Below are 56,076 nucleotides of genomic sequence, written 5' to 3'. Positions count from 1 at the left end.
CCCCGTCGGCGTTCCCGTGCCCGGCCTCCCTCCGCTCCAGCCGGAAGAGCCGTATCTCGCGCTCGACGCGGGCCTGGTACGCGGCGTACGGCGGCCAGAACGCCAGCACTGCCCGCCAGGCCACGGCCCGCTCCTCCCCCGCGAGCAGCCGCGCCCGGACCGGCAGGTCCCGCCCCTTCCAGCTGATCTCGGCGTCCGGATGCGCCAGCAGATTGCCGGTCCAGGCGGGGTGACCGGGGCGGCCGAAGTTGGACCCGACGAGCAGCCACGTCCCGGCGTCCTCCGGCATACAGGCGAGCGGGGTCCGGCGCGCGAGCCCCGACTTCGCACCGCGCGCGGTGAGCACGACCCCGGGCAGCATCCGCGCGCTCGGCAGCACCTTGCCCCGGGTGAGCCGGTGCACGGCCCGGTCCAGGGCGGGAACAACGTGGGGGGCCACCTTCGCGAACGCGCGCGTGGAGGACACCTTCTGGACGAGGCGGACGCCGCGCGGGGCACGGGTCGGCTTGCCAGTCCGTTTGCCGGTCGGTTTGCCGGTCCGTTTGCCGGTCCGTTTGCCGGTCACCGTACGACCGGCTGCGCGCGCGTGGCGGCAGTCTCCGGCATACGGGGCGGTCCGAACAGCCCCGCCCGGTCGGCGGCACGGGCCCGCAGCAGCGGTACGGGGCCGAAGAGCAGCTCGTCCGACGCGGCCCGCTTGAAGTACAGGTGCGCCTCGTGCTCCCAGGTGAACCCGATGCCGCCGTGCAGCTGGATCGTCTCGGCGGCGGCGCTCCGCAGCGCCTCCAGGGCCTGCGCGAGGGCGAGCCCGCCGGCGTCCGGGTCCCAGGCCGCGTAGTAGGCGGCGGAGCGGGCGGCCTGCACCTGTACGTAACGGTCCGCGAGGCGGTGCTTCACGGCCTGGAAGGACCCGATGGGCCGCCCGAACTGCTCGCGCTCCTTCACGTACGCGACGGTCCGCTCCAGCACGTGCGCGGCGGCGCCGACGGCCTCGGCGGCGAGGGCGGCGGCGGCGGTGCGGCCGGTGGCGGCGAGAGCGGGGAGGGGCTCGGCGTCCCCCATCAACTCACCGACCACCTCCCTGAGTTGAACTCTCCCCTGACTGCGGGTCTCGTCGAGGGTGGTCTGCCGGGTCCGGTACAGCCCGTCGGCGTCTCCCCGTACGAGGAAGAGCCGGACGCGGCTGTGGGTGAAGCCGCCGGTGTGGGCGGCGACGAGGAGGAGGTCGGCGCGGTGACCGTCGAGGACCTGGGCGGCCTCGCCGTACAGCCGCCACCCGCCGTCGGCCTGCCGGGCCTGGACGCCCCCGGCGCGCCCGCCGCCCGCCCAGGCGCCGTCGGCGTTGTCCCCGGTCAGACCGAGCGCCAGGGCGAGGGCGGTGCCCGGGACGGCGAGGGTCGCGGTGAGCTCGCCGCGCGCCAGTCGGGGGAGGTACGCGTGCTTCTGCGGCTCGGTCCCGAGGGCGAGGAGGAGGGGCGCGGCGAGGGCGGCGGTGGCGAGGAGCGGGGACGGCAGGAGGGCGCGGCCGGTCTCCTCGCAGGCGAGGGCGAGCTCGGCGGGCCCGCAGCCGACCCCGCCGTACGCCTCGGGGAGCGCGAGCCCCGGAAGCCCCAGCTCCTTGGCGAGCTGCCGCCACAGGGGCTGGTCGTACCCCTCGGTGGTCCGTACGGCGGCCTTGACCTCGCCGGGGCCGCAGCGCTTGGTGAGCAGGGTGTGCAGGGTGCGGCGGATCTCGTGCTGCTCTGGGGTGAAGTCGGCGTCCATGAGCGGCTTTCCTCCCGGGGGGCGGGGGCGCGACGGCGCGGCCAATCTGACGGTACATCAGTTTCCCCCACCCCACCCCTTCCAGGCTCCGGCAGTCGTGGCCGTCGATGCCCAGCCGGGCAAAGTGAGGTCCTCGGCTGCGAGGACAGAGACGACGCGTCCGCCGCAATGCACCGGCTCGCCGCTGTGCTCCGGCAAGCAGGTACGACGAGCCGTTACGGGGTCAGCGTCCACCAGATCCGGGGTAGCCGTGCCGACCCGGGGTGGGGGTGTACCTCACCGACCGCAAACCCGGCCAGGCACCACCCGAGAGGCGGCAACTTGCCGCGCTCGCCCCTCGCCGGCTCGCTGCCTGATACAAGTTCAAAGCTCGATGCCGGACATCTTCGAAAGCCTCAGCAGTCGCGGGTTGCTCCTTCGGTGCAGCGAACTGAGCACTCGGAACACCTCCCGCCCCATGGGGTGGATGCGGGCCATCTGGGGAGCGACGCGCCACGCGATCGTCAAGTTCTCCAAAGCGCCATCACGGTCTCCGATGTCAAGCTGAGCTCGCGCCGCGTTGATGTGCGTGGGGGCAACCCGAGTCGGCGGCATACCCGCCATGACCTTTGAGACGTCATCAGTGAGCCCGAGTGCTTCCCGGGGCTTCCCAAGATCCACAAGGGTCGCGAACCGATGTGCAAAGGTGTTCTGCGGGCCGACCGTCAGTCCGTAGGCCTCCATCTCTCGCGACATACCCTGGGACGTGGCGAGAGCGGACCTGATGTGGCGTTCTGCTTCCCGCCTGGCTTCGGTCTTGTCCTTGAGCCTTCCCGCCAGGGTCATACCTCGAAGGTTCAGGATGCACACGGCAACATCGCGGTCACTGCCACCTAGCGATCCTTGTGCCGCAGCGATCGCGCGCTCAACGACCGTTAGGCCCCGTTCGATGTCACCGAAGTTCAGGTAAGTACCTGCCCGGTCCCTAGCTGCAACAGCGGAGCCCAACGGGTTCGCCTGCTGTTCAGTTGCCCACCGCTGACGGGTGACGGCGAGCTCGGCCATGTCCATCCACCTGTGCCGCGCCGCGATCCAATAGACGATGCTGTATGCCTCTGCAAGCATCATCCACGCCTCCGGCGTGTTTTCTCGATGTGCGTGTGTCGTGGCGTCGCGGAGCAACCTGGGGAGACCGTTCAGAAGCCGGGCGACGTCTACTTTCTTGCGGTGGTCCTCGGCTGTCTGCAGGTCGGCGGACAGCTTGTCTTCCGCAACCGGAGAGCTGTCAGGAAGGTCGTAGTCACGAAGCGCGGACCTCAGCGAGTCCAGGGACCGCCGATCCCCCTGACGGATGGCGGTCTTCCCCATCACTTCCGCCATGGAGATCCCCATGGCCTTGCCGATCGCCGTCGCTACGGTCGGGGTTAGAGCCCGGTCTCCGACTTCGATCTTGGAAAGAAGCGACTCCGAGATTCCCGCCCCGCGCGCGAGCTTCTTCTGAGGCCAGCCACGGGCTTTCCGCAGCACAGCAACGTTCTCACCTGGTGCAAGTTCGATCGTGCCCATGGGCTCAGTGTTCCTCTCCTCGGGATGAATTTCCACCGCCCTCGCCCGACCGGGTACCCCTGTGCAGCGTGTGCAAGAGATGTGCAAGTTCCCGACTTTGAAAGGGAGTTAGCTACTAGCAACCCGATAAATCGGAGCTGAGGGGGCGAGGGAGAACCCCATGTACGCCATTCCGCCGCCGGCGATCACAGGAGTGAAGGAGTGCGCCCCGTGCACCGTGGCAGTAGCTCAACTGAGGCTCGCCCGACAGGACGGGAACGCGGCCCGAGAGATGGACGCCAGAGTTCAGCTCCGGAGACATCCGCGCGAAGCCCACGGGAAGACCATGGCGCTCTTTCTCCAGTGATCACGGCTCAGGAGATTGAGCTCGACCAACCGGTGTTCGACGTTGCCGCCCAGTTGGTAGGCGTCGTGAAGGAACGTAAGGGCCGGAAGCTGACCCTTCGGCGCCCGTCGGGCTACGAGTGGTCGACCCTGGACCTGCGCGTACGACCGGCAAACGACCGGGAGCTTCTACAGCTCCGGCGTCTTCAGTGGCACCACGCGGAAGCCTGCCGGTTGGTCGAGCTGCACAAGCGGATGCGCGGTTGCGGTTCCCCGCCCCGGAAGTAGTCCCAAGGCTCCCCTGCGTCTCGTAGGAACATCCGGGCCTTCCCCTGTGCCTGGACGAGTCGTAGGGGTGTTCTGGGCCCCGGCGTGCCGTCAGTCACGGACGGTGGCGCCACGCCGGGGTCCGGATGTGGCAGCGCCCCCACCCTGACCCAGTCCCAGGCTCCGCCCCTGCCGAGTCCGACCCACCGGTTGGCCTCGGGACTCCCGCAGGGGTGGGCAGGCACGACGCCCGCACCGAGCGGGTCAGCAAGTGCACGAAGGTTGGGGACAGCCCCCAGCCGGACACCATGAGGAGGTACGAGAGTGACACTCAAGGAAGCACTGAAGCGCAAGGCCACCTTCTGTGGCGGCAACGGCGACGACGGCGGCGACGGCGGCGATCCCAACCCGCCGACGGGCGACTCGGACGACGGGCGCGACTACCACAGCCGCTAGTAGTCTCCCCTGATCTGAGGGGCCGATCTCTGCCCGGGGGTCGGCCCCTGCCATTGAGAGGACTGGTCGATGACCGGCAACGGGCCATTCGAGATTCCTGATCACGTCCAGGGTGCCGTAACGCCCTTGTCCCAGAGGCTCGTTACCAACAGGCGTGGCTCCACGGTGTGGGATGTGCAGACGCCCACTGGTCGCGCCGCGGTCAAACTGGGCTACCCCAGCCAAACACACTCATGGACGGCATTGGCGCCTGCCCGCGAAGCCACCATTCTTCGGCAACTGATTGACCCCGAAGAGGTCCTGTTCGGGGAATGGGAGAAGGGCACGTGGAGCGCTCAGCCATGGCAAGAGGGCCAGTCCCTCTATGCCCTGTGGGAGCCCCACCGGCACGCGAAGGAACCGGCGGCCCCCAGCATCGGCGAGGCGCTGTCGTGTGCCGCTGCACTGGCCGATCTGCACGAACGTGGCTGGACGCACGGCGACGTGCAGCCCAACCATCTCGTCATCGGACCTACCGGGACCGCTCTCATCGACCTGGGGCTGGCGCAGGGTGGTGAGGTCCCCGAGATCTACGACTTCCAGTATCGAGGCTGCCTGGTCCACTACGAGGCTCCGGAGATCTCACAGAGTGTCTTGGCGAGCGGCACCGCTGCGCCCACGAAAGAGGCGGACGTATACGCACTGGGTGCTTCGTTGTTCATCTCCGCTACCGGCCGTAGGCACGTCCCCTACCCGGACGACGCCGATCGGAAGGACCAGCGGCAAGCCATCGTGGACAAGCCCCATCGGCTGATCAACCTACCGGGCACCTTGGGCAGGGTGGTGGAGGAGATGATGCGCCGCAATCCGGCCGACCGCCCCACGATTCAGGAAGTCTGCAAGAGCCTGGACCAGGCGGCAGCGTAGGAAACCGGAACCATGCACCATGACCAGCCCCACCCGCCCGCAGGCAAATCCCGCCCCATCAATCAAGCCGTCCGCCAAGGACTTTCGGGAAGGGGCGGGGTGGCGATACAAAACTGATGTACCGTCAGATTCATGGCAGCAGCCCACACGCGCTCCCGCCCACACCCCCGCCGCGTCGCCATCGTCGGCGCCGCCCTCTCCGACACCGGGCGCGTCGACGACGCGACCCCGTACGCCCTGCACGCCCAAGCCGCCCGCAGGGCACTCGCGGACTCCGGGCTCGACCGGAGCGTCGTCGACGGGTTCGGCTCGGCCGGGCTCGGTACGCTCGCGCCGGTTGAAGTCGCCGAGTACCTGGGGCTGAAGCCGACCTGGGTCGACTCGACCGGCGTCGGCGGCGCCACCTGGGAGGTGATGGCCGCGCACGCCGTGGACGCGATCGCCGCCGGGCACGCCGACGCCGTACTCCTCGTCTACGGCTCGACCGCACGCGCCGACATCAAAGCCGGGCGACGGACTTCGAATCTGTCGTTCGGCGGGCGCGGACCCCTGCAATTCGAAGTTCCTTACGGCCACACCCTCATTTCGAAGTACGCGATGGCCGCACGCCGCCATATGCACCAGTACGGCACCACCGTCGAGCAGCTCGCCGAGATCGCCGTGCAGGCGCGCGCCAACGCCGCGACCAACCCCGACGCGATGTTCCGCGACCCCATCACCGTCGACGACGTCCTGTCCGGGCCGGTGATCGCGGACCCGTTCACCAAGCTGCACTGCTGCATCCGCTCGGACGGCGGCTGCGCGGTGCTGCTCGCGGCGGAGGGGCACGTGCCCGACACCGCCAAGGACCCCGTCTGGGTGCTGGGTTCGGGCATGGCCGTCTCCCACACCACGATGTCCGAGTGGGACGACTTCACCGTCTCCCCGGCCGCCCTCTCGGGCCGCATCGCCTTCGAGCGGGCCGGAGTACGCCCCTCGGACATCGACCTCGCGGAGATCTACGACGCCTTCACGTACATGACCCTCGTGACTCTCGAAGATCTCGGGTTCTGCGCGAAGGGGGAGGGGGGCGCCTTCGTCGGGAAGGGGCGGCTACTGAGGGACGGCGCGCTGCCCGTCAATACCGACGGCGGTGGGCTCTCCGCCTGCCATCCCGGTATGCGCGGGCTGTTCCTCATCGTCGAGGCGGTACGGCAACTGCGCGGCGAGGCGGGCCCAGGCCAGGTGCGCAGACCCGACGGCAGCCTCCCCGAGCTCGCCGTCGCCTCGGGCACGGGTGGCTGGTTCTGCTCGTCGGGAACGCTGATCCTGGGGCGTGAGTGAGCTCCTCACGCCCCAGGGCGGATTTCCTGTTCCCAGCGGGGAGTTACTGCCGGACCTGGTGGTTTCCACCATTGCACTGGAGGGTGTAGACCTCGCCATCGAGCGGAGAAGAGCCGTTAATCCGGTGGCCCCTCGCCCCCCACCCCCCGACAATCACCCCCATGCCCACACCACCCCCCTTCCTCACCACCGACCGCCTCATCCTCCGCCCCTTCACCGACACCGACGCCGACCTCGACCTCGTCGTCGAGCTCGACAGCGACCCTGAGGTCATGCGGTACCTCACCGGGGGCCGCCCCACGACCCGGGACGAGGTCCGGGCCGAGTCGTTCGCGCGGATGCTGCCGGGGGACAAGGGCTTCTGGGCGACGCATCTGCGCGACACCGGTGAGTTCATCGGGTGGCACTGTCTGCGCCCCGGGCTCAACGCCCCGCCGGACCACGCGGACCTCGGGTACCGGCTGCGGAAGGCGGCCTGGGGGAAGGGGTACGCGCGCGAGGGCGCGCTCGCGCTCATCGAGAAGGGGTTCGGAGAGCTGGGTTACGCGCGCATCACCGGCAACACGATGTACGTGAACGACCGGTCCCGGCACGTCATGGAGACGTGCGGGCTCACGTACGTACGCACGTACTTCGAGGAGTGGCCCTACTCCGTCGAGGGCGATGAGCACGGGGACGTCGAGTACGCCCTGACGCGTGAGGAGTGGCTCGCGCGGGGTGCGTGAGCGGTCTGGGTGCCGGGTGCCGGGTGACAATCCGTGCATGGAATTCCAGGAGTATCTGCACACCCTGCGCGTCTGGGACGTCGAGCTGCCGCACTTCGACCCGGAGGCCGCGCCCGACGAGCCCGTACCGCTCTTCCAGGATTGGCTGATGCACGCGGGGCGCGCGGGGCAGGCCGAGCCGCACACGATGACGCTCGCGACCGTGGACGGCGAAGGGCGGCCCGACGTACGGACGTTGATGCTGCACGGGGCCGATGCGGGTGGGTGGCGCTTCGGGTCGCACTCCACCAGCGCGAAGGGGCGCCAGCTCGCCGCCTGTCCGTCGGCCGCGCTCGGGTTCTACTGGCCTGCCGTGGGGCGTCAGGTTCGGGTACGTGGGGCCGTCAGGCCGGCTGGTGCGGAGGCCAGCCAGGCTGATCTGCATGCCCGGTCGACCGGGGCGTTGGCTGCGGCGCTGGTCGGACATCAGAGTGAGGTGCTCGGGTCCGTGGAGTCGCTCGCGGCGGCGTCGGATGCGGCGTGGGCGCGGGCTGCGGCCTCGCCGGATGCTGCCGTGCCCAGCTGGACGCTGTACGTCCTTGACCCCGTGGAGGTCGAGTTCTTTCAGGGGGACGCGCGGCGGCGGCACGTTCGGCTGCGGTATCGGCGCGAGGGGGCGGTGTGGGTGCGGGAGTTGCTGTGGCCGTAGGGGTCGTTGTTTGGCTGCGGGTCGGTGGGGGCCACCCTCTTGGCCCGGTGTCTGGCTGCGAGCCGGTGGGGGCCGCCGCCCTCTGGGCCCGGTGTTCGCCTGCGGGACGGTGGGGGCTGGGCGCGCCCACGCGGCGGAGCCGCACATGTCACAGCCCCGCGCCCCCAAAGGCATGGCGCGGCCCGGAACACCCGCTCCGCCACTGCCCCCGCGCCCTAAAACGGCACCCCGGAACGCCAGTCCCGCCACCACCCCCGCGCCCCTACGAGGTCGCCGCCCGGAACACCGGCACCGCCACCTCCCCGCCCCGGAAATCCACCACCAGCTCCATCCCGATCCGCAGCCGCTCCTCCCCGCACCCCACCACCTCCGTCATCACGCGCGGGCCCTCCGCCAGGTCCACCACCGCCGCCGTGTACGGGACCCGGGCGCCGAACGGGGGCAGGTCGTTGCGGTGGACCACCGACCAGGTGTAGAGCGTGGCCCGGCCGCTCGCCTGTTCCCAGGTCACGTCCTCGCTCCAGCAGTACGGGCAGAACTCGCGCGGGTAGTGGTGTGCCCGCCCGCACGCCCCGCAGCGGCGGATCAGGAGGCGGCCCTCGGCGGCCGCGTCCCAGTACGCGCGCGTGAAGGCATCGATCTCAGGGGTCGCGGCATCGGGAGGCGCGGCTGCGCCAAGGGCCCCGGCAGTCGGCCTCGCCGCATCAGGACGCGTCATCAGAACCACCCGATCGCATGATCGAGCGACCACGTCTGCCACGACATCGCGAAGAGCGCGACCAACGAGATCAGAGCCATCATCGCGTTCTGCCCCTGCTCGGCCCAGTCGTGGATCATGAGGATCAGGTACAGCAGGTTCAAGACCAGGCCGCCCATCAGCGCAACCGGCGTGAGCAGGCCCGCCACCAGGCCCAGGCCCAGGGCCAGTTCCGCGTACACCACCACGTACGCCATCGTCCGGGGCCGGGGCTTCACCACGACCGCGAAGCCACTGCGGACCGCCTCCCAGCGGTGCTTCGCGGCCACGTCCGCCGCCCAGGCGATGCCGGTGCCGCGCTCGAACCAGGCCTTCTTGTCCTTGTGGCGCCAGCTCTCCAGCCACCACAGGCCCAGGCCGATCCGCAGGACGGCCACCCACTCGGCGCCGCTGAGCCAGACCGAGTCCATCCGCAGGCCCCCTTGTCAACAGGTCCAACAGGTCCAACAGGTCCAACCGATCGACAGATCGGCCGAACCGATTCTGACGGTACGTCAGTTCAGCGGACCGTGTCGCCCCACGCAAGGGGCACGGCGCCACCCACCCGGGCAAACTCCGGAGCGTAATCGATTCGTAACCGATTCAGGTCTTGACCGAGACCCATCAAGTGGCTGCGTCGTTACGCTCGGTTCCCATGGCCACCAACGACCCCACCCGCCCTGTCTACGTCATCGGCGCCGGCCCCGGCGGGCTCGCCGTCGCGGCCGCACTGCGCGGCCGGGGCGTACGGGCCGTCGTACTGGAGAAGGCCGACGCCGTCGGGGACTCCTGGCGCCACCACTACGACCGGCTGCGGCTGCACACCACCCGGCGCCTGTCCTCGCTGCCGAGGCTCAAGATGCCCCGTTCGTTCGGTCGCTGGGTCGCCCGGGCCGACGTCGTGCGGTATCTGGAGAAGTACGCACAGGTCCATGAGCTGGAGATCGTCACCGGCGTCGAGGTCTCGCGGGTCGAGCGCGCCGAGGGGGACGGCTGGCTGCTGCACGCGACCGGCGGGCGGCGGCTGACCGGGCGGGCGGTCGTGGTGGCGACCGGATACAACCACACCCCGTACCTGCCCGAGTGGCCCGGCGCCGACGCGTACACCGGCACCCTGTTGCACGCCGGGCAGTACCGGAACCCCGCCCCGTACGCGGGCAAGGACGTCCTCGTGGTCGGCAGTGGGAACACCGGCGCGGAGATCGCCGTCGACCTGGTCGAGGGCGGGGCCGGACGGGTGCGGCTCGCCGTGCGCACCGCGCCGCACATCCTGCGCCGCTCGACCGCCGGCTGGCCCGCCCAGGCCTCCGGCATCCTGGTGCGGCGGCTGCCGGTGCCACTGGTGGACCGGGCGGCCGGGGCCGTGGCCCGCCTCAGCGTGCCCGACCTCTCCGACAAGGGGCTGCCCAGGCCGGAGACCGGCCTCTACGCGCGCGTACGCGAAGGCGCCATCCCCGTACAGGACGTGGGTCTGATCGCGGCCGTGCAGTCGGGGCGGGTGGAGCCGGTCGCGGCACTCGACTCGTTCGAGGGCGCGAAGGTCGTCCTGGCTGACGGCACCCGTATCTCGCCCGAGGTCGTCATCGCGGCCACGGGCTACCGGCGGGCCCTGGAGGGCCTGGTCGGGGAGCTGGGCGTGCTCGACAGCCGGGGCCGCCCCACCGTCCACGGCGGCCGCACCGCGCCCACCGCCCCCGACCTCTACTTCACCGGGTTCACCAACCCCATCAGCGGCATGTTCCGCGAGCTGGCCATCGACGCCGGAAAGATCGCCAAGGCGGTCGCGCGCCACTGAGGCCGACAGACCCCGTCGCCGATACGCCCCTCCACCACCACCCGCGCGCACCGTAGTTGGCGCAATGGTGACGGGTAGGCGCCCCCCGGGCGGGTACGGGAAACGTACTCGGCCGGACCTCCGCACGTCTCGGAGCCTTCGGTGAGCCTTTGCCCGCACGACGGTTCCTGACTGGTCGTCAGGTCTGTAATCTGACTATGCGTCAGTTACCAGCCAGTTGCGCAACAGCCATGTTGGCCATCGACCAGGAGCGGGCGGAACGATGCTTGGATCGACTCACGGCACCCTCACGACCGACTTCCGCGCACGGGTGGTCGCCTGCGGCGAGCAGCCCCGGCCCGGCGCCGTCCACGGCACCGCCGCAGCCGAGGGCGATCTGGACGTCAGCGGCCGGCCACTGTACGCGCCCGTACCCGACCTCGACCGGTTCTTCCGGCCCGAGTCGCTGGCCGTCGTCGGCGCCTCCGACGCCGAGGGGCGCCCCAACACGGGGATCACCCGCCAGCTGATCGCCTGGGCCGAGCGGGTGGGCGCCCGCGTCCACCCCGTGCACCCCACCCGCGGCTCCGTCTTCGGCCTGCCCTGCTGCGCGTCCGTCGCGGAGCTGCCCGAGCAGGTGGACCTGGCGGTGCTGCTTGTCGGTGACCCGCTCCCCCTCATCGACGAACTGGCCGAGGGAAAGGTGAAGTTCGCGGTCGCCTTCGCCTCCGGCTTCGCCGAGACCGGCGAGGACGGCGCCGCCGCCCAGGAGCGGCTCGCCGCCGCCGTACAGCGCTCGGGGGTGCGGCTGCTCGGCCCCAACACCAACCTCAACGCCTTCGAGCACTTCCGGGACGACCTGGAGGGGCCCGCGATCGCCCTGATCACCCAGTCCGGCCACCAGGGCCGCCCCCTGTTCGCCCTCCAGGAGCTGGGCATCCGCCTCTCCCACTGGGCGCCCACCGGCAACGAGGCCGACCTGGAGACCGCCGACTTCATCTCGTACTTCGCCGAGCGCCCCGAGGTCGGGGCCATCGCCTGCTATCTGGAGGGGCTCAAGGACGGGCGCTCCTTCCTGCTCGCCGCCGACCGGGCGGCGCGGGCGCGGGTGCCCGTGGTGGCGGTCAAGGTCGGCCGCACCGAGACCGGAGCGCGCACCGCCGCCTCCCACACCGGCAAGCTGACCGGCGCGGACCAGGTGGTCGACGCGGCGATGCGGCAGTACGGGGTGATCCGCGTCAACGGGCTCGACGAGCTCCAGGACACCTCCGCCCTGCTGGCGCGGGCCCGCCCGCCGGTGGCCGACGGGGTCGTCGTCCTCTCGATCTCGGGCGGCACCGGCGCCCACTTCGCGGACCTGGCCACGGCGGCGGGGCTCACCCTGCCCACGCTCTCCGACGCCAAGCAGGCCGAGCTGCACGAGTGGATCCCGCCGTATCTGAACGTGGCCAACCCCGTGGACAACGGCGGCCACCCGGTGGGCGACTGGCGCGGGCGGAAGATCATCGACGCGATCCTCGACGACCCCGCCGTCGGCGTCCTGATCTGCCCGATCACCGGACCCTTCCCCCCCATGAGCGACAAGCTGGCGCGTGACCTGGTGGAGGCGGCGCAGCACACCGGCAAGCTGGTGTGCGTGGTGTGGGGGTCGCCGGTCGGCACCGAGGCCGCCTACCGCGAGACGCTGCTCGGCTCCTCCCGGGTCGCCACCTTCCGTACCTTCTCCAACTGCATAGGCGCCGTCCGCGCCTACCTCGCCCACCACCGGTTCACCTCCTCCTACCGCTCGCCCTTCGACGAGGCGCCGCGCGTTCCCTCGCCGTCGTTCCGCAAGGCCCAAGCGCTGATGCGGCCGGGCCAGCAGCTGAGCGAGCACGCGGCGAAGCAGCTGCTGCGGGCGTACGGAATCCGGGTGCCGCGCGAGCAGCTGGTGACCAGCGCGGCCGCGGCCGTGCGGGCGGCGGGCCAGGTCGGTTACCCGGTGGTGATGAAGGCATCGGGCACCCGGCTCGCCCACAAGACCGAACTCGGCCTGGTCAAAGTCGGGTTGACCTCGGCGAGCCAGGTGCGGGACGCCTACCGCGAGCTCACCGACATCGCCCGGTACGAGGGCGTCGAGCTGGACGGCGTGCTCGTCTGCCAGATGGTCGCGCGGGGTGTGGAGATGGTCGTCGGCGTCACCCACGACGCTCTGTTCGGGCCGACCGTGACCGTCGGCCTGGGCGGGGTCCTGGTGGAGGTCCTGGGCGACGCGGCCGTGCGCGTACCGCCGTTCGGCGAGGAGCAGGCCCGCGACATGCTCGGCGAGCTGCGCGGCCGTGCGCTCCTGGCGGGCGTACGGGGCGGACCGCCGGTCGATGTGGACGCGCTGGTGGAGGTGGTGCTGCGGGTGCAGCGGATGGCCCTCGAACTCGGCGGCGAGCTCGCGGAGCTGGACATCAACCCGCTGATGGTGCTGGAGCGCGGGCAGGGCGCGGTGGCGCTGGACGCGCTGGTGGTGTGCTCATGAGCCCTGCTGCCTCGGGGGGACTCCGTCCCCTTGCGGAGACGGTACGCCACACCACTGACAGCGGGGTCTCGTGGATCACGCTCGACCGGCCCGAGGCCATGAACGCGGTGACCTGGGAGCAGCGGGAGCGGATCATCGCGCTCCTCGACGGGGCGAGCGCCGACCCGGCCTTACGGGCCGTCGTGATCACCGCGACCGGGAAGGGGTTCTGCGCGGGCGCCGACCTCAGGGGCGGCGCGGTGGCCGGCGAGCGGGTCGCCGGTGACGTGGCCCGCACCATCCGCCTCGGCGCCCAGCGGCTCATCGCGGCCGTGCTGGACTGTGAGAAGCCGGTGATCGCCGCCGTCAACGGCACCGCGGCGGGCATCGGCGCGCATCTGGCGTTCGCCTGCGACCTGGTGCTCGCCGCCGAGTCGGCCCGGTTCATCGAGGTGTTCGTACGGCGCGGGCTCGTCCCGGACGGCGGGGGCGCGTATCTGCTGCCCCGGCTTGTGGGGCCGCAGCGCGCCAAGGAGCTGATGTTCTTCGGGGACGCGGTGGCGGCGGCGGACGCCGAGCGCCTGGGGCTGGTCAACCGGGTGGTGCCGGACGGCGAACTGCCCGCCGTGGCACGGGAGTGGGCGGAGCGCCTCGCGGCGGGCCCGACCCGCTCGCTCGCCCTCGCCAAGCAGCTGGTGAACGCGTCCCTGGACACCGACCGTACGACCGCGTTCGCGGCGGAGGCGGCGGCCCAGGAGATCAACATGGCGACGCGGGACGCCCAGGAGGGCGTGGCGAGCTTCGTGGAGCGCAGGACGCCCAAGTACCGGGGTTTGTAAGGGGTCGCAAGGCCGGCTTGCAGGTCTGGTTCGGGGCGAGTCCGCAGGTCCGGTTTGCAGGGTCCTTGAGGGTTCCGATCTGACGCTCCGTCAGTTTCAATGGGAACATGATGGGACACGAAGGGATGGCGGCGACCGTCGTCCGATACCTGCGGTCCGTCGGCGCGGCGGCCACAGCCCCCGCCGAGCCCGTCGAGGCGCTGCCCAGGCCCGACTTACGGGCCGTACGGGACGACGAGCGGCTGCCCGTCGACCCCGCCGAGTTCCGCGGCGTCCTCGGCCACTTCGCCACCGGTGTCACGGTCGTCACGGCCCGGGACGAGGCCGGCCCGACCGGCTTCGCCTGCCAGTCCTTCACCTCCCTCTCCCTCGACCCGCCGCTGGTCGTCTTCATGGTGGGCCGTACGTCGACGACCTGGCCGCGTATCGCCCGCGCGGGCACGTTCTGCGTGAACATCCTGGGGGCCGAACAGGGGCCGCTGTGCCGGGCGTTCGCGGTGAGCGGCGCCGACAAGTTCGCGGGGGTGGCCTACGACGCGGCCCCCGTGACCGGCTCCCCGCGCCTCGACGGCGTACCGGCCTGGGTGGACTGCCACATCCGGAACGTCCACACGGGCGGGGACCACCTGATCGTGGTGGGCCGGGTGGAGGCGCTCGGCGGTACGGCGGAGGGGGAGCCGCTGCTGTTCCACCGGGGGCGGTTCGGGCGGTTCAGCGCCTGACGGCGACGGGCGGGCCCGCGTTCACCAGGCCTGCTCGATGACCTCGCCGCCGCTGCGGGTCTCGATCCGCAGCTTCCCCTTGTCCCCGTACGCCTCGTGGCGCCACGAGGCGAACACGGCCGCGATCCGGCGGCCGTCCGAGTCGCCGCCGCCGGACGGGATGAAGTTCACGGTCACGATCGCCCTGACCGAGTCGCCCTCCTGCCTGAGCCGGGCGGCCACCAGGAAGGGCCACATCCCGTCGTCGGCCTTGGTGAGGTGCCTGCCGTAGTAGTCGGTGAACTCCTGGGTCATGTCGAACCACCCGGCGGGAAGACAGGGCGGGGCGGTGCCTTCGGTGGGCGGCCCGGGGTCACCGGCGTCGTCGTCGGTGGTCTCGTCGGTGGGCGGTTGCGAAGCCCCGGTGTCCTCGTCGGTCGGCGGCTCGGGGGTCCCGTCGCCGTCGGCAGTGGTCTCGTCGGGGGACGGACCGGACGTTTCATCCGTGGTCTCGTCCGTGGTCTCGGACCCCTGCTCCGTCGTCTCGTCGGGCGGGCACGGCTGCCCGGCGGCGGCGCTCGACGACGGCGGCGCGGCCCGCCCCTCGGCCGCGCTCCCCGCCTTCTCGGTCCCGCACCCGGCCAGTACGGCACACAGCAGCCCCGCCACCGCCACCGCGCCCTGCACGTTCCTCGGCTTCATTCGGCCCCCCTCCGAAGGAAGAGGGGATCACGCCGCCGCGGGTTCCGCCAAAGGCGCGGTCCGGGCGCCGGTGCCGGGGCGCCGGATCACCAGGGCCATCAGCGCCGCCACGGCGCACAGCGCGCCCGAGCCGTACCAGACCATGTCGTACGAGCCGAAGGCGTCGCGGGCCAGGCCGCCGAGGAAGGCGACGAGGGCCGCGCCCACCTGGTGGGAGGCGAGCACCCAGCCGAAGACGATGGCGCTGTCCTCGCCGTAGTGCTCGCGGCAGAGCGCGAGCGTCGGCGGGACGGTGGCGACCCAGTCCAGGCCGTAGAAGACGATGAAGAACAGCATCGGCGGATGGATGGAGGGCGCGAGCAGCATCGGCAGGAAGAGGAGCGAGATGCCGCGCAGCGCGTAGTACGTGGCGAGCAGGCGCCGGGACTCGAAGCGGTCGGTGAGCCAGCCGGAGAAGATCGTGCCGGCCACGTCGAAGACGCCGATGACGGCGAGCAGTCCGGCGGCGGCCGTGACGGGCATGCCGTGGTCGTGCGCGGCGGGTACGAAGTGCGTCTGGATGAGGCCGTTGGTGGACGCGCCGCAGATCGCGAAGGTGCCCGCCAGCAGCCAGAACGGTCCGGTGCGGACGGCCGAGACCAGTACCTTCAGCGCGCGGGCGGCGGCGCCGGGGACGGGCGCGGGCTTCTCGACGTACGTGTCCGAGCCGTACGGCGCGAGCCCCACGTCCGCCGGGTGGTCGCGCAGCAGCAGCCACACGAAGGGCACCACCGCGAGGGCGGCGAGCGCGACGGTGACGGACGCCGGGCGCCACCCGTGGTGCTCCACCAGCCACGACAGGACCGGCAGGAAGATCAGCTGCCCGGAGGCGGACGCGGCGGTGAGGATGCCGGTGACCAAGCCGCGCCGGACCGTGAACCACCGGTTGGTCACGGTCGCGGCGAACGCCAGCGCCATCGAGCCGCTGCCGAGCCCCACGAGCAGGCCCCAGCAGAGCATCAGCTGCCAGGCGGAGTCCATGAAGACGGTGAGTCCGGCCCCGGACGCGATCACCGTCAGCGCGACGGCCACGACCCGGCGGATGCCGTACCGGTCCATCAGCGCGGCGGCGAAGGGCGCGGTGAGCCCGTACAGCGCGAGGTTCACCGAGACCGCCGCCCCGATCGTGCCGCGCGACCAGCCGAACTCGTCGTGCAGCGGATCGATGAGCAGCCCCGGCAGCGACCGGAAGGCGGCCGCGCCGATGATCGTCACGAACGTGACGGCGGCGACGAACCAGGCGCGGTGGAAGCGGCGGGCGGGCCGGGGCCGCGGGAAAGGGGCGGCCTGCTGCCCGCCCGGGGCGGCGGCATCGGTTGTCTGGGACATGCCGACAGCTTGGCGGGGCGGTTCTCCCCGTACGAGTGGCTGGATAGCCATGCTTCGCAGGGATCGGGCCATGAAGTCGCCGAGGGATCCGGCCAGGTAACGGTCAGGGATCCGGCCACCGGGTTCGGGCCGCGCGACGAGGCCGGATTGTCTATCCTCACACTCACACTGAGTGGCCGGGGACCCACTCGTGGTGATCATGGGGGGGTGGGGCCATGGCCGAGCCGCTTACCGAACGGCTGCTGGTGGACTTGCGGGACGACGGCCGGGTGCAGGTGTCGTCCTGGCCCGCCGCGGAGCACTCCCCCAGACCGGCCGGGGAGCCGGTCGAGCTGGTGTGGCCGCTGGACGAGCAGGAGATGGCGGACCTGCGGTGGTATCTGGAGCAGTATCTGCGGATGCCGTTCGGCGTGTACGAGCAGCGCGGGCCGCGCGTGGCCGCGCAGTTGCCGGAGTGGGGCGCACGGATCTTCTCGGCGCTGTTCGCCACGGCCGAGGCGAAGCAGGCCTACACCGAGGCGCGGACGCGGGGCGGGCAGCTGGAGATCGTGCTGCGGTCGGGATCGGCTGAGCGGCTGGGCCTGCCCTGGGAGCTGATGGCCGATCCGGCGCGGCCGGTCCCGATAGCACTCGACCAGGTGGCGGTCTCCCGCAGCCTCCAAACCGCCGACACACGGCACGTGTTCACCGTTCCGGGCTCGCGCCTGCGGGTGCTGATGGTGATCTCCCGGCCGGACGGCGAGGCGGACGTCGGCTACCAGATGATCGCCCGGCCACTGCTGCGCCGCCTGGAGGCCGTGCGCGGGAGCGTGGACCTCGTGGTGCTGCGGCCGCCGACCCTGGAGCGACTGGAGGAGGTGCTGACGCGTGCCCGCGAGGCCGGCGAGCCGTTCCAGGTGGTGCACTTCGACGGCCACGGCGTCTTCGGCCGCCCACCGGCCTCCGGCGGCTGGGGCCCGATGATGTTCCAGCAGTCGGGCCCCCAGGGGATGCTGGCGTTCGAGAGGACCGGCGGCGGCAGCGATCTGGTGCCCGCGGGCCGGGTGGCGCAGGTCCTCGCCGGGGCGCAGGTGCCGGTGGCGGTCCTCAACGCCTGCCAGTCGGCGGTCGTCGGCTCCCAGGTCGAGGCGGCGGTGGCCACCCGGCTGATGCAGGAGGGCGTGGCCTCGGTGGTGGCGATGGCGTACAGCGTGTACGCGGTGGCCGCGTCCGAGTTCATGGCCGCCTTCTACGAGCGGCTGTTCGCCGGCGACCGCATGGCCGAGGCGGTCGCGGCGGGGCGCCGGCGGCTGGCCCTGAACGACGAACGGCCCTCCCTCAAGGGGATGCTGCCGCTGGACGACTGGATGGTGCCGGTCTTCTACACCCGCAGCGAGGTCCGCTTCCCGGGGCTGCGCACCGAGCGCGAGTCGGAGGAGTCGCTCGACGGCATCCTCGACGCGATCCGCCGCCGCCCCGAGGGCGGCCAGGAGGCCGGACCGGGCCAGGAGCTCGCCCCGGAGGGCGAGTTCATCGGCCGCGACGCGCTGTTCTACCGGCTGGACGTCGCCGCCCGGCTGCAGCGCGTCGTGGTCCTGCACGGCCCCGGCGGGACCGGCAAGACGGAGCTGGCCAAGGCGTTCGGCCGCTGGTGCCGCGACACGGGCGCGGTCGACCGGCCGGAGTGGGTGATCTGGCACTCCTTCGAGCCCGGCGTGGCCTCGTTCGGCCTCGACGGCGTCGTCAACGCGATCGGGCGCCGCGTCTTCGGGGAGAAGTTCGACACCCAGTTCGTCCTGCTGGACGCCGCCCAGCGCCAGGAGGCGGTCGAGCGGGCCCTGAGGACCCGGCGCGTCCTGCTGCTGTGGGACAACTTCGAATCCGTACGGGCCATGCCGGACCCGGGGCAGGCGACGCCGCCGCTGCCGGAGCGCGAGCAGGGCGAGATGCGCGCGTTCCTGTCCCGCCTGGCCCGTGACAGCCGCGCCTCGGTCGTCATCACCAGCCGCTCCGACGAGGACTGGCTGGGCGAGGGAATCCGCCGTATCCGGGTCGACGGCCTGGACACCGAGGAGGCCACCCAGTACGCCGAGCAGCTGCTCGCCCCGTACCCGCACACGCGCAAGACCCGCGAGTCGCGCGCGTTCGGCGAGGTGATGCAGTGGCTGGACGGGCATCCGCTGAGCATGCGGCTGGTGCTGCCGCACCTGGACACCACGAGCGCGCAGGATCTGCTGGACGGGTTGCGGGGTATCAGGGCGCTGCCGGGGAACGGCAATGGCGGCCGGACGACTTCGCTGGCCGCGAGTATTGCGTACTCCTTCGATCATCTGTCGCCGGAGGATCAGCGTGCGATGACCGTGTTGAGTTTGCTGCACGGGGTGGCGGACGCGAATGTGCTCGGGGGCTTCTCGGTCATGAACGGGGTGCCCGAGCCGTTCAGCGGCCGCACCGTCGAGGAGTGGGGGCGACTGCTCGGCCGGGCGTCGGCCCTGGGCCTGCTGACACCGCTGTGGTCCGGGATGTACCGCATCCATCCGGCGTTGCCGGCCTATCTGGCCACCCATTGGAAGTCCCAGGCGGCCGACGCGTACGGCGAGCAGCGCACTGCTTCCGTCCGCGCCCTCTTGGACGCGCACGTCTCCTTCAGCTTCTGGCTCAGTGAGCAGCTGGCCGGTGAACACGCCCAGCTCGCCATGGTGCTGATCGCCGCCCACCGCCGGATGCTGGGGAGCATGCTCGGCTCCGCCCTCGACCAGTGCATGTGGGAGCACGCACAGCTCATCGCCCAACTTCTGGACAGCTACTGGGACATGCGGGGCCTGGGCGAGGAGGCCCGCGGCTGGACCGCCCGTATGAGGCTGGCCGCGGAGGGGCCGGGTGGCACCGCGCCCGACCTGGGCACTCCGGCCGGAGCCCTCTGGGCGTACGCCACCGGGTCACAGGCCAACCGGGAACTGGTGGCCGGCCGGCTCGACCTGGCCGAAAGCACCTACCGCTCACATCTCCAGGCCTTGCTGGCCGGCCCCGACAGTCCCGCGCAGCGCAAGAACATCGCCACCGGCTACCACCAGATCGGCATGGTCGCCCAGCACCGCGGCCGACTGGAGGAGGCCGAGGAGCTCTACCACAAGTCCCTCACCATCGAAGAGGGCCTCGGCAACCGGACCGGCATGGCCAGCAGTTACCACCAGCTCGGCATCGTCAGTCAGTTGCGGGGCCGGATGACGCAGGCCGAGGAGTGGTACCACAAGTCCCTCACCATCAAGGAGGAGCTCGGCAACCAGGCCGGCATGGCCCGCAGCTACCACGCACTGGGCATGGTCGCCCAGCACCGCGGGCACCTGGCCGAGACCGAGGAGCTCTACCACAAGTCCCTCACCATCGAGGAGAACCTGGGCAACCGGCCGGGAATGGCCAGCAGTTACCACCAGCTCGGCGTCGTCAACCAACTGCAAGGACGGCTCACGGAAGCCGAGGAGTGGTACCACAAGTCCCTCGCCATCGAAGAGGACCTGGTCAACCAGCCCGGGATGGCGGGCAGTTACCACCAGCTCGGCGTCGTCAACCAACTGCAAGGACGGCTCACGGAAGCCGAGGAGTGGTACCACAAGTCCCTCACCATCGAGGAGGCCCTCGGCGACCGGACGGCCATCGCCGTCGGATATCAGCAGCTCGGCGCTGTCCATCACCTGAGAGGCCAGCTGGAGGAGGCCGAGGAGTGGTACCACAAGTCCCTCGCCATCAAGGAAGACCTCGGCAACCGTCCCGGCATGGCCAGCAGCTACCACGCACTGGGGATCACCGCCCAGCACCGGAAGCGGCTGGCCGAGGCCGAGGAGTGGTTCCGCAAGTCCCTCGCCATCAAGGAAGACCTCGACGACCGGCCGGGCATGGCCGTGACATACGGGCAGCTCGGGCTCCTGGCCGCAGAGCTGAACCGGCCGGAGGCGGCCCTGGCGTGGACCGTCAGATGTGTGTCGCAGTTCGAGGAGGTCCCGCACCCCGAGACCGGGCAGGGCCCTTGGCGCCTGCGGCTGATGACCGAAGCGCTGGGCCTGCCCGCCCTGGAGCAGACCTGGCAGTCCGTCACCGGAAACCCCCTCCCCTCAGCCGTACGCCAATACGTCCTCACACCTCCACCCGCGCCCACCACCGACTGAATCCGACCCCCAGGAGGGCTCCCACCCATGGCCGACCCCATCGCCGAACCCATCGAGCTCGGCGTCCGCGCCGCCGCCCGGCGGCTCGCCGCGCAGACCTGTCCCGGCCTCCCCGACGACGTGGAGGCCGCGCTGTACGCACGCGGCGCCGCCACCCGTCCCGACCAGTACACCGACCTCAACTCGCTCGGCGCGCTCATCGTGAGCATCGGGACCCTGGCCTGGACGGTCTACAACGATCTGAGGAGCAGGGCGGCCGCGCCCCGGCGCGAGGTGATCGTGCGCCACGTGCAGGACCGGCTGGTCCGGGAGGACGCGCTGCCGCCGGCGCTCGGGCCCGCCGAGCGGGACCGGATCATCGTCGTCACCGTGGACGAGATCCTCGACGCGGCGGCCCGGCAGGAGGAGCCGGGGCAGCCCCAGTAGCGATGGCTCGATCGGCATGGCCCGAAGAGATCGGGCCACATACACTCGGCCCATGGCCCCGCCCCAGCCCCACCGCATAGTCGTCCTGGCCCTCGACGGCCTGCTCCCCTTCGAGCTCGGGATTCCGCAGCGGATCTTCGGGCGGGCGCGGAGTCGGGGCGAGGGGCGGGAGGCGCTGTACTCCGTCGTCACCTGTTCGGTCCGGGCGCCCGGACCCGTGCAGACCGACGCCGACTTCGCCGTGCTCGTGGAGAACGGGCCCGAGGCGCTGGCCCTCGCGGACACCGTGGTCGTGCCCGCCTCGCACGAGCTGGGGCCGGTGTACGAGGAGGGCGTGCTCACGGACGAGCTGGCGCGGGCGTTCGCGTACGTACGGCCAGGTACGCGCATGGTCTCCATCTGCACCGGCAGCTACGTCCTGGCCGCCGCCGGGTACCTCGACGGGCGGCCCGCCACCACCCACTGGTGGCACGCCGAGCACTTCCAGCGGCTCTTCCCGTCCGTCGACGTCGACCCGGACGTGCTGTTCGTCGACGACGGGGACGTGCTGACCTCGGCCGGGGTCGCCGCCGGGATCGACCTCTGCCTGCACCTGGTGCGGCGCGACCACGGGGCGGCGGTCGCCAACGAGGTGGCGCGGCGCACCGTGGTGCCGCCGCACCGGGACGGCGGGCAGGCCCAGTACATCGAACGCCCGCTGCCGCAGCCGCAGTTGGCGACGACCACCGCCGCCCGCGCCTGGGCGCTCGGGCGCCTCGACGAGCCGATCCAGCTGCGGGACATGGCCGAGCAGGAGGCGATGTCCGTACGGACGTTCACGCGCCGGTTCCGCGAGGAGACGGGGCTGAGCCCCGGGCAGTGGCTCACCCAGCAGCGCGTCGAGCGCGCCCGGCACCTGCTGGAGACGAGCGACCTGTCCGTGGACCGGATCGCCCGCGAGGCCGGATTCGGTACGGCGACCTCGCTGCGCCAGCACCTACAGGCTGCGCTCGGCGTCCCGCCGACCGTCTACCGGCGTACCTTCCGCGCCGCCGGAAGCAACGCCGTCGGAAGCGGCCCCGTCGGCGGCTGAGCCCGCCGCCCGGTCGCGGGCGGGCTCGCGCAGCACCCCGATCACCGTCAGCAGCAGCGTGAGGCCCACCCCGGCCAGGATCGCCGTCGACGGGGCCACCGAGCGCAGCAGGACTCCGGAGAGGGTGCCGGTGACCGCGTAACCGGCGCCCACGGCCGCGTACATCACCGAGTACCCGGCGGTCAGCGCGCTCGGCGGCAGCACCTCGCGCAGCAGCAGATTGCGGGTGAGCATCGCCCCGGCCTGGAGGACACCCGCGAGCACCAGGAGCACGGCGAGCCAGACGGCGCCCGGCAGCAGCGCGACGAGCGCCACGCACCCCGAGACCGCGAGCAGCAGCACCAGGCTCTGCGCGCGCAGGGCGCCGGGCCACGAGCGCAGCCCGTACACGAAGGCGCCCGCCGCCGACCCGGCCGAGAACCCGGCGAGCAGCGGGCCCGCCCAGCCGAGCGCGATACCGCGCTGCTCCAGGAGCGCGGGCAGCACGAGTTCGGCCAGGGCCAGCAGGGAGATGCCGGCCGCGCCGGTCACGTACACCGGCCAGGCCCGCCACAGCACCCGGCGCATCGGCTCGCCGCCCCGGTCGGCGGTGTCGGCCTGCCAGCCCGGCGGCAGCGCCCACAGCCCGGCGACGGCGGCGGCCATCAGCGCGGCCGCGAGCAGCATCGGAAGGTACGGGCGGACGCTCAGCGCCAGCCAGGTGGTGACGGCCGGGGTCACCGACCAGATGCCGAAGATCAGCATCGACTCGCCGCTGACCGCCTGTGCGACGGCCCGCTCGGGCACCATCGCGGCGAGCATCGCGCGCAGTCCCCCGGAGGTCGCGGCGGGCGCAGCCCCGGCGACGAACGCGGCGGCGCCGAGCACCACCGGGTGGGCGTCGTGGGCGAGGCCGAGCACGGCGAACCCGACCGCCCCGCCCGCGAGCCCCGCCGCCAGGTGCGGCCGCGCCCGCTCGGCGCGCAGTCGCATGCCGAGCAGGGGTGCGCCGACGATCTCGCCGAGTACGTAGACGGCGGCGAGCACGGCGCCGAGGGTGTACCCGCCGGGCCGGTCGCGGACCATGAAAACGACGGCCAGCGGCGCCATCGCAACCGGCGCCCGCGCCCCGACGGCGACAAGTGCCCAGGTCAGGATGGGGCGCGTGGCGAGGTCGCGATAGCTCATGGGGCTGAAGATAGCCCGGGGTCCCGGCTCGGCTTCAACTACTTATCGGGGCGGGGGGCTTGCCGCCGCCCCGCCCTCAGAAGGTCAGCACCCCGCGAGCGACCCTCCCCTGCCGTGCGTCGTCGACGGCCTTGGCGAAGTCCTCTATGGGGTACGTCTCCGTCACCAGCTCGTCGAGGAGCAGGACGCCGGTGCGGTACAGCTCGGCGTACCGGGGGATGTCGTGCTGGGGCCGTGAACTCCCGTACCGGCAGCCGAGGATGGACTTGTCCAGGAACATCGCGGCGGGCGCGAACGTCGCCTCCGCGGTCGGCGCGGGCATGCCGAGCAGGATCGCCTGGCCGTGCCGGTCGAGCAGGTCGACGGCCTGCCGGACGAGCCCGACGTGGCCCACGCACTCGAAGACGTGGTCGGCGCCGGTCACCAGGACCTCCCGTACGCCGTCCACCGACGTCAGGAAGTGGGTGGCGCCGAACTGCCGGGCGGCGGCCTCCTTCGCCGGGTTGGTGTCGACGGCGACGACCGTCCGCGCACCCGCGATCCGGGCGCCCTGCAGGACGTTGAGACCGATGCCGCCGGTGCCGATGACGACGACGGTGTCGCCGCGGTCGACGCGGGCCCGGTTCAGTACGGCGCCCACGCCGGTGAGGACGGCACACCCGATGAGAGCGGCGGAGGCGAGCGGAAGGTCGGCAGGGATCTTCACGGCCTGAACGGCCTTGACCACCGTACGTTCGGCGAAGGCGGAGTTGGAGGCGAACTGGTGGACGGGCGCGCCGCCGCGCGAGAACGGCCGTCCGGGCCGTCCGATCGCCTTGCGGCACATGGTGGGCCGCCCTCGGTCGCAGTCCGCGCAGGCACCGCAGTTGGCGAGGGTGGAGAGCGCCACGTGGTCGCCGGGGGCGACATGGGTGACGCCCACCCCGACCGCCTCGACGACGCCCGCGCCCTCGTGGCCGAGCACCACGGGTACGGGGAAGGGGATCGTCCCGTCGATGACGGAGAGGTCGGAGTGGCAGAGCCCGGCGGCGGCGATCGCCACCCGGACCTCGCCGGGCCCCGGATCGCGCACCTCCAGGTCGTCGACCACCTGTGCGTGCGTACCGTCGAACAGAACACCTCTCACTGGCCCCTGGCCTCCCTCGGCAGGCCGAGCACGCGCTCGGCGATGATGGTGCGCTGGATCTCGTCGGAGCCGCCGTAGATGGTGTCGGCCCGCGAGAAGAGGAACAGCCGCTGTAACGCGTCGAGTTCGTACGGCCTTTCCTCGCTCCAGTCGTACGGACCGACAGCGCCGGCCGCGCCCCGTACGGCCATGGCGAGCTCACCGAGACGCTGGTGCCAGCCGCCCCAGAGGAGTTTGGCGACGCTGGGGGCGGCGGGGTCGTCGCCGCCGAGGGTACGCAGCGCGTTCCAGCGCATCGTGCGGAGCTCGGCCCACTGGCGGACGATCCGGTCGCGGAGGAGGGGGTCGAGGGCGCCTGCTCCTGTGTGCTGGATGATGCGCTCCAACTCCTCCTCGAACCCGATCTGTTGGGCCAGGGTGGAGACTCCGCGTTCGGCGGCGAGCAGGTCCATGGCGACGCGCCAGCCGTTGCCCTCGCCGCCGACGAGATGGTCCGGGTCGGCGCGGGCGTCGTCGAAGAAGACCTCGTTGAACTCGCTCGTCCCCGTCAGCTGCCGGATCGGCCGGACCTCGACCCTGCCGTCCGGCTGGTCCATCGGGACGAGGAGGAGGGAGAGGCCGTGGTGGCGGTGCGAGCCGGATTCGGTACGGGCGAGCACGAAGCACCAGTCGGCTTCGTGGGCGTGCGAGGTCCAGACCTTCTGACCGGTGAGGCGGTACGCGCCGGTGGGTTCGCGGGTGGCGGTGGTTCGGACGGCGGCGAGGTCGGAGCCGGCGCCGGGTTCGCTGTAGCCCTGGCACCAGATCGCCTCGCCGCGGGCGATGCCGGGCAGGAAGCGGGCCTTCTGGGCGGAGGTGCCGTGGGTGAGGAGGGTGGGGGCGAGGAGGTTCTCGCCCATGTGGCCGAGGCGGGGCGGGGTGTTCTCGGTACGGGCGTATTCCTCGGCCCAGATGACCTGTTGGGTGAGGGTGCCGTTGCGGTTCCCGTACGGTGTCGCGCCCCACCCGAGCCCGATCCATCCGGCGTCGCCGAGGGTTCGCTCCCATTGGCGGGGGGCTTTGTCGGGCGGGTTTGCGTCGAGCCAGGCGCGGGCGTCGCGCCGGAAGGTGTCGTCGTGGGGGGAGAACCGGAAGTCCATGTGGTTGCCTCCTGGTGGTGTGGTGGGGTTTCCCCCCACCCCGCCCCTTCCCCAAGGCCCTGGGCGGGCGGCCGGGGGCTCCGCCCGTGGGGCCCCGGGTTCGTCTGCGGGTTCGGTGGGGGCTGGTCGCGCAGTTCCCCGCGCCCCTAAAGGCAGAAGGGGGCGCGGCCACATTTCAGGCCCTCCGGGGTGCGAGGAACGGGGCCCAGGCACATCCAGCCCTTCCGGCGCCGGGGCGCGGGGCAGGGAGCGGAGCTCCCGCCCTTCAGGGGCGCGGGGAACTGCGCGACCGGCCACAGACGACCCGCAGACGAACGGAACCGGGGCGGAGCCCCGAAGCGGGGTGCAGGGGCCGCAGGCCCCGCTCGGGGTCCGGGGGCGCAGCCCCCGGGAAACGAGCCTCCACCCCCCACCCACCCCCGGAGGGGTTGGCGGGGCGGGGCGTCCTCACGTGTTCGGCCGCGCGTCCGCGCTCGCCGCCCGCTCCATCTCCCCCACCCGCTCCAGCAACGGCATGGGATCCACCCCCACACCCCCCGGCAGGAACTCCGCGATCCGCTCCGGCGTCCACGCGCCCTCCGCGACGTACCCGGCCCGAAGCTCCCGCGGCTGCGCCCAGACCGCGATCTTGGGGCCGGCGACCGTGTACACCTGACCGGTGATCCCGGCCGACCGGGCCGCGTCGCTGAGCAGATAGACCACGAACGCCGCCACATCCTCCGGCTCACCGATCTCCTTGAGCTCCAGGGGGACGTTGGCGGACATCCGGGTGCGGGCGACGGGGGCGACGGCATTGGCCGTGACGCCGTACTTGTGCAGGCCCAGCGCCGCGCTGCGTACCAGCGAGATCACCCCGCCCTTCGCGGCGCTGTAGTTCGCCTGCGCCACGCTCCCCTGGTGGTTGCCGCTGGTGAAGCCGATCAGCGTGCCCGTGCCCTGCTTCCGCATCACCGCCGACGCCGCCCGGAACACGGTGAACGTGCCCTTGAGGTGGGTGGCCACCACCGGGTCCCACTCCTCCTCCGTCATGTTGAAGAGCATGCGCTCGCGCAGGATCCCCGCCACGCACACCACCCCGTCCACCCGGCCCCACCGGGTGAGCGCGGTGTCGACGATGCGCTGGCCGCCCTCCATGGTCGAGATGTCGTCGGCGACGGCGACCGCCTCGCCGCCCGCCGCCTCGATCTCCTTGACCACCGCGTCCGCGATCTCGCTGCTGGGCGAGGCGCCCTCGATCGAGACGCCGTAGTCGTTGACGACGACCTTCGCGCCCTGGGCCGCCGCCGCGAGCGCCACCGCGCGGCCGATGCCGCGCCCCGCGCCGGTCACGGCGACCACTTTGCCTGCCAAGAAGTTCCCCACGCCCGGCCCCTTCCCGCGGTTTCTGACGGACCGTTAGATTCTAGAGCCCGGCAGCCACCGGAAGACAAGACCCAGGGAGGGCCCACATGCCAGCAGCCTCCGCACTGCCCCCCGAGTTCCACGACATCGCCAAACGCGTGAACAACTGGGGGCGTTGGGGCCCCGACGACGAGATCGGCACGCTCAACCTCATCACCGACGACGTCGTACGCACCGCCGCCGCCACCGTCCGCACGGGCCGTCGCATCCCCCTCGCGCTCCCCCTGGAGCAGAACGGCGTCCAGACCGGGCTGATCCCCGGCCGGGTCAACCCGCTGCACACCATGGTGCAGATCAACCAGGAGATCTTCGGCCCCGGCACCGTCGCCACCAGCGACGACGCCGTGACGTTCGGGCTCCAGGCCGCCACCCACTGGGACGCCCTCACCCATGTCTCGCACTCCGGCCGCATCTACAACGGCCGCCCGGCCGCGACCATCACCGCCCACGGCGGCGCGGAGTTCAGCGGGATCGACAAGCCCCGCCACCTCGTCTCGCGCGGCGTCCTGCTCGATGTGGCCCGCGTCCACGGCGTGGACCGGCTGCCCGGCGGGCACGCGGTCACCCCCGAGGACCTGGCGGCGGCCGAGGAACTGGGCCGCGTCACCGTACGCGCGGGCGACATCGTGCTCGTACGCACCGGCCAGATCCAGCTCTGCCTGGGCGGCGACAAGCACGGGTACGGGTTCCCCTCGCCGGGCCTCTCCCTCCGTACGCCCGAGTGGTTCCACGCGCGCGATGTCGCGGCGGTCGCCAACGACACCCTCACCTTCGAGATCTTCCCGCCGGAGGTCGAGAACCTGTGGCTGCCGGTGCACGCGCTCGACCTGGTCGAGATGGGGATGCTGCAGGGCCAGAACTGGAATCTCGAAGAGTTGTCCACAGCCTGTGCGCAAGAGCGGCGGTACGCGTTCTGGCTGTCGGCGATGCCCGAGCCGTTCGTGGGCGCCACGGGGACGCCGGTCGCGCCGGTCGCCGCGCTGTAGCGGCGGGGCATACGGGGGTGGCGCACATTCACGGGTGGCGGCGCGTCATGCGCACCCCGAGCACGGCACGGCGGCCGCCACCCGGCTGCGGCGTGCTCGCCCTGCTCCCCATGGACCGAAGGAGCCTTGCCCTGAGCCCACGCCGAGCCACGACCCGCACTCGCCGAGGAGAACCAGGACCGGCCCAGGACGGACCAAGGACCAGTCCGCGCCCTCGGCGTCCCCTCGCGACGAATCGCTCATCCAAGGGTGATCAGGCCGACACGGCGCGTCAACACCCAGTGAAAGGTATGCCGCTTATGCCCGATTTGTGACGGCGCACGACGGCTCATACGCGCCCGGCTCGAACGCCCCGCCCGTACGCTCCGGCGCGCCCCCGTCGCAGCACCGGTCCACCTCGCACCAGATCGACTTGCCCGCGCCCTCCGCCTGCCAGCCCCAGCGGTCGGCGAGGCCGTCGACCAGCTCAAGGCCCCGGCCGTTGGTGTCGTCGCCGTCCGCGTGGCGCGGCTTCGGGGCGCACGCACTGGTGTCGGCCACCTCGACCCGGACCGTACCGCCGTCGGCCGGTCCGCCGAGGGGGCCGAACAGCATCCGCAGCACGGCGGGACAGCCGGTGTGCACCACCGCGTTGGTGACGAGCTCCGAGATGATCAGGATCAACGTCTCGGCGAGCGGCTCGTCCAGCCGTATCCCGGACCCGGCCAGCCGCGAGCGAGCCCATCTGCGAGCGCGCCCCACCTCGGCGGGGTCGGCTCCGACCTCCAACTGAACCTGAAGCACCTGCACCGCTCACACCATCCGAACCGGCGGACACATCGCCTCGCGCCTCGACAAGTTCACGGAACGTGATTTCCTTACGAGACAGCATGGTTGACGTACAGTCACCGCAACAAGCGCTTCAGGCATATTCCAGCGCGAAGGAGTACGCGTGGTGCACACTGTGCGACGCACATTGCGGGGGGTCGAACAGGAGCGCGCGGGATGCCTGGGGGATCGCACCCCACGGAGGGTACCCGAGGGCGGCCCCGACTCCGGCGCGTGACGAGTCCGGCGAAGGACACAACCCGGTATCGACGCTCGGTGACGCTTCATCACGCTTCGGCCAACGTCTCGTGGGACCTCGGACCGCCCTGGCGCGTCCGGCCGGAACCCCTGCCGGCGGCTCCTCTCACATCGCCCCCTCCAGCGCCGCCGCCTGGAGCTCCTGCGCCAGGACCGTCGGCAGCCAGCGCTCGCGCCGCAGCCACGCCCGCTTCAGATGCAGATGGACCTCCGCCTCCCAGGTGAAGCCCATCCCGCCGTACACCTGGAGGCAGTCCCGGGCGCACCGCACCGCCGCCTCGTCGGCCAGCAGCTTGGCGCCCGCGATCTCCACCTGGTCCCCGGTCACGGCCGCCGCGTACACGGCGGCGCGGGCCACCTCGGTGCGGACCAGCATCTGCGCGCACAGGTGTTTGACCGCCTGGAACGCGCCGATGGGCTGTCCGAACTGCTCGCGCCCACAGGCGTGTTGGACGGCCATCGCGGTGGTGCGCCCCGCACTGCCCAGTTGCTCGGCGGCGGTCAGCAGCGCCCGTTCCGGCGGCCCCTTGTCCCCGCCGTCCGGCAGGCGGTGCAGGGGGGTGAGCGGGTCCACCGAGCGGATCGGCTCGGCGACGGTGACGTCTCCCCGTACGACTTCGGCCTCCTCCAGCCACTCCACCAGGCCCCCGTCGGGCGCGGTCACCACCGTCCGGCCCTCGGCCGCCCCCTCGACCAGGCCCGCCGCCAGATGCGTGGCGATCAGCGGGCCGGGGAGGAGCGCCCGCCCGGCCTCCTCGAAGAGCAGCACCGCCTCGGGCAGCCCGAGCCCCACCCCGCCCGCCTCCTCCGGCAGCCGCAGCGCGAAGAACCCGGCCTCGCCGAGCGCCCGCCACAGACCCCGGTCGAGCCCGCCCCCGTCGACGGCCGCCCACAGCGCCGTGGAGTCGAAGCGCCGGGCGAGCAGGTCCCGTACGCCTGACCTCAACGCCCGTTGGTCGTCGGTGAGTTGGAAGTCCATCAGCGGCCCTTCGGCAGGCCGAGGATCCGCTCGGCGACGATGTTCTGCTGGATCTGCGAGGTGCCGGCGGCGATGGTGTACGAGAGCGAGGACAGCCGGTCCAGGGTCCACTCGCGGCCGAGGTCGAGTGCGTCGGGGCCGAGGACGGCGGCGGCCGCGTCGTACAGCTCCTGGCGGGCGTGCGAGTAGCGGAGCTTGAAGACCGAACCGCCGACCCCGGGGACGCCGCCGGTATGCTCGGACTCGCTCACGTTCCACTGGATCAGTCGCCAGAGCGCGGTGAACTCGGCGTGCAGACACCCCAGTTGGCGGCGGATCACCGCATCATCCCAGGTGCCGTTCTTGTGGGCCGCGCGGACGATCTCCACCAGGACGCGGCGGCAGGCGACCACCTCGCCGACGAAGGCCGTGCCCCGCTCGTACGACAACGTCACCATGGTCACGCGCCAGCCGTCGTTCTCGGCGCCGACGCGGTGGTCGACCGGGATCCGCACCTCGTCGAGGAAGAGCTGGGCGAACTCGTCCGACCCGGCGAGGGTCCGCAGCGGCCGTACCGTGATGCCGGGCGCGTCCATCGGCATCGCCAGCCAGCTGATGCCCCGGTGCTTGGGTGCGTCGGGATCGGTGCGCACCAGCAGTTCGCACCAGTCGGCGACCTCCGCGTGCGAGGTCCAGATCTTGGAGCCGCTCACCACGTACGCGTCCCCGTCGCGCACCGCCCGGGTCCGCAGGGCCGCCAGGTCCGAGCCCGCGTCGGGCTCACTGAACCCCTGGCACCACACCTCGTCCCCGCGCAGCACCGGCTCCAGCCACCGCGCGCGTTGCTCCTCGGTTCCCTCGGCCGCGATGGTGGGGCCCGCGTGCAGCAGCCCCACGAAGTTCGCGCCGACATAGGGCGCCCCGGCGCGCTCGGTCTCCTCCAGGAAGATCAGCCGCAGGGTGGCGGACGCGCCCCAGTGCACGCGCGCGTACCCGGCGTCGTACAGCATCCGCTGCCAGCCGGTGTCATACGCGCGCCGCCCCGGCCAGTCCAGCGGGTCCGGCTTCGGCGGCAGCCCCGGCAGCACGGCCGCGAGCCACTCCCTGAGCCGTGCCCGGAACTCCTCCTCCTCGGGCGTGTACGAGAGGTCCATCAGCGGTCGAGGTCCAATCCCAGCATGCGGATCGCATTGCCCCGCATCAGCTTGTACACCGTCTCGTCGTCGAGGCCCTTGACGTGGTCGAGGGCGACCTCCTTGGTGTGCGGGAAGGTCGAGTCGACGTGCGGGTAGTCCGTCTCGAAGGTCGCGTTGTCGACGCCTACGGTCTCGATCGATGCGATGCCGTGCTTGTCGCGGAAGAAGCAGCAGAAGATCTGCCGGTAGTAGTAGGTGGAGGGCGGCTCGGGGATGAGGTCGCGGACCCCACCCCAGGCGCGGTGCTCCTCCCACACGTCGTCGGCGCGCTCCAGGGCGTACGGGATCCAGCCCATCTGCCCTTCGGAGTACGCCAGTGTGAGGCGGGGGAACTTCACCAGGACCCCGGAGAAGAGGAAGTCCATCATCGACGCCATCGCGTTGTTGAAGCTGAGCGAGGCCTGGACGGCGGGCGGGGCGTCCGGCGATGCGGCGGGCATCTGCGAGCTGCTCCCGATGTGCATGTTCACCACCGTCCCGGTCTCCTCGCAGACCGCGAAGAACGGGTCCCAGTAGCCGGAGTGGATCGACGGCAGGCCCAGGTGGGTGGGGATCTCGGAGAAGGTCACGGCACGTACGCCGCGTGCCGCGTTGCGCCGGATCTCCGCCACGGCCAGATCGATGTCCCACAGCGGGATCAGACAGAGCGGGATCAGCCGCCCCCCGCTGTCCCCGCACCACTCCTCCACCATCCAGTCGTTGTACGCGCGCACACAGGCAAGCGCGACCTCCTTGTCCCGCGCCTCCGCGAACGTCTGCCCGCAGAACCGGGGGAAGGTCGGGAAGCACAGCGACGCCTCGACGTGATTGAGATCCATGTCGGCGAGGCGCGCCTTCGGATCCCAGCAGCCCCGCCGCATCTCCTTGCGAGTGATGCCCTCCAGCGTCATGTCGTCGCGGTCGAAGCCGACGGCGGCGATGTTGCGCTTGTACGGGAACTTCAGGTCCTCGTAGATCCACCAGTCGGTCGGCGGTCCTTCCGGGTCCATGGTGATCCGGTACTTGCCGCCCACGTAGGCCAGTTCACCGATCCCGGCGGTCAGCGGGCGCGGCCCGCGCTCGCGGTACCTGGCCGGGAGCCAGGTCTCGAAGAGGTGGGCCGGTTCGATCACATGGTCGTCGACGCTGACGATGCGCGGCAGTTCGGTCATGCGTGGCCTCCACCCGACTCACATATCTGATGGTCCGTCAGATATCAGGCTAGCCCCGCACCCCTGGACCGACAAGGCGGTGCGCCCTACGCTCTGCCCACGATCTGACTACTCGTCAGTTACGCGGTCACTGGGGGTCGAAGTGAATGACGTCGGAGTGAACGACACCGCACACGCACTGGGCGCCTCGCGCACCCTCTGGGAACTGGTCGCCCGCCGCGCCGCCCTCACCCCCCACCGGCCCGTCCTGCTCCAGGACGACCGCGCCCTGAGCTTCGGCGAGCTGCGCGACCGCGCCGAGCGGGTGGCAGCGGGCCTCTACGACCTGGGCGTACGGCCCGGCACGGTGGTCGCCTGGCAGCTGCCCACCCGGATCGAGACCGCGCTCCTCTCCTTCGCCCTCGCCCGGCTCGGGGCCGTCCAGTCGCCCGTCATCCCCTTCTACCGCGACCGCGAAGTGGGTTTCGCCCTACGGGAGTCGGGCGCGGAGTTCTTCGCGGTGCCCGGGCTCTGGCGCGGGTTCGACCACACCGCGATGGCGGCCCGCCTTGGCGCGCGGGGCGTCTTCGAGGCGTACGGGACGCTCCCGGACGGCGACCCGGCCGTCCTGCCGCCCCCGCCCGCCGACGGCACCACCGTCCGCTGGATCTACTGGACCTCGGGCACCACCTCCGACCCCAAGGGCGTGCTGCACACCGACCGCTCGCTGATCGCGGGCGGCTCGTGCCTGGCGCACGCGCTGCACCTGTCGGCGGACGACGTGGGCTCGATGGCGTTCCCGTACGCCCACATCGCCGGGCCCGACTACACCGTGATGCTGCTCCTGTACGGCTTCCCCGCGGTGATGTTCGAGCAGTTCGCGCTGCCGGACGCGCTGGAGGCGTACCGCGAGCACGGCGTGACGGTGGCCGGCGGGTCGACCGCTTTCTACTCGATGTTCCTGGCCGAGCAGCGCAAGCGGCCGGGCGCCAAGGTCATCCCCTCGCTGCGGCTGCTCGCGGGCGGCGGGGCGCCCAAGCCGCCGGAGGTCTACCGCTCCGTCGTACGGGAGATGGGGGTGCAACTGACCCACGGCTACGGCATGACCGAGGTCCCGATGATCACGATGGGCTCACCGGACGACACGGAGGAGAACCTGGCCACGACGGAGGGGCGGCCGCCCGAGGGCATGGAGATACGGATCGTCGACGGCGAGGTGCGGCTGCGCGGGGAGGCCGTGTGCCAGGGGTATGTGGACCCCGCACAGACCGCCGAGGCCTTCGACGCGGACGGGTTCCTGCGCACGGGCGATCTGGGGTTCGTGAAGGAGAGCGGGCATCTGGTGCTCACCGGGCGGCTCAAGGACGTGATCATCCGCAAGGGCGAGAACATCTCGGCGAAGGAGATCGAGGATCTGCTGCACCGGCACGCCGGGGTGGTCGATGTGGCGGTGATCGGGCTGCCGGACGCGGAGCGGGGGGAACGGGTCTGCGCGGTGGTTGAACAGGCGCCGGGTTCGGCGGAGTTGACCTTGGCCGAGGTGACCTCCCATCTGCGGGCGCAGGGCCTGTCCGTGCACAAGCTGCCCGAGCAGGTGGAGGTGGTGGATGCGCTGCCTCGCAACGAGACGTTGCGGAAGGTGCTGAAGTACAGGTTGCGGGAGATGTTCGGGGGTGGTGGGGGCTGAGTTCCCGGGTGCGGGCCGTGTGTGGCTGGGCGCGCAGTTCCCCGCGCCCCTGAAGGCGCGGCCCTCACGTATGTGCGGTCCTCACGCCGACAGCGGCTGCGACTCGTCCCCCGCCGCCGCGTCCACGTCCCCGTACACGTCGAAGAGACGGCGTACTCCCAGGGCCGCCAGCACCCGGTTCACGTGCGAGCCCTCGACCGCACCCCGGGCAGGGAGGATCAGCCGGAGCCTGCCCCGGCAGGAGCGGATCAGACGGCGGGTGGCGATCAGGACGCCCACACCGCTGGAGTCGCAGAACAGCACCCCGGACAGATCGAGCACCAGATCGTGCCGGCCCGCCGCGACCGCCTCGTGGACCACGCGCCTGACCTGCGGCGCCGTCACCAGGTCCAGTTCCCCGCGGACGCACACCACGGCCCATCCGCCCTGCTCGGCCTCGTTCACGATCAGCGTCACGCGTCCGGTACCTCTCTGTGCCGTCGGCCCCCGCCCGTACCAGCGCGCCTTCCCGTACCGGATCGCGCGAAACCACTTCGCCTTTATCACGACCTGCCGGTCCGGGGGCGCACTTGCCGTAAAGGAGCGCTCGTTCTCGGTCGGGCGCACTACATTCGAGGAGACACGAGTACACAGGGGCGCGGACAAAAGACACAAAGATCGCACAACGGTATACGCGTAGACGGTTGGGGAGCCGCATGGCGAAGGACGCACCACCTCGCTGGGACCGCAAGATGCAGCAGCGCCTGGCGCGCGGCGAGGCGGCCGCGCTCGGCGAGCTGTACGACCGGTTCGCCTCGCTCGTGCACAGCCTGGCCCACCGTGTGCTCGGCGAGGACTCCGCCGCCGACCAGATCACCCGCGAGGTGTTCGGCTACGTGTGGGAGAACCCGGACGCGTACGACCCCAAGCAGGGCTCCATGCGCTCCTGGATCGCCAAACTCACCCAGCGCCAGGCCGTGCTGCGGCTGCGCCAGGCCGAGGTGGCGCAGTACGCGGAGCGCGGCGGCTCCACCGAGGAGCTGGAGGCGAAGGTGCTGCGGGCCACCGCGGCCGCCCGCGCCGACTACATCGTGACGTCGATGCCCGCGCCGCTGCGCCAGGCCCTGGAACTGGCGTACCACCAGCGCCGCGACTACCGGCAGGCCGCCGCCGACCTCTCCATCAGCGAGGACGAGGCCCGGCGCCGGCTGCGGCTCGGGCTCCAGCTGCTGTCCACGGCGAACACCCGCCCGCCTGAGAGGTCCTCGCCGCCCGGTTACGGACGTGCGCTGTGAACGGGCCCGCCGAGCAGGGTCCGCCGCTTCCCGACGACGAGAACGGCACGCCGCGCATACCGCCACCGCGCCGGGCCGCGGACGACATCGAACGGCTGCCGTCCCTCCCGCCGCCCCCGCCGCCGGAGCCGGTCGTCCGCTCGCACGCCATATTGAAATCGCTGCTCGGGGCATGGGCGCTGACCGCGTGCTCGGCGGAGGAGACCGAGGCCGTGGAGGCACACCTCACCGAATGCGCACCCTGCGCGGACGAGGCGCTGCGGCTGCGGGACGCGGTGGGGCTGCTGCAAACCGACCGCAGCCTCGATCTGGACCCGCTGCTGCGGTCCCGGGTCCTGGAGAACTGTCTGGGCCGGCGCCCGGCACGCATCCCGGTACCGGACTGGGCGTCCGCGTACGACGCGGAGGCCGCCCGGCTCGACGCACTGCTCAACGACTTCGGCGACGCGGAGTGGCACGCGCCGGTGCGGCTGAAGTGGTTCGAGCGGGAGCGGCAGGTGAACCGCAAGACGACGGTGGCGGGCGTGATCGGCCACCTGATGGTGGTGGACGGCCTCGTGACGGCGGCGCTGGGCCTGAACGACCCGTCGGGCGCGGGCCTCCCTTCGGGTCCGACGGCCCGCACCGAGGCCTTCTGGACCTCGACGCGCTTTCCGCTGACGCGGGCGGTACGGGAGCCGTGGCGCGAGCAGACGCACACGCTGATCCGTACGGTGTCGTTCGCGGGCCGGGGCGCTGCCGAACTGGCCGTCCCCTACGGCGGCTTCGCCCTCCCGCTCCAGGACGCGCTCCTCGACCGGGCCTTCGAGTGCTGGATCCACGCGGAGGACATCGCGGAGGCGGTGGACTACCCGTACGACCCGCCGTCCGGGGCGCATCTGCACCGGATGATCGATCTGGCGGCACGGATCCTCCCGGACACGCTGGCCGCGCGCCGGCGTGCGGGTCTGGCGTCGCCGCCGCGCCAGCTGGTCACGGCGGGCTCGCCCGGGCGCTCCCTGCGCCTGGAGATCGAGGGCGCGGGCGGCGGTGACTGGTACATCGCGCTCGACTCCCCGGCGGCGGTCGGCTCCCCCGACCACGAGGTGGCCCACATCGCCCTGGACGGCGTCGAGTTCTGCCGCCTGGCGGCAGGCCACGTCAAACCGGAGGACGCGGCGGCGGGCCACCTGGGCGACCGCGAGGCGATCCGGGACGTGCTGCTGGCGACGGCGTCGCTGAGCAGGCTGTGAGCCCCACCCCGCCCCTTCACCTAGACCCTCCGGGGGTGGGTGGGGGGTGGAGGTGGGTTTCCCGGGGGCTGCGCCCCCGGACCCCCCTTGCGGGGCCTGCGGCCCCTGCACCCCGCTTACGGGGGCTCCGCCCCGGACCCCGCTCCTCAAACGCCGGAGAGGCTGATTTCGCCCGGGCCCCTCGCATGCCGGAGGAGCTGGAGGTGCCTCAAGGGGCGCGGGGAACTGCGCGAGCAACCACAGCCGACCCGCAGCCAAACACCGGGCCCAAAAGGGGCGCGGGGAACTGCGCGACCAGCCACGGACGGGCCGCAGACAAACACCGGGCCCGGGGCGGAGCCCCCAGCAGGGCAACCGGGCGCTGAACCGGGTGGGCGTGGCACCCCGCCCCGGGGACCCGGTAGCGTGGCTCGATGATTCCGTAGTCCCACGCGTAGGAGTCCCGGTGACGCAGAGCCGACAGGGTGACGAGCCGCAGCTACCCGCTGTACGGCCCGCACACGAGGGCGTCGTGCTGCCCGCCGACGGATCCGCCCCGCTGCCCCCGGGGCCGCCCGGGGGCCAGCCCTGGGGGCAGCCATGGGGTCCGCAGGACCCGGCGCCCGTCTGGGGACAGCCCCTGCCCGCCGAGAGCGGCGACGCCACGCAGTACATCGCCCCCGTCCCGGCGGACGGCGGCGGCGCCGAGGAGACGCAGTACCTCACCCCGCCCCCGGCGAACGCCTCGGACGCGACCCAGTACATCGCGCCCGTCCCGCCCGCGCCCGGCGCCTCCGACGCCACCCAGTTCCTCGCGCCCGTACCCCCGGCATCCCCGGGCGCCCTCCCCCCGGAGGCCCCCGGCGGCGCCGAGGCGACCCAGTACCTGCCGCCGGTTCCGGCCGCCCCGCAGGACACGCCGTACGGCATACGTCCGGGCGCGCCCGAGGAGCGGCAGCCGCCCGCCGAGTTCGACAGCCTCTTCCGTACCGACGGGCCGCCGCAGGGCCAACGCCCGGGTGAGAACCAGCAGTTGCCCCGGTTCGCCCCGGCCCCGCCGGTCCAGGTCCAGGTGCAGCCCCAGCAGCAGGCCGCCCCGGCGTACCAGCCCCCGCAGCACCAGGCCCCGTACGACTCCTACGACTCGTACGACGACGAGCCCCCGCGCCGCTCCCGCCTCGGTCTGATCGCCGCCATCGGCGTCGGCCTCGCCGTCCTCGGGCTCGGCGCCGGGTATCTCATCAGCGGCACCGGCGGGGGCGGCGGCGAGAAGAAGAACGACAACGCGCCCATCGCCGCGACCACCCCGACCACCGGCGGCGGTGACGGCAAGGCCCCCGCCGACCCCGCCAAGGCGCAGGCCGTCGAGCTCGACAAGCTGCTCGCCGACAGCAACAACAGCCGCGACGCCGTCATCGGCGCGGTCGCCGACATCCGCGGCTGCGACAAGCTGGACGCGGCCGCCACGAGCCTGCGCGACGCCGCCCGCCAGCGCGGCGAGCTGGTCACCCGGCTCCAGAAGGTCGCCGTCGACAAGCTGCCGAACAACGCCAGGCTCACCGCCGAGCTCACCAAGGCGTGGCAGGCGTCCGCGTCCGCCGACAACCACTACGCCGCCTGGGCCGACCAGTCCGGCAAGGACAAGGGCTGCAAGCACGGCCACGCCCGCCGTACGCCCGACGCCGCCCAGGGCGACCGCGCCAGCGGCGAGGCGACCCTCGCCAAGAAGCAGGCGTCGGGGCTGTGGAACGCGATCGCGGGCAAGTACGGCCTGACGAAGCGGTCTTCCGCCCAGCTCTGACCCGTAACGCCCCGCAGGTGCGCGTCAGCCCAGGGCCGACGCGTCCTCCAGCGTCGTGCTCACATCCGTGAAGCCGCGCTGCGCCGCCGTCAGCCGCCCGGCCTTCACCACCTGGAACGTCACATCGCGGTTGACGATCCGGGGGAAGTCCGGCGCCGCCAGCATGTCCTCGAACTTCCACCGCAGCGTCGGCGTCAGCCCGCCCGTCTCCACGCTGACGCCCTTGTTGAGCGCGCGGACGAGGTCGTGCGCGGCCACGTCGTTCTTGTTCAGCGACTCGACGACCTTCTTCAGGACGGTGTACGCGATCCAGGTCGTCTGGACGCCCGCGTCCGCCGCGTCGATGGACTCGTCCCGGAACGCCTGCTCCCGGATGACCTGCCGCATCGGCCCCCAGCGCGCGTCGCCCGCCTCCGGGTACCAGCCGGTGACGTACGCGCCCTCGAACGGGCCGTCCGCACCGCCCGTGCGGTCGATCAGCGGCTGCCCGACCGAGCCGAGCACCGAGGCGATCTGCACCTTCTGGCCGTCGTCCTCGACGCGCCGGAACGAGTCGAAGAACGTCTCGGTGCGGGCGCCGAGGACCGCGGTGACGCACCCCTTGCGGGCCCGCTCGGCGGCCGCCTTCCTGCCTATCCTCCCGGGCAGTTCCGGGTCCGCCCCGGCCCGTACCAGCGCCTCCTGGGCCTGCGGGGTGTAGTCGCCCGCGTCCTCGGTCGTACGGATGTCGGCGGACGGCTTGCGGTGGCCGGTGGTCAGGCCGGAGTCGAGGAGTAAGGGCATGATGTCGCCGGAGACGGTGTCCGGCCGCACCAGCGCGACCTTCTCGCACCACACCGCGAGCTGCTTGCCGGTGCCGGCGAGCAGGGTGGCCTGGCCGCCGTTGACGGGGTAGGAGAGCGCGCTGGTGAACTCCTCGTCGGAGACGCCGTAGCCGCCTATGTACGGGATCCCGGCGGCCTCCAGGGGGGCCATGAAGGCGCGGCCGTGCTGGCTGTAGGAGCCGACGACGGCGACCGCGTTCTCCTTGACCGCGCGGCGGGCGCACTCGGCGGCGCCGGTGGCGGTGTTGTGCTCGTTGCAGGTGAGGACCTGGAGCTTGTGCCCGTCGATGCCGCCGTGCGCGTTGACCCATCGCGCGTATGCCTCCGCCATGGACGGCATTCCGGGCATATTGGTCGCACGGGTGCTGTCGGGTGCCCAGGTCATGACCGTGACGGGATCCCTGGAGCCCCCCGCGGTTCCAGGGATCACGCCACAGCCGGTCACCAGCGAGGCTCCGGCCGCCGTACACACGGCGACCAGCGCGGCCGCCACGGAGTGGAAGGGGCGGGGGGAGGAGGAGCTGCGCCATCCGGTCATGTCCCTGCACAATTCCGCCTCACGGGTAACGGCAGAGTGAGCACTTCTCAACGCTGGGTGACGCGCGGGTGAATTACGGGGGCGCCTGGGGACCGGGAGAACATGAACGTACGATCGAACGCGTGCAGCAAGGTTCAGCCAGCTCTTCCCGTCGCGGCCGTCGCTCCCCCACCATGGGCGGCATGCCGTTGAATGACATGCCGTGGTGGCGCTGGCGCGCGAACGTGCGATCCGCGCTGCACATGCTCTCCGACGATGCCTTCCAGCAGGAGGTGTGGCTGGCCGGGCAGGAGGGGTACGGGGACATCACCGACGCCGTCTACCGGCTGGTGGAGGACACCTGGCTCGACAACTGGTCGGCCGAGAAGTACGTCGGCACGGTCTTCCGGGACTCCGGCGAGGCCGCCCTCGTCGACGTGGTGGTGCTGCGGGTGCTGCGGATCATGCACCAGGTCGGCGCGGACGCCCCGGTGTCGGGGTTCCTGGCCCACCACGGGTGGCCGGAGGCGGTACGGGCCGCGCGCGAGGCACACGTACGGCTGGCGGTGAACGACGGGGACGACCCGGACGTACAGCCGCGCTCCCTTGAGGTCCTGAACATCCTCACCCGTTCCGCATCCTGAGCGGCGCGGGGGGCCGGGTGCCGGTTGTGGCATCCTGCCTGGATGACTGACCAGTACGTCCTCACGCTCTCCTGCCCGGACAAACAGGGCATCGTGCACGCCGTGTCGAGCTGTCTCTTCATCACCGGCTGCAACATCGAGGACAGTCAGCAGTTCGGAGACCGCGACTCCGGTCTCTTCTTCATGCGGGTCCACTTCTCGGCCGAGGCGCCGGTGACGGTGGAGAAGCTGCGGGCCGGCTTCGCGGCCGTCGGCGACTCCTTCCAGATGGACTGGCAGATCCACCGCGCGGACGAGCGCATGCGGATCGTGCTGATGGTGTCGAAGTTCGGCCACTGCCTCAACGACCTGCTCTTCCGCTCGAAGATCGGCGCGCTGCCGGTGGAGATCGCGGCGGTGGTCTCGAACCACACGGACTTCTCCGAGCTGGTCTCCTCCTACGACATCCCCTTCCGCCACATCCCGGTGACGAAGGAGACGAAGGAGACGGCGGAGGCGGAGCTGCTCTCGCTCGTACGGGAGGAGCGCGTCGAGCTCGTCGTGCTCGCCCGCTATATGCAGGTCCTCTCCGACGACCTCTGCAAGCAGCTCAGCGGCCGGATCATCAACATCCACCACTCCTTCCTGCCGAGCTTCAAGGGCGCGAAGCCGTACCACCAGGCGCACGCCCGGGGCGTGAAGCTGATCGGCGCGACCGCGCACTACGTCACCGCGGACCTGGACGAGGGCCCGATCATCGAGCAGGAGGTCGAACGGGTGGGCCACGAGGTCACCCCCGACCAGCTGGTGGCGGTCGGCCGCGACGTGGAGTGCCAGGCGCTGGCGCGGGCGGTGAAGTGGCATGCGGAGCACCGGATCCTGCTGAACGGCCGCCGCACGGTGGTCTTCGCGTAACCCCATCTGGGGGCGGCCCCCCCAGTCCCCTCTTCCTGGGCTGCGCCGGGGCTGCGTGTTCGCCTGCGGCCTGGGGCTTGTTTGGGGGTGCGTGTTTGTCTGCGGGCTGAGTGTGGCTGGTCGCGCAGTTCCCCGCGTCCCTTAAGGCGGACGGGGCCCGGCCATATTTTCAGTCCTCGGGCGTCAGGGGGGAGCCCGCACATTCAGGCCCTACGGCGCTTGAGGAGCGGGGCAGGGGCCGCAGGCCCCGCCCTTTCAGGGGCGCGGGGAACTGCGCGACCAGCCCCCACCGGGCCCGCAGACGAACGGGATCCGGGGCGGAGCCCCGAAAGCGGGGGCGGGGGCGCAGCCCCAGTGGGGGTACCGGGGGCGAAAGCCCGCGTATGCGGGTTCAGGGGCCGCAGGCCCCGCAAGCGGGTGCAGGGGCGCAGCCCCGCTCGGGGTCCGGGGGCCCAGCCCCCGGGTAACCGGCCCTCGCCCCCACCCCCCCGGAGGCCGCACGGCGGAGCCGCGAACGTCACAGCGGGAACGGGCGGGGTGGGGGCTACGCCGCCTGGACTTCGAGGCGCGCGCCGAACTCCCGTACCGACGGCTCGTCCGCGTACGGCTCCAGGCGTTGCTGGAGGTCGTCGAGATAGTCCGCGCCGCGGTTCGTGCGCAGCGTGGACAGCAGGTCCACCGCCCGCGCACCCGTGGCGCACGCCAGCTCCACCTCCCGCTGCTGCACCTGCGCCGTGGCGAGCAGGATCAGCCCGATCGCCCGGCGCCGCGCCCGTGTCTCGGGGTGGCCCGCCAGTGACTCCTCGGCGCGCCGGGCGGCGGCCTCGGGCTGCCCCAGGTCCCGGTGGCAGTGGGCGAGTTCGTCCGCCAGGTACGCGTGGTCGAAGTGGGCGATCCAGGACGGGTCGTCGCCGGAGTCGGCCGAGGCCGCCTCCAAGGCCGCGAGGGCCCGCCCCGCCACCGTCTGGCACGTACGCGCGTCGCCGAGCAGCGCGTGCCCCCGCGCCTCCGCCGCGAAGAACATCGCCTCGGCGCGAGGGGTGACCCGGCCCCGCGAGCCCTCCTGGGCGGCACGCGCCAGTTGCGCGATCTCGCGCGGGTTGCCCAGCTGGGCCGCGAGGTGGCTCATGGAGGCGGCCAGCACGTACCCCCCGTAGCCCCGGTCCCCCGCCGCCTGGGCGAGCCGCAGCGCCTGGATGTAGTAGCGCTGCGCCAGGCCCGGCTGGCCGGTGTCGACGGCCATGTAGCCCGCCAGCTCCGTGAGCCGCGACACCGCCGCGAACAGCTGGCGCCCGACCGTCTCCCGGTACGAGCCCGCGAGCAGCCCGGACACCACGCTGTTGAGGTAGTGGACGACGACCGGGCGTACATGCCCGGACCCGAACCGGTGGTCGAGCTCGACCAGCGCGTCCGTCATCGCCCGCACCGCGTCGACGTCCGCGACCCCGACCCGCTGCCCGGCGTTGCGCGCGACCTGCACGTCCGCGCTGGTGATCAGCCAGTCGCGGCTCGGCTCGACCAGCGCGGAGGCGGCGACCGTGGAGCCGGTCAGGAAGTCGCGGCGGCCCACGTCGCTGCGCCACAGCTCGCAGACCTGCTCGATCGCGCCGAGGACGGTGGGCGAGAACTGGAGCCCCACCCCCGACGCCAGGTTCTTGCCGTTCGCCATGCCGATCTCGTCGATCGTCACGGTGCGCCCGAGCTTGCGCCCCAGCGCCTCCGCGACGATGCCCGGCGCCCGTCCCCTGGGCTGCTGGCCGCGGAGCCAGCGCGCCACCGATGTCTTGTCGTACCGAAGGTCGAGCCCGCGCTCGGCGCCGACCATGTTGACGCGCCGGGCGAGACCCGCGTTGGAGCACCCGGCTTCCTGGATGAGCGCCTGCAGCCGTTCATTGGGCTGGCGGGCGACTAGAGGCCTGGCTGCCATGTGAACCCCCTGATGCGGCAGTTGATCACTCCTGTGATCAATGCCCTGCGAAAAGGAAGAGAATGCGAAGGAAGCGAAGGAAAGCGCGAGAAGCAGAAAATGCGCCGTAAATCTGATGAATGACGGTCGCGTGTGATGTCGGCGGTGGCGGCGATGTCGCGATGGTGAAGTGATGTCGAACCAACGGGCGCATTGTCCGTTTCCCCGGAGCCCCCCGCTTGTGGCTACCCGCCACGAGAGGCGCGGCCCCACGCGCGCCCCCGTCCATGCACCCATGCGCCCCGGATGCAGGATCGATGCTCCTGCGCCGCCCGGCGCGCGCCCGTAACCCGCGGTGGTGGCGGGAGTTGAGTCCTGCGTGGAAGAGACCATCACAGGCACGGAAGCCGCACAGATTCCCAAGCAGCGCGGTGACCAGCTCCTCGACAGCGCGGTGCGGTACGCGGAAGAGCGGCACTGGGACGTGTTCCCCGGCACCTGGCTGGAGGCGGCCGAGGGCGTGGAGCACTGCTCGTGCGGCGACGCCGCCTGCCCGTCGCCGGGGGCGCACCCGTCCCGGCCGGACTGGGCGACCCAGGCCACGGGGAGCGCGGTCGCCGCCCGCCGCATGTGGTCGAAACAGCCGAAGGCGTCGATCCTGCTGCCCACCGGCCGCACCTTCGACGCGATCGACGTCGCGGAGTCGGCCGGCTTCCTGGCGCTCGCCCGGATGGAGCGCATGGAGCTCACGCTCGGCCCGGTCACCTGCACCCCGGACCGCCGGATGCTGTTCTTCGTGCTGCCCGGCGCCGGCGCGAAGGTCCCCGACCTGGTGCGCGAACTGGGCTGGACGGCCTCCTCGATCGACCTGATCACCCGCGGCGAGGGGGACTACGTGGCGGCGCCGCCCACCCGCATCGGCGGCCACGGCGCGGTGCAGTGGGCCCGCCGCCCCACCCCCGCCAACCGCTGGCTGCCGGACGCGGAAGAGCTGATCAGCCCCCTCGCGTACGCCTGCGGACGCGAGGCCGCCGCCGCCCGGGCGCGCCACTCGTAGGGTGTCCCCGTAGACGTACGGACGTACGTACGGGGATGAAAGGCGCACCACCATGCCGGATCAGACAATCGACGGCGGCTCCGACCCTGCGGAACCGGATCCCGCGGGCCCGGAGGCCACGGGTGTGGACACCGCGGACGGGGTGCGGGACCTGCCGCCCGCCGTCCGGGTCAGCGATCTGTGGAAGCGCTTCGGCGACCAGATCGCCGTCGCCGGGATCGATCTGGAGCTTCCGGCGGGCAAGTTCATCGGCCTGGTCGGGCCGAACGGGGCGGGCAAGACCACCACCCTGTCGATGGTGACCGGCCTGCTCCGCCCCGACCGCGGCACCGTCGAGGTCGGCGGCCACGACGTCTGGCGCGACCCGGTCGCCGTGAAGTCACGGATCGGCGTACTGCCGGAGGGACTGCGGCTCTTCGAGCGTCTGACAGGGCGCGAACTGCTCGGCTACACCGGCCGGCTGCGCGGGCTGCCCGGCGCCGAGGTCGACAAGCGGGCCACCCAGCTCCTGGACGTCCTGGACCTGGCGGGCGCCCAGCACAAGCTCGTCGTGGACTACTCGACCGGTATGCGCAAGAAGATCGGGCTCGCGGCGGCCCTGCTGCACAACCCCGAAGTGCTGTTCCTGGACGAGCCGTTCGAGGGCGTCGACCCGGTCTCCGCGCAGACGATCCGGGGCGTCCTGGAGCGCTACACCGCCTCCGGCGCGACCGTCGTCTTCTCCAGCCACGTCATGGAGCTCGTCGAGTCGCTGTGCGACTGGGTCGCGGTGATGGCCGCCGGGCGCATCCGCGCACAGGGCACGCTCGCCGAGGTCCGGGGCAGCGCGACCTCGCTGCAGAACGCGTTCCTCGAACTCGTGGGCGCCCACGGCCGCGACACCGGCGAGACCCTCGACTGGCTCGGCGGCGGTGCGGCCCGATGAGCGCCACCGACACGGCCCCGAAGGCCGCCGCGCCCTTGGGCACGCCCTCCCTCACCCCGCTCTTCGTACGGCTGAAGCTGTCGCTGCTCAAGAACGGGCTGCGGCAGTCCGGCGGGCGCCGGGCCGCGTACATCACCTCGGCCGTGCTCGCCCTCCTCTTCGCCGCCCTCCAGCTCCTCGGCCTGCTGGCGCTGCGCGGCGACGCCCACGCGGCCACGGTGGCCGTCCTGGTCACCGCCGTCCTGGCGCTCGCCTGGACGGTGATGCCGCTGTTCTTCCCGAGCGGCGACGAGACCCTGGACGCGACCCGGCTCGTGATGCTGCCGCTGCGCCCGCGCTCGCTGATCGTGGCGCTGCTCGCCGCCTCCCTGGTCGGCATCGGGCCGCTCTTCACTCTCTGCCTGGTGCTCGGCTCGGCGATCGCGGTGGCCCACAGCGCGGCGGCGGCCGCCGTCGCGGTGCTCGCCGTACCGCTGGCGATCCTGGTGTGCGTCGCGCTCGCGCGGACGGTGGCCACGGCCAACACCCGGCTGCTGACCTCCCGCAAGGGCCGCGACCTCGCCGTGCTCAGCGGTCTCGTGATCGCCATCGGCTTCCAGTTCGTCAACTTCGGGGTGCAGAAGCTCGGCGACTCCGGCGGCCTCTCCGCACTCGACCCGGCCGGGAACGTGATCCGCTGGCTGCCGCCCGCCGCAGCGATCGGCGCGGTCGACGCGGCGAGCGAGGGCGCGTACGGGCGGGCGGCACTGCAACTCGCGCTCACCGCCGTGGCGTTGGCGGCCCTGCTGTACGCCTGGCAGCGCTCGCTGGTACGGCTGATGACGACCCCGGACGGCTCGACGTTGCGGCCCGCCGACACGGCCCGCAAGCAGGCGGACCGGCCGGGACTCGCCGGGCTGCTGCCCGAGGGCCGCACCGGCACCGTCATGCTGCGCACCCTGCGGTACGCCTGGCGCGACCCCAAGACCAAGGCGGCGTGGATCACTTCGCTCGCCATCGGCCTGATCGTCCCGGTCGTCAACGCCCTCCAGGGCAACGGCACGGTGTACTTCGCCTCCTTCGGCGCGTTCATGCTGGGCGCCCAGATGTACAACCAGTTCGGGCAGGACACCTCGGCGTTCTGGATGGTCGTCCAGACGATCTCCACGCCCCGGGACGCCTTCCTGGAACTGCGTGCCCGTGCGTACGCGATCGCGCTGGTGACGGCCCCGTACACCGTCCTGGTCGCGGTGGTCACGGCCTCGCTGGTCGGCAACTGGGCGGCGCTTCCGCAGGCGTTGGGGCTGTCCCTAGGACTGCTCGGCGCGATGCTGGCGACGGGCGCGGTCGCCTCGGCGGCGTTCGCGTACTCGATCCCGCAGGACAGCCGCAAGAACGTGGCGCCGGGCCAGGGCGGCATCGCGTTCCTGGCGATCACCGGCGGGATGCTCACCAGCGGGCTGCTCTGCGCGCCGCTGATCGGCCTGACGATCTGGCTGCACACCTCGGACCGGCACGGCTCGCTGTGGCTGCTGCTGCCGGCGGGGGCGGTGTACGGGGTGCTCGTCGCGTACACCGGGCTGCGCGTCGCGGCCCCGCGCACGGCCAGGCGGCTGCCGGAGATCCTCCTGGCGGTCAGCCGGGGCTGAGGACCGCCGCATGCGGGCGTCACTCCGGCGGGTGACGCCCGCATGCGTGCCGGAGCGGGCACGGGTAGATCTTTTGTGTGACCGCGTATCGCATATCCCTCAGGGCCGTGGCCGCCGGGTTCGCCGCCTCGGTCCTGCTGTTCTGCGTCGGCTGCGCCACCGGCGCGGAGGTCTCCCGCGCGCCCCGGGCCGCTCCCGTACGCCATGTGCACGAGGGCGACGAGAGCCCCCCGGAGGCCCCGCCGGGGGACGGCCGGGCCGCACTGCCGTACTCGCCGCTGTGCCGCACCGCCAGGTGCATCGCGCTCACCTTCGACGACGGGCCCGGCCCGTACACCGCGCAGCTGCTGGACATACTCGGCCGGGAAGGCGTGCGGGCGACGTTCTTCCTGGTCGGCGACAAGCCCGTGCACACCTATCCCGACCTCGTACGGCGGATCGCCGCGCAGGGCCACGCGATCGGCAACCACACCTGGACGCACCCGGTCCTGACCGGTCTGCCCGACGCGGAGATACTGCGCCAGCTCACCCTCACCCAGTCGGCGCTCAAGCAGCTCACAGGCGTCAGGCCGACGCTGATGCGGCCGCCCAAGGGCCTCACCGACGCCCGGGTGACGGGCGCGGCCCGCGCGCTCGGACTCGCCCAGATCCTGTGGAACGTGACCGCGACCGACTACCACAACACGACCACCGAGCTCGTACGGAAGCTGGTCCTGGAGCGGGCCCGGCCGGGTGGCGTGGTCCTGCTGCACGATGTCCTGAAGTGGACCGTGCCCGCCGTGCCCGGCATCATCGCCGGGCTGCGCGGCGCGGGCTACACGCTGGTGACGGTCCCCCAGCTGTACGAGAACATGCAGCCGGGCGAGCAGTACCCGGTGTGGGCGACGCCCGCGCCGACCCCCGCCCCGGCGGCCTCGGGGCACGGCTGAGCCCTTCGGGTCCCCGGTTCAGGGGGACGGGGGGACCGGGTGCTCGGCCGCCTCCCGGAGGAACGGCTCGACCACCGCCCGCCAGCCCTCCGGCTGGTCGTAGTGGACGAGATGGCCGGCGTCGGCCACTTCCGCGTACTGACCGCGGGGCAGTACGCGGACCATCTCCTGGGCCTCGGCGCGTCCGAGCTCGCCGTCGAGGCCGCGGACCACGAGCGCCGGGCAGCGGACCTGGGCCAGCTCCTCCCAGTGCGCGTCGAACACCCACGTCTCGCGGGACTTCAGCATCTGGCGGCGGGAGAAGACCGGGCGCCAGCCGTCGGCCCGCTCGGCCATCACCTCGGCGAAGAACTCGCCGCGCGCGGGGCTGGGGCGCTCCACCCATGGATCGTCCTCGCCGAACCACTTCCGTACGTCCGCGAGCGTCGCGAACGGGACCGGCCAGGACTTGAACCAGTCCTCCCACTCGCGCTGGGAGGCCGCGCCGAGCGCAGAGGCGCGCATGTCGCAGACCACCAGGGCGCGGACGAGGTCGGGGCGGTGGGCGGCGAGCTGCCAGGCGGTGAGGGCGCCCATGGAGTGGCCGACGAGGGTCACCGGGGCGAGGCCCAGCTGCTCGATCGCCGCCTCCGCGTCCGCCACATAGGCCTCGCGGGTGAAGGGGCCCTCGGCGGGCTTGTCGCTGCGGCCGTGGCCGCGCTGGTCGAGGGCGACCGCTCGGTGCTTCTCGGCGAGCCAGCGGGCGGTGGGCGCCCAGTGCGCGGCGCGGCCCATGAGTCCGTGGAGCAGTAACACCCCGGGCGCCCGGTCGGTCTCCCGGGGGCCCTTGGGCGGGTCCGCGAACTCCCAGGCAGCGAGGCGTACGCCATCGGATCCCGTCACGTCGCTGCGTCGCACCATGTGTCCTGGCACCCCCTTCAGCCCCCGAAGCCCTGAGGTCAGTTCACGGCAGGGTATCGAACCCCTATTCGAAAACCCGCGTCTCTCGCGCAACACCCCTCGTTCGAGTGACCGGACTCAAGGATTGACCGGCCGCCCCGAGGGGAGATCTTCTGCGGGAGGCGGGCGGCCACGGTGGGACCGACCGGCCGGCCCGAGGGAGCTGACCCCGAGAGCTCGGGGCTCCGGGTCAGCACCGGGGAGGGCAGGCCCCGGCGCCGCAGGGCGTCGGGGCCCTCTGCATCTCGGCGGGACCCGCCGGGCCCGCCAGGAGCGGAAGACAGTCGCATCGGGACTCTCCGCACGATCCCCTCCCCTCCCGGCCGTACGCTCCTCGGCCGTTCGCCCTTCCGCTCCTTCAGGTCATATGCCTCACCCGACAGCGTGGCACGCGAACCGCCCGTCCGCTGCCGATCCGACCGGAAACGGCGGTCGGGGACGGCGGTCGGCCCACCCTCTCAACTCCCGTACGCCCCAAAGGAAACGGGGCGGCGCCGCGCACCCGCGCGACACCGCCCCCGTCGACCCTGTGTTCCGTACGCTTCCTACCGCTTGGCCACGAAGACGTGGGAAGCCACGTCCGCGCCGAGCTCGGCGGCCTCGCCGCTGCTGCCGACCAGGACGCCGCCAGGGGACCGCGTCACGCTGACGACAGCGCCGGGCTGCACGCCCGCGCGACGCAGCGTGTACATCAGCTGGGCGTCCGTCTGGATCGGCTCGCCGATGCGGCGCACGACGACCGTCATGCCGTCCTCCGTCGCCTCCAGCTCGTTGAGGCTGATGATGCCGTCCTCCAGGAAGGCGTCGGCCTCGGCCTTCTCGCCCAGCTCCTCCAGGCCCGGGATCGGGTTCCCGTAAGGAGACTCGGTCGGGTGGCGCAGCAGCTCAAGCACCCGCCGCTCCACCGCCTCGCTCATCACGTGCTCCCAGCGGCAGGCCTCGGCGTGCACCTGCTCCCACTCCAGGCCGATCACGTCGACGAGCAGACACTCGGCGAGCCGGTGCTTGCGCATGACGCGCGTGGCCAGGCGGCGGCCCTCCTCGGTGAGCTCCAGATGCCGGTCGCCCGCGACCTGGACCAGGCCGTCGCGCTCCATGCGCGCGACCGTCTGGCTCACGGTCGGCCCGCTCTGGTCGAGTCGCTCCGCGATCCGGGCGCGCATGGGGACCACACCCTCTTCCTCAAGTTCGAGGATGGTGCGGAGATACATCTCCGTCGTGTCGATCAGTCCGGACATACGTGCCCCTCGATGCTGTGAATGTTGAAAGCACTCGTGCGCTGGCCCTGGCTCAATTCTGACGCATACCACTGACAACCGTGCCCCGGCCGGGGCACGGCCCGAGAACGGGCGCTCGGGAGGACTGGGCACAGGGCGTATTGACAGGGCAATGGTCCAGACCGCAACGTGTGCGGCGGCACGGACATTCCCTCCCCCGAGCATTCCCCCGGAAAGGGCCCAGGCGATGAGCGAGAGCAAACTGGCCGGTCAGTTCTTCGACGCCGCCATCGGACTGCTCCAGCGGGTACGGGACGAGGAGGCCGGGAACGTCGGCGCCGCCGGGACCGCGATCGCGGACACCGTCGCGGCGGGCGGCCGCCTCTTCGCCTTCGGAGCCGGGCACTCCTCGCTGGCCGCGCAGGACGTCGTCTACCGGGCGGGCGGCCTCGCCCTGATGAACCTCCTCGCCGTGCCCGGCACGGTCGGGGTCGACGTGACGCCCGCGACGCTGGGCTCGGCCCTGGAGCGCGTGGACGGCCTGGCGGGCGCGGTCCTCGACTCCAGCCCCGCCAAGCCCGGCGACGTCCTCGTGATCGTCTCCCTCTCCGGCCGCAACTCGCTGCCGGTCGAGATGGCCATGAACGCGCACGCGCTGGGCCTGAAGGTCATCGGCGTCACCTCGCTCGCGTACACCGAGGGCACGAAGTCGCGCCACGTCTCCGGCACGTTCCTGCGCGACCACTGCGACATCGTCCTCGACAGCAAGATCGCGATCGGCGACGCGGAACTCACCCACGAGGCGATCCCGGCCCCCTTCGCCCCCGCGTCGACGGTCGTCACCAGCGCCCTGATGCAGGCGATGATGGCCGCGGCGGCGGAGTCCTTGGCGGAACGGGGCATCGAGCCGCCGCTGCTGCGCTCCGGGAACGTGGACGGGGGCCATGAGTGGAACGGGCGGGTGCTGACGGAGTACGGGGACCGGATCTTCTTCCGGCACTAGGCGCTGCGCTACTGGCCCGCCCGCTCCCCCGCGCTCCGCTCCACGCAGAACTCGTTGCCCTCCACGTCCGCGAGGGTGACCCAGCCCCTGCCGTCGGGGAGGCGGTGGTCGCCGACCAGGGTGGCGCCGAGGGCCAGGAGGCGGTCGACCTCCTCGTCGCGGGTGCGGTCCTGGGGCTGGAGGTCGAGGTGGACGCGGTTCTTGACGGACTTGGCGTCGGGGACCGTCACGAAGAGGAGGGTGGCGCCCTCGCTGGTCACCAGGGCCTCCGGGTCGCCGGGGAAGTCCTCGTCGGAGAGCTTGCCGTCGAGGGCCGCCGCCCAGAAGGTGGCCAGGGCGTGGGCATCGGTGCAGTCGAACGTCACGTGACGTACAAGTGAGGTCATGAGCGTCACTATGTTCGACGAGGGCGGGGCGGGAAAGGCCTTTTCGCGCGCGTGGGCGATGTCGGGCGCGCGGATCGATCTGGAACCCCTGCGGGCCGGGCACGCCGAGGAGATGGCGGAGGTGCTCGGGGATCCCGCGCTGCACCGGTTCATCGGGGGCGTGCCCGACGACGTGGAGCAGCTGCGTGCGCGGTACGCGCGGATGACGGCCGGGTCGCCCGACCCCGCCGTCCAGTGGCTCAACTGGGTCATCCGGCTGCGGGAAGAGCGCCGGTCGGTGGGTACGGTCCAGGCCACTGTGGAGGGTGGTACGGCGGAGATCGCCTGGGTCGTGGGGACGCCCTGGCAGGGGCGGGGGATCGCCGTGGAGGCCGCGCGGGCGCTCGTCGCGGGGCTCGCCGCGTACGGAGCGCGGCGCGTCGTCGCGCACATCCACCCCGATCACACCGCGTCCGCCGCCGTCGCGCGCGCCGCCGGGCTCGCCCCGACCGGCGAGTGGCAGGACGGGGAGGTGCGCTGGCGCGCGGAGCTCGCCGGGTGAGCCCGCGCGGATCGTCCTCCCCCCGCTGCCGCGTCGCAAAACGACCCCTCCTGTGAAGGTATTTCGGGGAAGTCGGTGTGGGATGCGTCACGTTCCAGTTGAATGATCCGACGAGGGTCGGTGCGTCGGTGTGACGCGGCGACACGTCCTGCAGGGGGTGCCAGGATGAGTGCTTCCCGGAGTGAGACCACCAACGCCCTCGGTCCCGACGAGCCGGACCGCGGGCACGACGACGATCCCGGCGGTCCGCCGGTGCCCGAGCCCCAGCACGGCGGCGATCTGCTCGCCGCGCTGCTCGACGGCATGGACGCCGCGCTGTGCGCGTTCGACGCGGGCGGTGCGGTCACCCACTGGAACCGCGAGGCCGAGCGGATCCTCGGCTGGAGCGCCCAGGAGGCCGTCGGCCGCCAGGGCTTCGCCGGGTGGGCGGTACGGGCCGCCGACGCGGGCGAGGTCGAGGGCCGGCTGATGGCCGCGATGGACGCGCCGGGCCGCCAGGTGCACGAGTTCGCGCTGCTCAAGAAGGACGGCGGGCGCGTTCTCGTACGGACGCAGTCGGCGGGGGTCCGGGGCGCGGACGGCAAGCCGGCGGGCGTGTACTGCGCGTTCAGCGAGGTGCACGCGCAGATCGACCTGGAGCGGTCGATCGCGCTGAGCGAGGCCCTGTTCGAGGACGGGTCGTGGGGTGTCGTCCTTGTGGACGTGGACCTGCGGCCCACCGTCGTCAACGCGTACGCGGCGCGGGCGCTCGGGACCGGGCGGGTCACGCTGCTCGGGCGGCCGCTCGGCGAGCTGATCGTGCAGGGCGTGGAGGAGCTGGAGGGCGCGCTCCACCACGTACTCGCGGAGGGTGCGCCCGACTCGCCCGCCGAGCTGTGGGTGACGCTGCGCACCGCCGAGGGCGAGCGGCGGCGCTGCTGGCGCAGCGGCTTCCTGCGGCTCGCCTCGCCGCTGGCCGAGGAGCCGGTGCCGCTGGGAGTCGCCTGGCTCTTCCAGGACGTGACCGACGCGAAGCTGGCCGAGCAGGAGGCGGACCGGCTGCGGTTCCGCTGGAACCAGCTGTACCGGGCCGCGCGTACGGCCGCGGAGTGCGAGGACCCGTCGGAGGCGGCGATGGCGTACCTGGACTTCGCGCTCGCCGGGTTCGCGGAGCACGCGCTGGTCGACGTGGCGGTGGGCGAGCGTCTGGTGCGTACGGCGGCGTCGCCGGCGAGCGCGCCGGGCCCGGTCGCGCCGGTGTCGGGCGGTGGCATCCCGGTGCGTTACGCGCCGGGCCACCCCGCCCTTCAGGCCGTCGACCGGATCGGGTCGGTACGGGCCAGTGGGGGTGCGGGCGCCCAGAGCTGGGCCGAGGAGCGGCAGTGGCCGGCGGATGCGCGGCACGCGCTGTGCACGGTGCTGCGCAGCCGGGGCCGGACTCTGGGGGTCCTCACGTTCCTGCGCGGCCCCGGCCGCCCGGCCTTCGAACGCCCCGACGCGACGTTCGCGGAGAGCGTGGCGGTACGGGTCGGGGCGGCGCTGGACCTGGCGGCGGCGCTGGGTTAGCCCCCACCCCGCCCGTTCGCGGCTCGTACGCCCGCACGACCCCGGACCGCTACGCCCCGCCTGCAACGGCCCCGCGCCAAGCAGCACCACGGCTTCGTCACCGGCGATCTCGTACGAGCCACCATGCCCAGCGGCAGATGGAAGGGCACCTGGACCGGACGCGTCTCCGTCCGCAGCAGGGGCCAGCGCAGCCTCACCACCTCGGCGGGCCGCTTCAACGTCCTGCACCGCAACCTGCGGCTCCTCCAAAGGGCGGACGGCTACTCCTACGCCGCGAAAAAAGAGACTCCCGAAAATCGGTTGAGGCGTCTCAGGGCCATGTCTAGTGTGTCGTTCAACGCCGAAAGGAGGTGATCCGGAAGTGATTTCACACCGGACGCGTGAGGTGACTGCGGGCTAGCGCCTGCCAGTCGCACTCTTTGTGCAGTGCCGGCTCGTCGCCGGCCGAATTCCCAGCAGTCACCGACCCGCGGGCTCGCCGGTACGTCCGGCCGGCTTCTCTTCGGAGGAACCCGAGCCCGCGGGTTTCTGCATATCCAGGACCAAGTACTACGGGGCCAGGCGTTCCACCTGCCAGGTGTCGGCGGAGGCCGGCACATAGCGCAGGCGGTCGTGGAGGCGGTTCTCGTGGCCCTGCCAGAACTCCATCGTTTCCGGGACGATCCGGAAGCCGCCCCACTCCGGGGGGACCGGGACCTCGGTGCCTTCGGGATAGCGGGCCGCCAGCTCCTCGTAGCGGGTCGTCAGCTCGGTGCGGGAGACGATCGGCTGCGACTGGGGGCTCGCCCAGGCGCCCAGCTGGGAGCCGTGGGGGCGGGTGCGGAAGTACGCCTGAGTCTCCTCGCTCGGGATGCGCGCCGCCCTTCCCGTCACGATGACCTGGCGGGAGATCTGGTGCCAGGGGAAGAGCAGCGAGACCTGCGGGTTCGCCGCCAGTTCGGTCGCCTTGCGGGAGGCGTAGTTCGTGTAGAAGACGAAGCCCCGGTCGTCGTAGGCCTTCAGCAGGACCGTGCGCGTCGACGGGCGGCCGTCGGGGGTCGCCGTGGCGACGACCATGGCGTTCGGCTCGTGCAGGCCGCCGGTGACGGCCTCCTTGAACCAGCGCGCGAACTGGGCCATGGGGGTGGCGGCGAGGTCCGCCTCGTCCAGGAGGGTGGTGCGGTACTGGCGGCGCATGGCGGCCGGGTCGTGGTCGGTCACGGCGTCATCCTGCCGCAGGAGCGTGCGGCCGCGCCGGGGCCGCCGCCCGCCGCCCCGGGATGGCACGGCGTGTCAGTTTTCCCGGCACGGAGGGTCGCCAATCCTCTGCGCGGTAAATGGGGCAGTGTGCCGGATGTCACGCTTCCCCGCACCCGTCGAACCCGCCAAACTCTCCGCTGGGCCACTGTGGCCCCCCTACGACCCGGTGGGTGACTTTCCACCGCACGGGGCATCACGGGGGAAGGGGCGCCCCCTGCCCAAACCCATCCCGCAGCTGTCGCACGCATCACGAGGAGCCGCCTGATGTCCGACTTCGTACCCGGACTTGAAGGAGTCGTCGCGTTCGAGACGGAGATCGCCGAACCCGACAAGGAAGGCGGTGCTCTTCGGTACCGAGGCGTCGACATCGAGGATCTCGTCGGCCATGTGTCGTTCGGGAACGTCTGGGGGCTGCTCGTCGACGGCGCCTTCAATCCGGGGCTGCCGCCCGCCGAGCCGTTCCCCATCCCCGTGCACTCCGGGGACATCCGCGTCGACGTGCAGTCCGCGCTGGCGATGCTCGCGCCGGTCTGGGGGCTGAAGCCGCTGCTCGACATCGACGAGCGGACCGCCCGCGACGACCTGGCGCGCGCCGCCGTCATGGCCCTGTCGTACGTCGCCCAGTCGGCGCGCGGCCAGGGGCTGCCGATGGTGCCGCAGCGCGAGATCGACAAGGCCGAGTCGGTCGTCGAGCGGTTCATGATCCGCTGGCGCGGCGAGCCGGACCCGAAGCACGTGAAGGCCGTCGACGCGTACTGGACGTCCGCCGCCGAGCACGGCATGAACGCCTCGACGTTCACCGCCCGCGTCATCGCCTCCACCGGTGCCGACGTCGCCGCCGCGCTCTCCGGTGCGGTGGGCGCGATGTCCGGTCCGCTGCACGGCGGTGCCCCCTCCCGCGTCCTCGGCATGATCGAGGAGATCGAGCGGACCGGCGACGCCACCGCGTACGTGAAGAAGGCCCTCGACAAGGGCGAGCGCCTGATGGGCTTCGGGCACCGCGTCTACCGCGCCGAGGACCCCCGTGCGCGCGTGCTGCGCCGCACCGCCAAGGAGCTGGACGCGCCGCGCTTCGAGGTCGCGGAGGCGCTGGAGAAGGCCGCTCTGGAGGAGCTGCACGCCCGCCGCCCCGACCGCGTGCTCGCCACGAACGTCGAGTTCTGGGCGGCGATCATGCTGGACTTCGCGGAGGTCCCGGCGCACATGTTCACGTCGATGTTCACATGTGCCCGTACGGCGGGCTGGTCGGCCCACATCCTGGAGCAGAAGCGGACGGGCCGCCTGGTGCGCCCCTCGGCCCGCTACATCGGCCCGGGTCCGCGCAACCCGCGCGAGGTGGAGGGGTTCGGGGACATCCGGGCCTGAGCCCCGGTCCGGCAACTCTGTCACGTGTGTGGGGGGGGGGGGGGGGGGGGGGGGGGGGGGGGGGGGGGGGGGGGGGGGGGGGGGGGGGGGGGGGGGGGGGGGGGGGGGGGGGGCGGGAGGGGAACAGGAA

49 protein-coding genes (1 of these 49 only partly in view) are annotated in these 56,076 nt (G+C 72.2%); 27 read left to right on the top strand and 22 right to left on the bottom strand.

From position 1 onward, the window contains the following. The 3 genes from ACZ499_RS03320 to ACZ499_RS03310 all read right to left on the bottom strand — a co-directional run. Positions 1-466, bottom strand: the 5' portion of a protein-coding gene (locus tag ACZ499_RS03320) for a nitroreductase/quinone reductase family protein (RefSeq protein ID WP_468672085.1). Its footprint begins 29 nt before the window's first position; only the first 466 of its 495 coding nucleotides appear in the window; it begins with the start codon at positions 464-466; its stop codon lies beyond the left edge, outside the window. A 95-nt stretch (positions 467-561) separates the two neighbouring features. After that, positions 562-1,764 carry an acyl-CoA dehydrogenase family protein gene (locus tag ACZ499_RS03315; RefSeq protein ID WP_468671709.1) on the bottom strand — a complete coding sequence of 401 codons (1,203 nt, stop codon included), beginning with the start codon at positions 1,762-1,764 and terminating at the stop codon, positions 562-564. A gap of 363 nt (positions 1,765-2,127) precedes the next feature. Continuing rightward, positions 2,128-3,309, bottom strand: a complete 1,182-nt coding sequence (locus tag ACZ499_RS03310) for a helix-turn-helix domain-containing protein (RefSeq protein ID WP_468671705.1) — start codon at positions 3,307-3,309, stop codon at positions 2,128-2,130. Between the two features lie 915 nt (positions 3,310-4,224). Between ACZ499_RS03310 and ACZ499_RS03305 the strand changes: the two genes are divergently transcribed. From ACZ499_RS03305 to ACZ499_RS03285, 5 genes are all read left to right on the top strand, one after another. Beyond that, on the top strand, positions 4,225-4,356 hold the full coding sequence (locus ACZ499_RS03305) for a hypothetical protein (RefSeq protein WP_468671703.1): 132 nt from the start codon (positions 4,225-4,227) through the stop codon (positions 4,354-4,356). A 69-nt stretch (positions 4,357-4,425) separates the two neighbouring features. Next, positions 4,426-5,262: a protein kinase domain-containing protein gene (locus ACZ499_RS03300; RefSeq protein ID WP_468671699.1), complete on the top strand. Its 837-nt coding sequence runs from the start codon at positions 4,426-4,428 to the stop codon at positions 5,260-5,262. Between the two features lie 132 nt (positions 5,263-5,394). Then, positions 5,395-6,585 (top strand): thiolase C-terminal domain-containing protein, encoded by a 1,191-nt coding sequence (locus ACZ499_RS03295; protein ID WP_468671697.1) that lies wholly within the window; start codon positions 5,395-5,397, stop codon positions 6,583-6,585. 161 nt (positions 6,586-6,746) lie between these two features. Beyond that, the gene (locus ACZ499_RS03290) at positions 6,747-7,310 is read left to right on the top strand and encodes a GNAT family N-acetyltransferase (RefSeq protein ID WP_468671694.1); all 564 of its coding nucleotides are present in this window, start codon (positions 6,747-6,749) and stop codon (positions 7,308-7,310) included. A 37-nt stretch (positions 7,311-7,347) separates the two neighbouring features. Further along, positions 7,348-7,998 (top strand): pyridoxine/pyridoxamine 5'-phosphate oxidase, encoded by a 651-nt coding sequence (locus tag ACZ499_RS03285; RefSeq protein WP_468671691.1) that lies wholly within the window; start codon positions 7,348-7,350, stop codon positions 7,996-7,998. A gap of 262 nt (positions 7,999-8,260) precedes the next feature. Here the strand turns inward: ACZ499_RS03285 and ACZ499_RS03280 are convergent, their stop codons facing one another. Both ACZ499_RS03280 and ACZ499_RS03275 read right to left on the bottom strand, forming a co-directional pair. Beyond that, on the bottom strand, positions 8,261-8,716 hold the full coding sequence (locus tag ACZ499_RS03280; RefSeq protein ID WP_468671688.1) for a Zn-ribbon domain-containing OB-fold protein: 456 nt from the start codon (positions 8,714-8,716) through the stop codon (positions 8,261-8,263). Continuing rightward, positions 8,716-9,165, bottom strand: a complete 450-nt coding sequence (locus tag ACZ499_RS03275) for a DoxX family protein (protein WP_468671687.1) — start codon at positions 9,163-9,165, stop codon at positions 8,716-8,718. Before ACZ499_RS03275 ends, ACZ499_RS03280 begins: the two co-directional genes overlap by 1 nt. 224 nt (positions 9,166-9,389) lie before the next feature. On the opposite strand from ACZ499_RS03275, the gene ACZ499_RS03270 reads away from it, so the two are divergent. From ACZ499_RS03270 to ACZ499_RS03255, 4 genes are all read left to right on the top strand, one after another. After that, complete coding sequence (locus ACZ499_RS03270) at positions 9,390-10,529, top strand: flavin-containing monooxygenase (RefSeq protein WP_468671685.1); 1,140 nt, start codon at positions 9,390-9,392, stop codon at positions 10,527-10,529. A 262-nt stretch (positions 10,530-10,791) separates the two neighbouring features. Next, positions 10,792-13,017 (top strand): acetate--CoA ligase family protein, encoded by a 2,226-nt coding sequence (locus ACZ499_RS03265; RefSeq protein ID WP_468671683.1) that lies wholly within the window; start codon positions 10,792-10,794, stop codon positions 13,015-13,017. After that, positions 13,014-13,835: an enoyl-CoA hydratase/isomerase family protein gene (locus ACZ499_RS03260; RefSeq protein ID WP_468671680.1), complete on the top strand. Its 822-nt coding sequence runs from the start codon at positions 13,014-13,016 to the stop codon at positions 13,833-13,835. Before ACZ499_RS03265 ends, ACZ499_RS03260 begins: the two co-directional genes overlap by 4 nt. 125 nt (positions 13,836-13,960) lie before the next feature. Next, positions 13,961-14,557, top strand: a complete 597-nt coding sequence (locus ACZ499_RS03255; protein ID WP_468672083.1) for a flavin reductase family protein — start codon at positions 13,961-13,963, stop codon at positions 14,555-14,557. A 21-nt stretch (positions 14,558-14,578) separates the two neighbouring features. Here the strand turns inward: ACZ499_RS03255 and ACZ499_RS03250 are convergent, their stop codons facing one another. Both ACZ499_RS03250 and ACZ499_RS03245 read right to left on the bottom strand, forming a co-directional pair. Continuing rightward, a complete protein-coding gene (locus ACZ499_RS03250; protein WP_468671678.1) occupies positions 14,579-15,238 on the bottom strand; it encodes a hypothetical protein in 660 nt (219 codons plus the stop codon). Positions 15,239-15,265: 27 nt separating this feature from the next. Continuing rightward, on the bottom strand, positions 15,266-16,606 hold the full coding sequence (locus ACZ499_RS03245) for an MFS transporter (protein ID WP_468671675.1): 1,341 nt from the start codon (positions 16,604-16,606) through the stop codon (positions 15,266-15,268). A 215-nt stretch (positions 16,607-16,821) separates the two neighbouring features. Between ACZ499_RS03245 and ACZ499_RS03240 the strand changes: the two genes are divergently transcribed. From ACZ499_RS03240 to ACZ499_RS03230, 3 genes are read left to right on the top strand one after another with little or no spacing between them, the layout of a single operon-like run. Further along, positions 16,822-20,748 (top strand): CHAT domain-containing tetratricopeptide repeat protein, encoded by a 3,927-nt coding sequence (locus ACZ499_RS03240; RefSeq protein WP_468671673.1) that lies wholly within the window; start codon positions 16,822-16,824, stop codon positions 20,746-20,748. Between the two features lie 27 nt (positions 20,749-20,775). Next, the gene (locus ACZ499_RS03235) at positions 20,776-21,174 is read left to right on the top strand and encodes a hypothetical protein (RefSeq protein WP_468671671.1); all 399 of its coding nucleotides are present in this window, start codon (positions 20,776-20,778) and stop codon (positions 21,172-21,174) included. A 52-nt stretch (positions 21,175-21,226) separates the two neighbouring features. Next, on the top strand, positions 21,227-22,246 hold the full coding sequence (locus ACZ499_RS03230; RefSeq protein ID WP_468671669.1) for a GlxA family transcriptional regulator: 1,020 nt from the start codon (positions 21,227-21,229) through the stop codon (positions 22,244-22,246). Here the strand turns inward: ACZ499_RS03230 and ACZ499_RS03225 are convergent. The 4 genes from ACZ499_RS03225 to ACZ499_RS03210 all read right to left on the bottom strand — a co-directional run bounded on the left by ACZ499_RS03225 (position 22,151) and on the right by ACZ499_RS03210 (position 27,040). Next, on the bottom strand, positions 22,151-23,413 hold the full coding sequence (locus ACZ499_RS03225) for an MFS transporter (protein WP_468671668.1): 1,263 nt from the start codon (positions 23,411-23,413) through the stop codon (positions 22,151-22,153). The two genes, ACZ499_RS03230 and ACZ499_RS03225, sit on opposite strands and share 96 nt — an antisense overlap. A gap of 76 nt (positions 23,414-23,489) precedes the next feature. Next, a complete protein-coding gene (locus ACZ499_RS03220) occupies positions 23,490-24,539 on the bottom strand; it encodes an alcohol dehydrogenase catalytic domain-containing protein (protein WP_468671667.1) in 1,050 nt (349 codons plus the stop codon). Beyond that, the gene (locus ACZ499_RS03215) at positions 24,536-25,678 is read right to left on the bottom strand and encodes an acyl-CoA dehydrogenase family protein (RefSeq protein ID WP_468671666.1); all 1,143 of its coding nucleotides are present in this window, start codon (positions 25,676-25,678) and stop codon (positions 24,536-24,538) included. Before ACZ499_RS03215 ends, ACZ499_RS03220 begins: the two co-directional genes overlap by 4 nt. A gap of 447 nt (positions 25,679-26,125) precedes the next feature. Beyond that, positions 26,126-27,040 carry an SDR family oxidoreductase gene (locus ACZ499_RS03210; protein ID WP_468671664.1) on the bottom strand — a complete coding sequence of 305 codons (915 nt, stop codon included), beginning with the start codon at positions 27,038-27,040 and terminating at the stop codon, positions 26,126-26,128. An 86-nt stretch (positions 27,041-27,126) separates the two neighbouring features. Between ACZ499_RS03210 and ACZ499_RS03205 the strand changes: the two genes are divergently transcribed. Next, positions 27,127-28,065, top strand: a complete 939-nt coding sequence (locus tag ACZ499_RS03205) for a cyclase family protein (protein ID WP_468671662.1) — start codon at positions 27,127-27,129, stop codon at positions 28,063-28,065. A gap of 297 nt (positions 28,066-28,362) precedes the next feature. Here ACZ499_RS03205 and ACZ499_RS03200 read toward each other — a convergent pair whose 3' ends face one another. From ACZ499_RS03200 to ACZ499_RS03185, 4 genes are all read right to left on the bottom strand, one after another. Then, entirely contained in the window at positions 28,363-28,854 is a 492-nt protein-coding gene (locus ACZ499_RS03200) for an ATP-binding protein (protein WP_468671658.1), read from the bottom strand. A 382-nt stretch (positions 28,855-29,236) separates the two neighbouring features. Next, a complete protein-coding gene (locus tag ACZ499_RS03195) occupies positions 29,237-30,109 on the bottom strand; it encodes an acyl-CoA dehydrogenase family protein (protein ID WP_468671656.1) in 873 nt (290 codons plus the stop codon). Continuing rightward, the gene (locus ACZ499_RS03190; protein ID WP_468671654.1) at positions 30,109-31,242 is read right to left on the bottom strand and encodes an acyl-CoA dehydrogenase family protein; all 1,134 of its coding nucleotides are present in this window, start codon (positions 31,240-31,242) and stop codon (positions 30,109-30,111) included. Before ACZ499_RS03190 ends, ACZ499_RS03195 begins: the two co-directional genes overlap by 1 nt. Then, positions 31,242-32,435 (bottom strand): amidohydrolase family protein, encoded by a 1,194-nt coding sequence (locus ACZ499_RS03185; RefSeq protein ID WP_468671652.1) that lies wholly within the window; start codon positions 32,433-32,435, stop codon positions 31,242-31,244. The genes ACZ499_RS03190 and ACZ499_RS03185 overlap by 1 nt, the downstream gene beginning before the upstream one ends. Positions 32,436-32,592: 157 nt before the next feature. On the opposite strand from ACZ499_RS03185, the gene ACZ499_RS03180 reads away from it, so the two are divergent. Beyond that, the gene (locus ACZ499_RS03180) at positions 32,593-34,101 is read left to right on the top strand and encodes a class I adenylate-forming enzyme family protein (protein WP_468671650.1); all 1,509 of its coding nucleotides are present in this window, start codon (positions 32,593-32,595) and stop codon (positions 34,099-34,101) included. Between the two features lie 81 nt (positions 34,102-34,182). Here the strand turns inward: ACZ499_RS03180 and ACZ499_RS03175 are convergent, their stop codons facing one another. After that, positions 34,183-34,557 carry an STAS domain-containing protein gene (locus ACZ499_RS03175; protein ID WP_468411594.1) on the bottom strand — a complete coding sequence of 125 codons (375 nt, stop codon included), beginning with the start codon at positions 34,555-34,557 and terminating at the stop codon, positions 34,183-34,185. Positions 34,558-34,796: 239 nt separating this feature from the next. On the opposite strand from ACZ499_RS03175, the gene ACZ499_RS03170 reads away from it, so the two are divergent. The 3 genes from ACZ499_RS03170 (at position 34,797) to ACZ499_RS03160 (ending at position 38,387) form a co-directional block, all read left to right on the top strand. Then, positions 34,797-35,375 (top strand): sigma-70 family RNA polymerase sigma factor, encoded by a 579-nt coding sequence (locus ACZ499_RS03170; RefSeq protein WP_468671646.1) that lies wholly within the window; start codon positions 34,797-34,799, stop codon positions 35,373-35,375. Then, complete coding sequence (locus ACZ499_RS03165; RefSeq protein WP_468671643.1) at positions 35,372-36,607, top strand: zf-HC2 domain-containing protein; 1,236 nt, start codon at positions 35,372-35,374, stop codon at positions 36,605-36,607. Before ACZ499_RS03170 ends, ACZ499_RS03165 begins: the two co-directional genes overlap by 4 nt. A 445-nt stretch (positions 36,608-37,052) precedes the next feature. Beyond that, positions 37,053-38,387 (top strand): hypothetical protein, encoded by a 1,335-nt coding sequence (locus tag ACZ499_RS03160; RefSeq protein WP_468671641.1) that lies wholly within the window; start codon positions 37,053-37,055, stop codon positions 38,385-38,387. A 24-nt stretch (positions 38,388-38,411) separates the two neighbouring features. On the opposite strand, the gene ACZ499_RS03155 is transcribed toward ACZ499_RS03160, so the two are convergent. Beyond that, entirely contained in the window at positions 38,412-39,749 is a 1,338-nt protein-coding gene (locus tag ACZ499_RS03155) for an ABC transporter substrate-binding protein (RefSeq protein WP_468671639.1), read from the bottom strand. A gap of 173 nt (positions 39,750-39,922) precedes the next feature. Between ACZ499_RS03155 and ACZ499_RS03150 the strand changes: the two genes are divergently transcribed. Both ACZ499_RS03150 and purU read left to right on the top strand, forming a co-directional pair. Next, on the top strand, positions 39,923-40,372 hold the full coding sequence (locus ACZ499_RS03150) for an SCO4402 family protein (RefSeq protein ID WP_468411821.1): 450 nt from the start codon (positions 39,923-39,925) through the stop codon (positions 40,370-40,372). Positions 40,373-40,414: 42 nt separating this feature from the next. Next, a complete protein-coding gene (gene purU, locus ACZ499_RS03145) occupies positions 40,415-41,266 on the top strand; it encodes a formyltetrahydrofolate deformylase (RefSeq protein ID WP_468411603.1) in 852 nt (283 codons plus the stop codon). A gap of 544 nt (positions 41,267-41,810) precedes the next feature. Here purU and ACZ499_RS03140 read toward each other — a convergent pair. Continuing rightward, positions 41,811-43,193 (bottom strand): transcriptional regulator, encoded by a 1,383-nt coding sequence (locus ACZ499_RS03140; protein WP_468671633.1) that lies wholly within the window; start codon positions 43,191-43,193, stop codon positions 41,811-41,813. A gap of 358 nt (positions 43,194-43,551) precedes the next feature. On the opposite strand from ACZ499_RS03140, the gene ACZ499_RS03135 reads away from it, so the two are divergent. The 4 genes from ACZ499_RS03135 to ACZ499_RS03120 all read left to right on the top strand — a co-directional run bounded on the left by ACZ499_RS03135 (position 43,552) and on the right by ACZ499_RS03120 (position 47,711). Next, on the top strand, positions 43,552-44,229 hold the full coding sequence (locus ACZ499_RS03135; RefSeq protein ID WP_468671630.1) for a bifunctional DNA primase/polymerase: 678 nt from the start codon (positions 43,552-43,554) through the stop codon (positions 44,227-44,229). Between the two features lie 52 nt (positions 44,230-44,281). Then, complete coding sequence (locus ACZ499_RS03130; protein WP_468671627.1) at positions 44,282-45,154, top strand: ABC transporter ATP-binding protein; 873 nt, start codon at positions 44,282-44,284, stop codon at positions 45,152-45,154. Next, entirely contained in the window at positions 45,151-46,782 is a 1,632-nt protein-coding gene (locus ACZ499_RS03125) for a transporter (protein ID WP_468671622.1), read from the top strand. Before ACZ499_RS03130 ends, ACZ499_RS03125 begins: the two co-directional genes overlap by 4 nt. Positions 46,783-46,859: 77 nt before the next feature. Beyond that, positions 46,860-47,711: a polysaccharide deacetylase family protein gene (locus ACZ499_RS03120; protein ID WP_468671619.1), complete on the top strand. Its 852-nt coding sequence runs from the start codon at positions 46,860-46,862 to the stop codon at positions 47,709-47,711. A gap of 18 nt (positions 47,712-47,729) precedes the next feature. Here the strand turns inward: ACZ499_RS03120 and ACZ499_RS03115 are convergent, their stop codons facing one another. Together ACZ499_RS03115 and ACZ499_RS03110 are read right to left on the bottom strand one after the other, a co-directional pair. Beyond that, on the bottom strand, positions 47,730-48,611 hold the full coding sequence (locus tag ACZ499_RS03115) for an alpha/beta fold hydrolase (protein ID WP_468671617.1): 882 nt from the start codon (positions 48,609-48,611) through the stop codon (positions 47,730-47,732). A gap of 584 nt (positions 48,612-49,195) precedes the next feature. Next, positions 49,196-49,888: a metal-dependent transcriptional regulator gene (locus tag ACZ499_RS03110; protein ID WP_067162907.1), complete on the bottom strand. Its 693-nt coding sequence runs from the start codon at positions 49,886-49,888 to the stop codon at positions 49,196-49,198. Between the two features lie 226 nt (positions 49,889-50,114). Here ACZ499_RS03110 and ACZ499_RS03105 point away from each other — a divergent pair, with 226 nt between their 5' ends. Further along, positions 50,115-50,870 carry an SIS domain-containing protein gene (locus ACZ499_RS03105; protein WP_468671614.1) on the top strand — a complete coding sequence of 252 codons (756 nt, stop codon included), beginning with the start codon at positions 50,115-50,117 and terminating at the stop codon, positions 50,868-50,870. An 8-nt stretch (positions 50,871-50,878) separates the two neighbouring features. Here ACZ499_RS03105 and ACZ499_RS03100 read toward each other — a convergent pair whose 3' ends face one another. Continuing rightward, complete coding sequence (locus ACZ499_RS03100; protein WP_468671612.1) at positions 50,879-51,256, bottom strand: VOC family protein; 378 nt, start codon at positions 51,254-51,256, stop codon at positions 50,879-50,881. Positions 51,257-51,266: 10 nt separating this feature from the next. On the opposite strand from ACZ499_RS03100, the gene ACZ499_RS03095 reads away from it, so the two are divergent. Together ACZ499_RS03095 and ACZ499_RS03090 are read left to right on the top strand one after the other, a co-directional pair. After that, positions 51,267-51,797 carry a GNAT family N-acetyltransferase gene (locus tag ACZ499_RS03095; protein ID WP_468672080.1) on the top strand — a complete coding sequence of 177 codons (531 nt, stop codon included), beginning with the start codon at positions 51,267-51,269 and terminating at the stop codon, positions 51,795-51,797. Between the two features lie 165 nt (positions 51,798-51,962). Beyond that, the gene (locus ACZ499_RS03090; RefSeq protein ID WP_468671610.1) at positions 51,963-53,342 is read left to right on the top strand and encodes a PAS domain-containing protein; all 1,380 of its coding nucleotides are present in this window, start codon (positions 51,963-51,965) and stop codon (positions 53,340-53,342) included. Positions 53,343-53,891: 549 nt separating this feature from the next. Here ACZ499_RS03090 and pdxH read toward each other — a convergent pair. Continuing rightward, positions 53,892-54,542: a pyridoxamine 5'-phosphate oxidase gene (gene pdxH / locus ACZ499_RS03085; protein WP_468411625.1), complete on the bottom strand. Its 651-nt coding sequence runs from the start codon at positions 54,540-54,542 to the stop codon at positions 53,892-53,894. Between the two features lie 303 nt (positions 54,543-54,845). Here pdxH and ACZ499_RS03080 point away from each other — a divergent pair, with 303 nt between their 5' ends. After that, the gene (locus ACZ499_RS03080) at positions 54,846-55,946 is read left to right on the top strand and encodes a citrate synthase 2 (protein ID WP_468671607.1); all 1,101 of its coding nucleotides are present in this window, start codon (positions 54,846-54,848) and stop codon (positions 55,944-55,946) included. Positions 55,947-56,076: the final 130 nt, after the last annotated feature.

The organism is Streptomyces sp. NPDC031265 (genome assembly GCF_055570295.1).
The sequence above is the reverse complement of the archived record's forward strand: the minus strand, read 5'-3'. Positions and strand labels throughout refer to the sequence as shown.

What these genes read in the sequence shown, in the direction of transcription:
- ACZ499_RS03315 (WP_468671709.1), bottom strand. Translation starts at nt 1,764, where the DNA reads ATGGACGCCGACTTCACCCCAGAGCAGCACGAGATCCGCCGCACCCTG.
- ACZ499_RS03310 (WP_468671705.1), bottom strand. Translation starts at nt 3,309, where the DNA reads ATGGGCACGATCGAACTTGCACCAGGTGAGAACGTTGCTGTGCTGCGG.
- ACZ499_RS03300 (WP_468671699.1), top strand. Translation starts at nt 4,426, where the DNA reads ATGACCGGCAACGGGCCATTCGAGATTCCTGATCACGTCCAGGGTGCC.
- ACZ499_RS03295 (WP_468671697.1), top strand. Translation starts at nt 5,395, where the DNA reads ATGGCAGCAGCCCACACGCGCTCCCGCCCACACCCCCGCCGCGTCGCC.
- ACZ499_RS03290 (WP_468671694.1), top strand. Translation starts at nt 6,747, where the DNA reads ATGCCCACACCACCCCCCTTCCTCACCACCGACCGCCTCATCCTCCGC.
- ACZ499_RS03285 (WP_468671691.1), top strand. Translation starts at nt 7,348, where the DNA reads ATGGAATTCCAGGAGTATCTGCACACCCTGCGCGTCTGGGACGTCGAG.
- ACZ499_RS03280 (WP_468671688.1), bottom strand. Translation starts at nt 8,716, where the DNA reads ATGACGCGTCCTGATGCGGCGAGGCCGACTGCCGGGGCCCTTGGCGCA.
- ACZ499_RS03275 (WP_468671687.1), bottom strand. Translation starts at nt 9,165, where the DNA reads ATGGACTCGGTCTGGCTCAGCGGCGCCGAGTGGGTGGCCGTCCTGCGG.
- ACZ499_RS03270 (WP_468671685.1), top strand. Translation starts at nt 9,390, where the DNA reads ATGGCCACCAACGACCCCACCCGCCCTGTCTACGTCATCGGCGCCGGC.
- ACZ499_RS03265 (WP_468671683.1), top strand. Translation starts at nt 10,792, where the DNA reads ATGCTTGGATCGACTCACGGCACCCTCACGACCGACTTCCGCGCACGG.
- ACZ499_RS03260 (WP_468671680.1), top strand. Translation starts at nt 13,014, where the DNA reads ATGAGCCCTGCTGCCTCGGGGGGACTCCGTCCCCTTGCGGAGACGGTA.
- ACZ499_RS03255 (WP_468672083.1), top strand. Translation starts at nt 13,961, where the DNA reads ATGGCGGCGACCGTCGTCCGATACCTGCGGTCCGTCGGCGCGGCGGCC.
- ACZ499_RS03250 (WP_468671678.1), bottom strand. Translation starts at nt 15,238, where the DNA reads ATGAAGCCGAGGAACGTGCAGGGCGCGGTGGCGGTGGCGGGGCTGCTG.
- ACZ499_RS03245 (WP_468671675.1), bottom strand. Translation starts at nt 16,606, where the DNA reads ATGTCCCAGACAACCGATGCCGCCGCCCCGGGCGGGCAGCAGGCCGCC.
- ACZ499_RS03240 (WP_468671673.1), top strand. Translation starts at nt 16,822, where the DNA reads ATGGCCGAGCCGCTTACCGAACGGCTGCTGGTGGACTTGCGGGACGAC.
- ACZ499_RS03235 (WP_468671671.1), top strand. Translation starts at nt 20,776, where the DNA reads ATGGCCGACCCCATCGCCGAACCCATCGAGCTCGGCGTCCGCGCCGCC.
- ACZ499_RS03230 (WP_468671669.1), top strand. Translation starts at nt 21,227, where the DNA reads ATGGCCCCGCCCCAGCCCCACCGCATAGTCGTCCTGGCCCTCGACGGC.
- ACZ499_RS03225 (WP_468671668.1), bottom strand. Translation starts at nt 23,413, where the DNA reads ATGAGCTATCGCGACCTCGCCACGCGCCCCATCCTGACCTGGGCACTT.
- ACZ499_RS03215 (WP_468671666.1), bottom strand. Translation starts at nt 25,678, where the DNA reads ATGGACTTCCGGTTCTCCCCCCACGACGACACCTTCCGGCGCGACGCC.
- ACZ499_RS03205 (WP_468671662.1), top strand. Translation starts at nt 27,127, where the DNA reads ATGCCAGCAGCCTCCGCACTGCCCCCCGAGTTCCACGACATCGCCAAA.
- ACZ499_RS03195 (WP_468671656.1), bottom strand. Translation starts at nt 30,109, where the DNA reads ATGGACTTCCAACTCACCGACGACCAACGGGCGTTGAGGTCAGGCGTA.
- ACZ499_RS03190 (WP_468671654.1), bottom strand. Translation starts at nt 31,242, where the DNA reads ATGGACCTCTCGTACACGCCCGAGGAGGAGGAGTTCCGGGCACGGCTC.
- ACZ499_RS03185 (WP_468671652.1), bottom strand. Translation starts at nt 32,435, where the DNA reads ATGACCGAACTGCCGCGCATCGTCAGCGTCGACGACCATGTGATCGAA.
- ACZ499_RS03170 (WP_468671646.1), top strand. Translation starts at nt 34,797, where the DNA reads ATGGCGAAGGACGCACCACCTCGCTGGGACCGCAAGATGCAGCAGCGC.
- ACZ499_RS03155 (WP_468671639.1), bottom strand. Translation starts at nt 39,749, where the DNA reads ATGACCGGATGGCGCAGCTCCTCCTCCCCCCGCCCCTTCCACTCCGTG.
- ACZ499_RS03150 (WP_468411821.1), top strand. Translation starts at nt 39,923, where the DNA reads ATGGGCGGCATGCCGTTGAATGACATGCCGTGGTGGCGCTGGCGCGCG.
- purU (WP_468411603.1), top strand. Translation starts at nt 40,415, where the DNA reads ATGACTGACCAGTACGTCCTCACGCTCTCCTGCCCGGACAAACAGGGC.
- ACZ499_RS03140 (WP_468671633.1), bottom strand. Translation starts at nt 43,193, where the DNA reads ATGGCAGCCAGGCCTCTAGTCGCCCGCCAGCCCAATGAACGGCTGCAG.
- ACZ499_RS03130 (WP_468671627.1), top strand. Translation starts at nt 44,282, where the DNA reads ATGCCGGATCAGACAATCGACGGCGGCTCCGACCCTGCGGAACCGGAT.
- ACZ499_RS03125 (WP_468671622.1), top strand. Translation starts at nt 45,151, where the DNA reads ATGAGCGCCACCGACACGGCCCCGAAGGCCGCCGCGCCCTTGGGCACG.
- ACZ499_RS03115 (WP_468671617.1), bottom strand. Translation starts at nt 48,611, where the DNA reads ATGGTGCGACGCAGCGACGTGACGGGATCCGATGGCGTACGCCTCGCT.
- ACZ499_RS03110 (WP_067162907.1), bottom strand. Translation starts at nt 49,888, where the DNA reads ATGTCCGGACTGATCGACACGACGGAGATGTATCTCCGCACCATCCTC.
- ACZ499_RS03105 (WP_468671614.1), top strand. Translation starts at nt 50,115, where the DNA reads ATGAGCGAGAGCAAACTGGCCGGTCAGTTCTTCGACGCCGCCATCGGA.
- ACZ499_RS03100 (WP_468671612.1), bottom strand. Translation starts at nt 51,256, where the DNA reads ATGACCTCACTTGTACGTCACGTGACGTTCGACTGCACCGATGCCCAC.
- ACZ499_RS03095 (WP_468672080.1), top strand. Translation starts at nt 51,267, where the DNA reads ATGTTCGACGAGGGCGGGGCGGGAAAGGCCTTTTCGCGCGCGTGGGCG.
- ACZ499_RS03090 (WP_468671610.1), top strand. Translation starts at nt 51,963, where the DNA reads ATGAGTGCTTCCCGGAGTGAGACCACCAACGCCCTCGGTCCCGACGAG.
- ACZ499_RS03080 (WP_468671607.1), top strand. Translation starts at nt 54,846, where the DNA reads ATGTCCGACTTCGTACCCGGACTTGAAGGAGTCGTCGCGTTCGAGACG.